This window comes from Paracoccus sp. C2R09, from assembly GCF_018860625.1.
Taxonomy (GTDB): Bacteria; Pseudomonadota; Alphaproteobacteria; order Rhodobacterales; family Rhodobacteraceae; genus Paracoccus.
Window position 1 is genome coordinate 1 of the sequence record NZ_JAHKQB010000038.1, and the last position, 57,671, is coordinate 57,671.

Annotated in this window: 47 protein-coding genes and 2 pseudogenes (1 of these 49 running past the window's edge); 27 read left to right on the forward strand and 22 right to left on the reverse strand. The window is 60.5% G+C overall.

The window, feature by feature from the left end; translation table 11 throughout:
* Positions 1 to 702 (forward strand): annotated as a pseudogene (locus tag KO490_RS15660) (integrase core domain-containing protein); the annotation flags it as partial.
* Positions 703 to 829: 127 nt separating this feature from the next.
* Here the strand turns inward: KO490_RS15660 and KO490_RS15665 are convergent.
* Entirely contained in the window at positions 830 to 1,255 is a 426-nt protein-coding gene (locus tag KO490_RS15665) for a hypothetical protein (RefSeq protein ID WP_216020365.1), read from the reverse strand.
* Positions 1,256 to 1,523: 268 nt separating this feature from the next.
* Here KO490_RS15665 and KO490_RS15670 point away from each other — a divergent pair, with 268 nt between their 5' ends.
* The 6 genes from KO490_RS15670 (at position 1,524) to KO490_RS15690 (ending at position 16,033) form a co-directional block, all read left to right on the forward strand.
* Positions 1,524 to 1,826, forward strand: coding sequence for a hypothetical protein (locus KO490_RS15670; RefSeq protein ID WP_216020366.1), 303 nt, complete (start codon positions 1,524 to 1,526; stop codon positions 1,824 to 1,826).
* Positions 1,827 to 3,676: 1,850 nt separating this feature from the next.
* Complete coding sequence (locus KO490_RS15675) at positions 3,677 to 4,528, forward strand: transglutaminase family protein (protein ID WP_368500173.1); 852 nt, start codon at positions 3,677 to 3,679, stop codon at positions 4,526 to 4,528.
* A gap of 327 nt (positions 4,529 to 4,855) precedes the next feature.
* Positions 4,856 to 5,374, forward strand: a complete 519-nt coding sequence (locus KO490_RS15680; RefSeq protein ID WP_216020367.1) for a hypothetical protein — start codon at positions 4,856 to 4,858, stop codon at positions 5,372 to 5,374.
* Between the two features lie 1,068 nt (positions 5,375 to 6,442).
* The gene (locus KO490_RS16715; protein ID WP_368500174.1) at positions 6,443 to 6,598 is read left to right on the forward strand and encodes a hypothetical protein; all 156 of its coding nucleotides are present in this window, start codon (positions 6,443 to 6,445) and stop codon (positions 6,596 to 6,598) included.
* Positions 6,599 to 6,674: 76 nt separating this feature from the next.
* Entirely contained in the window at positions 6,675 to 7,325 is a 651-nt protein-coding gene (locus KO490_RS16720) for an HAD family hydrolase (protein ID WP_368500175.1), read from the forward strand.
* Positions 7,326 to 7,729: 404 nt separating this feature from the next.
* On the forward strand, positions 7,730 to 16,033 hold the full coding sequence (locus tag KO490_RS15690) for a GH36-type glycosyl hydrolase domain-containing protein (protein ID WP_252727248.1): 8,304 nt from the start codon (positions 7,730 to 7,732) through the stop codon (positions 16,031 to 16,033).
* 154 nt (positions 16,034 to 16,187) lie between these two features.
* Here KO490_RS15690 and KO490_RS15695 read toward each other — a convergent pair whose 3' ends face one another.
* Entirely contained in the window at positions 16,188 to 16,424 is a 237-nt protein-coding gene (locus KO490_RS15695; RefSeq protein WP_216020368.1) for a hypothetical protein, read from the reverse strand.
* Positions 16,425 to 16,559: 135 nt separating this feature from the next.
* Between KO490_RS15695 and KO490_RS15700 the strand changes: the two genes are divergently transcribed.
* Positions 16,560 to 17,294: a Crp/Fnr family transcriptional regulator gene (locus KO490_RS15700; RefSeq protein WP_216020369.1), complete on the forward strand. Its 735-nt coding sequence runs from the start codon at positions 16,560 to 16,562 to the stop codon at positions 17,292 to 17,294.
* A gap of 347 nt (positions 17,295 to 17,641) precedes the next feature.
* Here the strand turns inward: KO490_RS15700 and KO490_RS15705 are convergent, their stop codons facing one another.
* On the reverse strand, positions 17,642 to 18,091 hold the full coding sequence (locus tag KO490_RS15705; protein ID WP_216020370.1) for a hypothetical protein: 450 nt from the start codon (positions 18,089 to 18,091) through the stop codon (positions 17,642 to 17,644).
* A 44-nt stretch (positions 18,092 to 18,135) separates the two neighbouring features.
* On the opposite strand from KO490_RS15705, the gene KO490_RS15710 reads away from it, so the two are divergent.
* Complete coding sequence (locus tag KO490_RS15710; protein ID WP_216020371.1) at positions 18,136 to 18,387, forward strand: hypothetical protein; 252 nt, start codon at positions 18,136 to 18,138, stop codon at positions 18,385 to 18,387.
* A 167-nt stretch (positions 18,388 to 18,554) separates the two neighbouring features.
* Here KO490_RS15710 and KO490_RS15715 read toward each other — a convergent pair whose 3' ends face one another.
* The 3 genes from KO490_RS15715 to KO490_RS15725 form a co-directional block, all read right to left on the reverse strand.
* Complete coding sequence (locus KO490_RS15715; protein ID WP_216020372.1) at positions 18,555 to 19,379, reverse strand: aldo/keto reductase; 825 nt, start codon at positions 19,377 to 19,379, stop codon at positions 18,555 to 18,557.
* On the reverse strand, positions 19,376 to 20,347 hold the full coding sequence (locus KO490_RS15720; RefSeq protein WP_216020373.1) for a TIGR03571 family LLM class oxidoreductase: 972 nt from the start codon (positions 20,345 to 20,347) through the stop codon (positions 19,376 to 19,378). Before KO490_RS15720 ends, KO490_RS15715 begins: the two co-directional genes overlap by 4 nt.
* Positions 20,348 to 20,409: 62 nt before the next feature.
* The gene (locus KO490_RS15725; RefSeq protein WP_216020374.1) at positions 20,410 to 21,591 is read right to left on the reverse strand and encodes an MFS transporter; all 1,182 of its coding nucleotides are present in this window, start codon (positions 21,589 to 21,591) and stop codon (positions 20,410 to 20,412) included.
* A gap of 93 nt (positions 21,592 to 21,684) precedes the next feature.
* Here KO490_RS15725 and KO490_RS15730 point away from each other — a divergent pair, with 93 nt between their 5' ends.
* Positions 21,685 to 22,572 carry a LysR family transcriptional regulator gene (locus tag KO490_RS15730; protein ID WP_252727254.1) on the forward strand — a complete coding sequence of 296 codons (888 nt, stop codon included), beginning with the start codon at positions 21,685 to 21,687 and terminating at the stop codon, positions 22,570 to 22,572.
* Here KO490_RS15730 and KO490_RS15735 read toward each other — a convergent pair.
* A pseudogene (locus tag KO490_RS15735) lies at positions 22,564 to 23,051 on the reverse strand (IS5 family transposase); the annotation flags it as partial. The gene KO490_RS15730 and the pseudogene KO490_RS15735 sit on opposite strands and share 9 nt — an antisense overlap.
* 45 nt (positions 23,052 to 23,096) lie before the next feature.
* Entirely contained in the window at positions 23,097 to 24,002 is a 906-nt protein-coding gene (locus KO490_RS15740) for a LysR substrate-binding domain-containing protein (protein ID WP_216020376.1), read from the reverse strand.
* 169 nt (positions 24,003 to 24,171) lie between these two features.
* Here KO490_RS15740 and KO490_RS15745 point away from each other — a divergent pair, with 169 nt between their 5' ends.
* The 8 genes from KO490_RS15745 (at position 24,172) to KO490_RS15780 (ending at position 32,481) form a co-directional block, all read left to right on the forward strand.
* Positions 24,172 to 24,939 carry an ABC transporter ATP-binding protein gene (locus KO490_RS15745; RefSeq protein WP_216020377.1) on the forward strand — a complete coding sequence of 256 codons (768 nt, stop codon included), beginning with the start codon at positions 24,172 to 24,174 and terminating at the stop codon, positions 24,937 to 24,939.
* Positions 24,939 to 25,628, forward strand: a complete 690-nt coding sequence (locus tag KO490_RS15750; protein WP_216020378.1) for an ABC transporter ATP-binding protein — start codon at positions 24,939 to 24,941, stop codon at positions 25,626 to 25,628. The genes KO490_RS15745 and KO490_RS15750 overlap by 1 nt, the downstream gene beginning before the upstream one ends.
* A 61-nt stretch (positions 25,629 to 25,689) precedes the next feature.
* Positions 25,690 to 26,865, forward strand: a complete 1,176-nt coding sequence (locus KO490_RS15755; protein ID WP_216020379.1) for an ABC transporter substrate-binding protein — start codon at positions 25,690 to 25,692, stop codon at positions 26,863 to 26,865.
* Between the two features lie 99 nt (positions 26,866 to 26,964).
* On the forward strand, positions 26,965 to 27,822 hold the full coding sequence (locus tag KO490_RS15760; protein WP_216020380.1) for a branched-chain amino acid ABC transporter permease: 858 nt from the start codon (positions 26,965 to 26,967) through the stop codon (positions 27,820 to 27,822).
* A gap of 39 nt (positions 27,823 to 27,861) precedes the next feature.
* Positions 27,862 to 28,776 carry a branched-chain amino acid ABC transporter permease gene (locus KO490_RS15765; RefSeq protein WP_252727255.1) on the forward strand — a complete coding sequence of 305 codons (915 nt, stop codon included), beginning with the start codon at positions 27,862 to 27,864 and terminating at the stop codon, positions 28,774 to 28,776.
* Complete coding sequence (locus KO490_RS15770) at positions 28,773 to 29,915, forward strand: acyl-CoA dehydrogenase family protein (protein WP_216020382.1); 1,143 nt, start codon at positions 28,773 to 28,775, stop codon at positions 29,913 to 29,915. The genes KO490_RS15765 and KO490_RS15770 overlap by 4 nt, the downstream gene beginning before the upstream one ends.
* 10 nt (positions 29,916 to 29,925) lie before the next feature.
* Entirely contained in the window at positions 29,926 to 30,942 is a 1,017-nt protein-coding gene (locus tag KO490_RS15775) for an NAD(P)-dependent alcohol dehydrogenase (protein WP_216020383.1), read from the forward strand.
* Between the two features lie 3 nt (positions 30,943 to 30,945).
* Complete coding sequence (locus KO490_RS15780; RefSeq protein ID WP_216020384.1) at positions 30,946 to 32,481, forward strand: acyl-CoA synthetase; 1,536 nt, start codon at positions 30,946 to 30,948, stop codon at positions 32,479 to 32,481.
* Positions 32,482 to 32,514: 33 nt separating this feature from the next.
* Here KO490_RS15780 and KO490_RS15785 read toward each other — a convergent pair whose 3' ends face one another.
* From KO490_RS15785 to KO490_RS15810, 6 genes are all read right to left on the reverse strand, one after another.
* Positions 32,515 to 33,456, reverse strand: coding sequence for an ABC transporter permease (locus KO490_RS15785; protein WP_216020385.1), 942 nt, complete (start codon positions 33,454 to 33,456; stop codon positions 32,515 to 32,517).
* Positions 33,453 to 34,505, reverse strand: a complete 1,053-nt coding sequence (locus tag KO490_RS15790; protein ID WP_216020386.1) for an ABC transporter permease — start codon at positions 34,503 to 34,505, stop codon at positions 33,453 to 33,455. Before KO490_RS15790 ends, KO490_RS15785 begins: the two co-directional genes overlap by 4 nt.
* Positions 34,495 to 36,030 (reverse strand): ABC transporter ATP-binding protein, encoded by a 1,536-nt coding sequence (locus tag KO490_RS15795; protein ID WP_216020387.1) that lies wholly within the window; start codon positions 36,028 to 36,030, stop codon positions 34,495 to 34,497. Before KO490_RS15795 ends, KO490_RS15790 begins: the two co-directional genes overlap by 11 nt.
* Complete coding sequence (locus KO490_RS15800) at positions 36,027 to 37,412, reverse strand: amidase (RefSeq protein ID WP_303463041.1); 1,386 nt, start codon at positions 37,410 to 37,412, stop codon at positions 36,027 to 36,029. The genes KO490_RS15795 and KO490_RS15800 overlap by 4 nt, the downstream gene beginning before the upstream one ends.
* A gap of 51 nt (positions 37,413 to 37,463) precedes the next feature.
* On the reverse strand, positions 37,464 to 38,456 hold the full coding sequence (locus KO490_RS15805) for a BMP family protein (protein ID WP_216020388.1): 993 nt from the start codon (positions 38,454 to 38,456) through the stop codon (positions 37,464 to 37,466).
* Between the two features lie 154 nt (positions 38,457 to 38,610).
* Positions 38,611 to 39,906 (reverse strand): amidohydrolase family protein, encoded by a 1,296-nt coding sequence (locus tag KO490_RS15810; protein ID WP_216020389.1) that lies wholly within the window; start codon positions 39,904 to 39,906, stop codon positions 38,611 to 38,613.
* Between the two features lie 211 nt (positions 39,907 to 40,117).
* On the opposite strand from KO490_RS15810, the gene KO490_RS15815 reads away from it, so the two are divergent.
* A complete protein-coding gene (locus tag KO490_RS15815) occupies positions 40,118 to 40,681 on the forward strand; it encodes a metallophosphoesterase (RefSeq protein WP_252727249.1) in 564 nt (187 codons plus the stop codon).
* Positions 40,682 to 40,823: 142 nt separating this feature from the next.
* On the opposite strand, the gene KO490_RS15820 is transcribed toward KO490_RS15815, so the two are convergent.
* On the reverse strand, positions 40,824 to 41,486 hold the full coding sequence (locus tag KO490_RS15820; protein WP_216020390.1) for a GntR family transcriptional regulator: 663 nt from the start codon (positions 41,484 to 41,486) through the stop codon (positions 40,824 to 40,826).
* A gap of 188 nt (positions 41,487 to 41,674) precedes the next feature.
* Here KO490_RS15820 and hydA point away from each other — a divergent pair, with 188 nt between their 5' ends.
* From hydA to KO490_RS15860, 8 genes are all read left to right on the forward strand, one after another.
* Positions 41,675 to 43,081, forward strand: coding sequence for a dihydropyrimidinase (gene hydA, locus KO490_RS15825; RefSeq protein ID WP_216020391.1), 1,407 nt, complete (start codon positions 41,675 to 41,677; stop codon positions 43,079 to 43,081).
* Positions 43,078 to 43,803 (forward strand): aspartate/glutamate racemase family protein, encoded by a 726-nt coding sequence (locus KO490_RS15830; RefSeq protein WP_216020392.1) that lies wholly within the window; start codon positions 43,078 to 43,080, stop codon positions 43,801 to 43,803. Before hydA ends, KO490_RS15830 begins: the two co-directional genes overlap by 4 nt.
* A 40-nt stretch (positions 43,804 to 43,843) precedes the next feature.
* Positions 43,844 to 44,875 (forward strand): TRAP transporter substrate-binding protein, encoded by a 1,032-nt coding sequence (locus tag KO490_RS15835; protein WP_216020393.1) that lies wholly within the window; start codon positions 43,844 to 43,846, stop codon positions 44,873 to 44,875.
* Between the two features lie 62 nt (positions 44,876 to 44,937).
* The gene (locus KO490_RS15840; protein WP_216020394.1) at positions 44,938 to 45,495 is read left to right on the forward strand and encodes a TRAP transporter small permease subunit; all 558 of its coding nucleotides are present in this window, start codon (positions 44,938 to 44,940) and stop codon (positions 45,493 to 45,495) included.
* Positions 45,496 to 45,511: 16 nt separating this feature from the next.
* Positions 45,512 to 46,813 (forward strand): TRAP transporter large permease, encoded by a 1,302-nt coding sequence (locus KO490_RS15845; protein ID WP_216020395.1) that lies wholly within the window; start codon positions 45,512 to 45,514, stop codon positions 46,811 to 46,813.
* Between the two features lie 9 nt (positions 46,814 to 46,822).
* Positions 46,823 to 47,521, forward strand: coding sequence for a cyclase family protein (locus KO490_RS15850; protein WP_216020396.1), 699 nt, complete (start codon positions 46,823 to 46,825; stop codon positions 47,519 to 47,521).
* Entirely contained in the window at positions 47,521 to 48,441 is a 921-nt protein-coding gene (locus KO490_RS15855; protein ID WP_252727250.1) for a polysaccharide deacetylase family protein, read from the forward strand. The genes KO490_RS15850 and KO490_RS15855 overlap by 1 nt, the downstream gene beginning before the upstream one ends.
* Positions 48,438 to 49,817 carry an amidase gene (locus KO490_RS15860; protein ID WP_216020397.1) on the forward strand — a complete coding sequence of 460 codons (1,380 nt, stop codon included), beginning with the start codon at positions 48,438 to 48,440 and terminating at the stop codon, positions 49,815 to 49,817. Before KO490_RS15855 ends, KO490_RS15860 begins: the two co-directional genes overlap by 4 nt.
* Before the next feature lie 960 nt (positions 49,818 to 50,777).
* On the opposite strand, the gene KO490_RS15865 is transcribed toward KO490_RS15860, so the two are convergent.
* The 7 genes from KO490_RS15865 to KO490_RS15895 form a co-directional block, all read right to left on the reverse strand.
* Entirely contained in the window at positions 50,778 to 51,485 is a 708-nt protein-coding gene (locus KO490_RS15865) for an aspartate/glutamate racemase family protein (RefSeq protein WP_216020398.1), read from the reverse strand.
* A complete protein-coding gene (locus KO490_RS15870; protein ID WP_216020399.1) occupies positions 51,485 to 52,360 on the reverse strand; it encodes an ABC transporter permease in 876 nt (291 codons plus the stop codon). The genes KO490_RS15865 and KO490_RS15870 overlap by 1 nt, the downstream gene beginning before the upstream one ends.
* Positions 52,361 to 52,363: 3 nt before the next feature.
* Complete coding sequence (locus tag KO490_RS15875; protein ID WP_216020439.1) at positions 52,364 to 53,224, reverse strand: ABC transporter permease; 861 nt, start codon at positions 53,222 to 53,224, stop codon at positions 52,364 to 52,366.
* 149 nt (positions 53,225 to 53,373) lie between these two features.
* Positions 53,374 to 54,633 carry a PotD/PotF family extracellular solute-binding protein gene (locus tag KO490_RS15880; protein WP_216020400.1) on the reverse strand — a complete coding sequence of 420 codons (1,260 nt, stop codon included), beginning with the start codon at positions 54,631 to 54,633 and terminating at the stop codon, positions 53,374 to 53,376.
* 37 nt (positions 54,634 to 54,670) lie between these two features.
* Positions 54,671 to 55,669, reverse strand: a complete 999-nt coding sequence (locus tag KO490_RS15885) for an ABC transporter ATP-binding protein (RefSeq protein ID WP_216020401.1) — start codon at positions 55,667 to 55,669, stop codon at positions 54,671 to 54,673.
* Between the two features lie 540 nt (positions 55,670 to 56,209).
* Positions 56,210 to 57,088, reverse strand: coding sequence for a formylglycine-generating enzyme family protein (locus KO490_RS15890; RefSeq protein WP_303463044.1), 879 nt, complete (start codon positions 57,086 to 57,088; stop codon positions 56,210 to 56,212).
* 134 nt (positions 57,089 to 57,222) lie between these two features.
* On the reverse strand, positions 57,223 to 57,671 hold the end of the coding sequence (locus KO490_RS15895; RefSeq protein ID WP_216020403.1) for a chloride channel protein. It continues 1,357 nt past the right edge of the window; the window shows 449 of its 1,806 coding nt (coding positions 1,358-1,806); the start codon falls outside the window, past its right edge; the stop codon is at positions 57,223 to 57,225.

Here is a 57,671-nt window from a genome sequence, read left to right on the forward strand (position 1 = left end):
GCAAACCCGGAGCGGTTCAACAAGCCGAAGCGGTCCAAGTTCAAGCGATACCCTATCGGCTTCTTTCACATCGACATTGCCGAGGTGCAGGCTGCTGAAGGAAAGCTTTTCTTGTTCGTCTGCATCGACCGCACGAACAGTTTTGCCGTGACCCAGCTTGTCGAGAGGGCAGACAGGAAGACAGCCTCGGAGTTCCTTCAACACATGCTCGAAGCTGTGCCCTATCAGGTCCACACCGTCCTCACTGATCCAAGCATGGGGGCGCCACCGGTTCGAGTGACCATGGCCAGGGGAATTCAACTCGCAGAGCACCCTCGGGACCGGAATACGATCTACTCAAGGACCATGCGCTTCGACATGATCTGCGAGGCTAATAGCATTGAGCACCGCCTGACGAAGCCCAACCACGCGTGGAGTTCCGAGGATCAGAAAACGATCCGGGGAATCGTTTTCCCAAGGGACGAGCAGGTTGAGCGGATGAACAGGACGATCAAGGACGCGACCGTCAAACGCTTTTATTACGACAGTCATGGCCAGCTACGGACGCATCTTGCGAACTTCATCGCGGCCTATAACTTCACCCGCCGGCTCAAGACCCTCAGTGGCCTCACGCCTTACGAATACATCTGCAAGATCTGGTCATCCGAGACCGACAGATTCATCCTAAACCTGATCCACCAGATGCCGGGACTGAACACCTAACCGAAATCAGTATTCGGCAAACCCGCACCGGTTTTGCCTTCCTCAAAGCATACGTTCTCCCTGGGTCGAGGGCATTCCCTCAATGTCTGCAGCGATCGATGCCAATGTCTCAACGTGGGTGGAACGGTCATTCAATAAAATCCAATGAACCGGCCAATAGAAGCTGGAGTATCACCAAGACAATCATAAGCACTGCCCAGACGGCAGCCATGATACCTGGAGAAACGTCAGTAACGGCTGTTGCGGCCTGTTTGAGGTTCCCGAGTGACGTACATGGAGGAAGCAGTAGTGTTAGGTCATCGACGATCTTGTCGTGGTTCCTCGCCAGACCCGGAACGTCCCACATTCGTGAGAGCAAGGCGTTCAACCGCGCATGCGCAGCAGCACTGTCCATCCTGACCAGCGCGGCAACTTCGTCCCATGGATCAAGACCTAACCGCGCCAGACCGGAGAGGACTGTCACGCTAAATCCGTTGCTGTCTTCGCCCAAGGAAGCATAGAGGAAGCCCTCAAACTCAAGAGGGCGGCCGTCGAGGAGACTCGTTTGGGTCATTGCCATTCCCCTTTTCCAGATCGCGGGAACGCAGGCTGGTCCCATCCCCCAGAGGTTACCCTTCAGCGGTGCCTAACGCCTTTACTTAGATCAGTGCCTGACGCTGACTAAAAAGCTCGATAGTCACACTATTCGCGAGACTAACATGGGTCAGCGCTGCGATAGCGAGAATGGTATAGAAACGAATATGTCGCTTCACTGGCCGTGGTCAAATGCTGACCGTCCACGATGCTGAACGACACACCTGACAGTATCGCGGAGAGCAGTAATGAACATGCGGTCGACTACATCGACGGTGACGTTTCTGAATACCTTCACTTTGCCAGGCTACCAGGGAAACTTACCTGCGGGCGAGTATGAAGTCCTCGTCGAGGAGGAACTTATACAGGGGCTGAGCTTCGATGCCTATCGGCGCACTGCAACTTACCTGAGCGTCCAAAGCAAGGGGCGGACCGAGTTGCGCCCAACCTGCTACAGGGATCTGAAAGAGGCCCTGAAGCGAGATGCGAACCAGAGTGAAATCGCTAAGCGTAACGGAACGGCATTTTCTCACGAGGAGGATAAAGAATGAACATTCCTGAATGGTTCAAGCCTGGTCTCTATGGCGCCGCGATAGGCGCTGTTTGCGTTGGAGTAATCGGGTTCACCTGGGGAGGGTGGATTACAGCTGGCACGTCGATGGAGCGTGCTATGGAGATGTCTCGTAAGGACGTTGTGGCGTCGATGGTACCGGTCTGCATTGAGATGGCACGGCTGGACCCGGAACGGGCGCTGAAGATGGAAGCGATACGTTCCGCCTCGACTTATGAGCGTCGTAACGCACTGATGTCGACAGGCTGGTCAACCATTCCCGGAACTGATGCACCAAACCGTGACGTAGCCCAAGCGTGCCTAGCGAATCTGCAGCTCTAATTGCTGCAGAACGGTTCGATTAAAGTTTCGACAGAGCGAGATAGGTCATGACACATGCTGAAGCCATCATTGCTTCAAAAAAAGCGTTAAGGTTTGGAGGTCCCGAGCAAGCCTATCAATCCAACCCGACCATTTTCAAGATTAATAGTCCACGCGCTTATGCAAGTTGTCTCCCCTGTCTGCCGGAACTATTTTTCAAGTCGTTGAAGTTTCGTAAGTACGTAAATGTCAGTCTCATAGCTGAACCTCGTGCGGAGGCGCGCCCGATCCGTGGTTCCCGTCGAAAAGCTACGGCGTGGCAGAAATGTGATACCGTAGATGACCATCAGCACAGTTATGCTATTGAAGGATCGGGAGATGCAATATTTTACTCCGATCTTTTTCGCTTATCGTTTTGGAAGCCTCTGGGATCACGGGAATTACGCTCAGTAAGATCGGTCGCAATGATAATCTCGCGGCATTGCTCGACTGGGGCAACGTTGAATTGCGAGACATTCTTTTATAGATTGTTTGCCCCTATGACTAGCACAAAGCGATTAAGGCTTTCCGACGACTTGCCAATGTACGCAGTTTGGACGGAGTGCCAGGGTAGAATTCAGGGCGTTAGAATTCCAATGGAGCTATTCCATGCTCAAAGAAGATCCGCAAGGGTTCAGCTTAAGGATTCTGCGGCAAGCAAGGAAAAACACGACTCCACGGGAGCATTCAAAAGGCAGGTTGAACATCGCACCACCTACTTGAAAAAAATCTTAGCGCAAAAAGGTTCACGGCCGATCCCTGCTCTTAGACTGTTATTATTCCTTGCCATAAGCGTCCTTACGCAGGATCGTACTATTCTGATGTACCTCCTTTACCAAAGCCGTAGACAGGACACTATATGGTTATTCAATCGAGGTTTCCGATTTGAAGACGGTGAATGCGCTCTCGTAGCAGTTCTTGTGCATGTTTACCCTTCCGCGTGTTCCCTCAGATCAGAATGGGAATGCGAACGAGAATACAATAAGTATGCAATTCGCATTCCGGTTCTTGGGCCTGAAAATTCTTTCCTTCGGTCCTCCGGCTACGCTCGGGAAGGTGAATGGGGCCACCAGCTTGCTACCAAACCCTTCACTGCTATCGCGCATCCTGGCTATGCCTACTCGACGAGAGATCGTTCGGGTTCGAGAAAGGGATCGAGCTTTGATCTCGGGTATCTGGCCATTACCGGTCCATGCACGTCAATCGTCATACCTCTGCACGGGTTCCCTGCAAATTCGTACCACGCCCCTGCATGCTCCTGTAAAAGAAGCTTCGTGAGTAACGACGACCAATGCAGTGTCGTCAATGTGCCACGCAGTGCATTCATCTATAAGGCCCCCCCTATAAAACGCGGGAACTTCGAGCCGGGGTACGAGCCCCGCAGCGGCGCATGCATCGTGTTTGCTATGCGAGTAGATCCCCATCTGGACACTACGGCAAACTTTTGGATTTGCTACCGAAACTCCCAGTTTCAAGACGAGGCGTTCAGTCTTGCAAAATGATCATGAGCTTGTTGGATGCGAGGGGGCAACCGGGATGCGGGTCAGCATAGGGTGTCGGATACGCTATGAATTTTCTCAGCCGACGCCCCTGATTGCAATGTTAAACGTGCATTACTCGCATTTTAGGAACCTCGAGCTAGTTGACTATCTCGTATCGCTGCCAAGCGTGCCGCTCAAGAGCTATCGTGATGGCTTCGGAAATTGGTGTACGCGCCTATTAGCTCCAGCGGGTGAATTCTGCATTTCAACGGATGGTATTTTCCGCGACGACGGCCTTCCTGATCCCGTCACCCAAGGCGCGCAGCAGCACCAAGTTGAGGATCTGCCATCTAACACCCTCGTTTTTCTTCAGGGAAGCAGGTACTGCGACACTGACCTAATGTCGGATGAAGCTTGGCGCCTTTTTAAAGATACGGCTCCCGGATGGCCACGAGTGCAAGCAATTTGCGACTTTGTACATAATCATGTCGACTTTGATTATATGCAAGCCAAATCGACACGTACCGCATCACAGACTTTGATCGAACGCCATGGCGTATGCCGAGATTTTGCCCACCTTGCAATTACGCTATGTCGCTGCATGAACATTCCAGCCCGTTACTGCACCGGATATCTAAGCGATATTGGAGAGCCACTTCCTCATCCGGTAGGAGACTTTGCGGCTTGGATTGAGGTTTTCCTCTCGGGTGAATGGCACGTGTTCGACCCGCGAAACAACAAGCCCAAATTTGCGCGAATCCTCATTGCGCGTGGACGCGATGCGGTTGATGTCCCACTGACCCAAACTTTTGGCTTGTCTAGTCTAAAAGAATTCAAAGTCTGGACGGACGAACTACATTGAAGAAATTTGTCCTTATTGCCAAGTTAGCATCTTAAATCAATATTCGGCTCTCTATCTACAACATAAACCGAAGCCAGACGCCCCAATCTGCTCCAGTCGAGGATTTTGTCCCGGCCACTCACTAGAACACTGGCATGTCCTTCTAAACTTGGCCGTATGGGCCGACGCGGCAATGGCGCCGAAGCTGGTGAAACTCATGCCGAACCCTTGAATGGCAACGAACCAAAAGATCTAGACTTGGAAATTATCGATAAACTTGTGGAATCTGACAATTATCTTCAGCGCCGCATATTGCCAACTTGAGTGTAAACGGAAAGAACCACTGCAATGAAAAAACCGACAAGTAAGTCCATCGCAATTTTTTCGAGACCGTTCACCGTTCCAGGCTTCGACGAGATCCTTCCGGCAGGAGAGTACCGAATTGAAACAGAGCTGGCGCCACCGCCACATCATCGAATTGGCGAAAGTTGGAAGCCGTCGGTCGTTATAAAGCTTCATTCACGATTTACACATCCGGGTCTAACCAGAACCCTTCTAGTTTCGCTTGCAGATTTGGATGATGCGCGTGTTAAGGACCAGCTGTCTGAGAGAGCGTTATCCAACTTCTTCGTCGAAGAAATGCTCGCTGACCCGATAGTGCGCCTCGTAATGGAGGCTGATGGCGTTTCGGAAAAACATCTACGAGCGCTCTACTCGGTAGCAGATAAAGAAAAAGTCGATTTGGGAGTGACGGAATCTCAATTGGGAGCTCGTAGGGCGCGCGAGGAAGAGGAAATACGAAATGCCGAGAATGAAGGCATGCCTTCTCTACCCGAAAGCCCCCCGCACCGCACGTCCCTAGAGTAGCGACGCAGCCTCGATGGCTGATTAGCCATCGTTAATCTTCCAACAGCGGATGTATGCGCCGCTAGGCTTCAGAGGCATCAAGCTTCAAGGTTCGAAGAAGAGAGTTGCGGCTTGCGCTATGGCAGGCAGAAAAACCGCGCGTGAGTGCCTGTTGTATCGGGCCACAACGCGAGGCGAGTCTTTGAGCTTACCGAACGTGATCTCACGATGGTTGCGTCGGGTGTCATATTTGACAAGCTTGCCTCGGGAATTCTGGCCCCGCAAGCAAGGTTTACTGCTCTTATTCTGCGAGGTTTCACGATACCAACTGGCGTCATATCCCCCATCTAAACAGCGGCCATTAGACTTTTGGCAGGCTGCTCAGCAGTGCTGCCGCAGCGCGTAATCGTATCTATAGTTGCCGCTCTTAGTCTAGAACGTTTTTTACCCTATCAGTGGGTGATCGAGTGCGAACTTCTGTGAGGCATGCATGATGCGGCGTTTTCAAAAGCCGCGGGCCGAGATGGTGATCGGCAGATTGGGTTCGAAACTGACTTACGAGCTCGATGCTTGTAGCGATTAACTACTATCTTTAATCCAGAGCTGTTCTATCATTTTGCCCATTCAGGTCGTCGTCTTCCCACGCTCCCCTCGGCAGCGGCCCTAGCAACTGTGTCATCTCCCAGACTGGGTCTGCCACGGGACGCCCGTCCTAAGGATGGCGTTTGCGATTGTGATCAGCCTGCGGGCGATAGCGACAATGATGACCTTTCGGGGTTTTCGGCGTATTTTGAAGGCCTGTGTGACTGGCTTCAGAACGGGGTTGTGACACGCTGCGGCCAGTGCGGCCCGGAACAGGACATGTCCCAGTGCGCGTCTACCTCAGGCGATTACCCTCTTGCCCCGCATTGCGCCGCTGTCATGCGGGATAGGAGCAAGGCCGGTCATGGCTTCAACTTCACCAGATGTCATCTGCCCGAGTTCCGGCATTCCCGGAATCAGCATGGCCGCAGAGATAGGGCCGATCCGCTCCGCCCGGTAGCCGTTCTGGGCGTGGCCACCCCCAGTCCGCTAATTCTGGCGGTACCGGTGGCGCTGGCCGCCGGCCTGTCAGACGCGGCACGGTTCGACATGCTGATCGAAGGCACGAAGCCCCTCGAAACCATGGCCCGTATCACCACCCTGAGCATGGACAGGAACAGCACTCTGACGGATGTTCGGCGCAAGATCGTGTCCACCCTTTAATGGATGGAATGCTCAGCGATCGGCAAGTTATTTTGCCTCGCTAGATCAAGTGTCCCAGCATCCGGTGGCAAGGGCCGTGGTCACCACCGCCCGCGCCCAAGGGCTCAACCTGCCCGTCCCGACCGATGTAGTCGAAACCCCGGGCGAGGGGGTGGCTGACACTCGCGATGGTGACGCGATCGCGGTCGGGGGTGAGGGCTTTCTGGCTGCGCGGACGGGTATCGCGGCATGGGATATGAAATCACAAGAACCCGGCGCGGTTCTGGTTGCAGGGGTTGTGGACGGGCGACCGGCGTGCTGGCTGGTCATGGCCGACTGCCTGCGCGTGGGCATCGGCGACCTGCTGGCGGGGCAGCACCATCACGGCATCCCGCGCATTGTGCTGGCGACAGGCGACCGGCACGCAGTAGAGATGTCGGTCAGCCAAGGCCTGCCGCTCGACGCGGTACATGCGGATCTGACGCCCGATCAAATGGTGCTGCGTATGCTGTCAGAACGCAAGAACGGGCCGGTGATGATGGTGGGCGACGGTCTAAATGACGCGCCCGCGCTGGCGACCGCCGGTGTGGGCGTGGTGATGGGCGCACGCAGCGCAGCCGCCAGCGCCGAGGCCGCCTATGTCGTCCTGCTGGTCGATCGACTCGACCGGCTTCTACCCGCTCTTGTCGACGCGCGCGGCGCATCGCGCTCGAAGGCGTCATCGCCGGGATCGGCTTGTCGTTCTTGATCATGACCGCGGCGGCTTTCGGATATCTGACCCCGTACGAGGCCCCTTCCTGCAAGAGGTGATCGACGTGGCCGTCATCCTGAACGCCTTGCGGGCATTCTCCATCGACGCCGGGCAGCCTGCCGAAACCACCTGATCCCCCTTATAAAACACGGCAAGGCTGCTTTGCATCAGTCTGCGCAGCGCGGAACCCTGTCAGCATGGGCGCATGCCTCCGGATCGGGGCCGCACCCTTCCCAAATGCCCCAGCCCTGACAATCACCGCAATTCGGACTCGCCCGTCGTTTTTAGGCCGGTGCCCGCAGGGGTGGATTGCCGGGCCAAGATCAAGGGATCGCTGCGAGTTGCCGTGATCGCGCTTCACGGCAGCCACAGCGACATCCCGAAAACGACAGGATGCCCTTATGTTCCAAAACGCCTTCGCCCCCCGCTCTGTCGGGCTAATGTTCTTTATCTCGAAACTGCGCGAAAACCGCCCGCCATGGTCGGACACGGCTCCGGTTCGTGCGGAACTGTTCGGGTTCGAACGGCTGGAACAACATGCGCTGACCTTGGCCGTCGATCAGACCGTGACCGATCATCCGACCCGGGTCATGTCGCTGCACAAGCGTCTGTCCAATAATGCGCGCGCCCTGAGGACCGCCTATCGCGACAACGCCCAAGACGCCGCAGCGGGTCGGCCGACCGTGCCTGCCGCCGACTGGCTGCTAGACAATTACCATCTGGTCGAGGCGCAGATTCGCGAGATCCGCATTGATCTGCCCCCGCAATATTACCAGCTGCTGCCCAAATTGGAGACCGGTCCCTTTGCGGGCTATCCGCGAGTCTTCGGGCTGGCCTGGGCCTTTGTCGCCCATACCGACAGCCATTTCGACGCGATGGCACTGCGGCGCTTTCTGGTCGCCTATCAAACCGTCCAACCCTTGACCATCGGCGAGCTGTGGGCCGTAGCCATCACCCTGCGCATCGTGCTGATCGAGAATCTGCGCCGTTTGACCGATCAGATGGCCTGTGGCCGGACCCAACGCCAACGAGCCGATCTGCTGGCCAACCAGATCCTATGCTCTGGCCAGACCTATCGCAACTTGTTACCCGATCCCCCCGACGCCAAGCCGATGAACGAATTGTTCGCCGCCCAACTGGCCGAGCGTTTGCGTAATCTGGACCCCAGAACCACCCCGGCCATCTCATGGCTGCAGGACCGGCTAACCGCGCAGGGGGCCTCGATCGATAGCGTGGTGCGTCATGCTCAGGAACGCTTGGGGGCCTCGAACGTCACGCTGCGCAATGTCATCACCGGGTTTCGCAGTCTGTCCTCGACCGACTGGAACGACCTGTTCGAGGATGTCAGTCTGGTCGAGGCCCGCCTGCGTCAGCATCAGGGCTATGCGGCGATGGATTTTGCCAGCAGGAACCTTTACCGCAGCGCGATCGAAGAATTGTCGCGCGGCAGCGGCCGCCCGGAAACGCAGCTGGCCGATATGGCCGTGGCACTTGCCGGTGAGGCTACGCCCGCGACGCCTGCCAGTGATCCCGGCTGGCATCTGATCGACCGGGGCAGGCCGGCGCTGGAACGCGCCATCGGCTTTCGGCCTCCGCCGCGGTTGTGGCTGCGCAGGCTGGAAAAGTCTGCGGGGCTGCCGGGCTATCTGGCGCTGATCGCGGTCGGGACGACGGCGCTATTGGCTGTGCTTGCGTGGCTGATGCAGGGCGGTGTCATCTGGCCGTGGCTGGTGGCGATGGCGATGCCGCTTTGCGGGCTGGCCATCGCACTGGTCGATCTGATGGTGGCGCGTTCGATCGGCGCGGCGCTTTTGCCGGGGCTGGAGCTGCGCCAGGGTGTGCCCAGCCACTTGCGCACGCTGGTGATCGTTCCCGTTATCATGACAGACCCCGAAGATCTGCGCCGCCATCTGGACGGACTTGAGATCCACTACCTGTCCGGCACGGGTGGTGATCTGACATTCGCGCTTTTGACTGATGGGGCGGATGCGCCAAGCTACCGGATACCCGCCGATGTTGATCTGCTGGCACTGGCTGCGCGCCGGATCGCGGCGCTGAACGAACGCCACGCGGCAGGCCCCGCTGGCCCGCGTTTTCTGCATCTGCACCGCGACCGCCAGTGGAACCCGCATGAAGGCGTCTGGATGGGCTGGGAACGCAAACGCGGCAAACTGGTCGAGCTGAATCGCCTGCTGCGCGGCGCAACCGATACCAGTTTCGCCCCCCATGCTGCCCTGCCCAATGACGTGCGCTATGTCATCACGCTGGACGCCGATACCCGCCTGCCACGCGATGCCGCCGCCCGCCTGATCGGCAAGATGTCGCATCCCCTGAACCAGCCCCAGCTAGATGTGACCCAGGGGGTCGTGACCGCAGGATATGGCATACTGCAGCCGCGCGTTACGCCTGCGCTTGGGGCGGGGCCGACCGCCTATCTGCGGACAACATCGGGGCCGGGTGGAATGGAACCCTATGTCTCAGCGGCGTCGGATGTGTATCAGGACCTGTTCGGCCAGGGGTCGTTCACGGGTAAGGGCATTTACGACATCGACGCGTTTCAAGCGGCGATGCAGGGCCGAATCGAACCCAACAGCGTTCTCAGCCACGACCTGCTGGAGGGGGTCTTTGCTCGCGCGGGCCTTGCCTCGGATATCGAGGTGGTCGAGGCCTTCCCCCCCCGACATGATTTGGCCGCGGCCCGCCAGCATCGCTGGACGCGGGGCGACTGGCAGCTGGCGGGCCGCATTATTGACCCCGCCACCCCGGTCCTGGGACGCGTCAAGATCGCCGACAGTTTGCGCCGGTCGCTAATGGCACCGTTCGCGCTGGCGGCGCTGCTGTTGGGATGGATGACGCCGCATCCGGGAGCGGCGACGCAGCTGCTGCTGGCGATGATGGCCTTGCCGGTGATCCTACCCGCCCTGCTGGGCATGGTGCCACGCCGCCCGGCGCCCGATATGCCCAGCCATGCGCGGCAATGTCTGGATGACGGGCGCGCAGCATTGGAGCAGTTGGCCCTGACGGTCAGTTTCCTGCCCGACACGGCATGGCGCATGGGCGATGCGATCCTGCGCACCCTTTGGCGGTTGCGCATATCGCGGCGGCATCTGCTGGAATGGACCACCGCCGCGCAGGATCAGGTTGGCCCCAAACCGGACCTTGGCATGCTGGCGCGCCGCATGTCAGGGGGGCTTGTGCTGACCTTGGGCACAGCGATCGCCGTAGCCCTCCTGGCCCCCGATGCCGTCCCGCTGGCGCTGCCATTCGTGCTTCTGTGGCTCTCCGCCCCACTGATCGCTCGCGCTACGGGGCGCGCTTTGCCGCCCGCCACCAAACCCCTGACGCCCGACGCCGCACGTCACCTGCGCCTGACCGCGCGCCGCACATGGAATTATTTCGAGACCTTCGTCACCGCCCGTCATTCCCACCTGCCGCCCGACAACCATCAGGAAACGCCGACGCCCCTGACGGCCGCGCGGACCTCGCCCACGAATGTCGGTCTTTATCTGCTGGCCTGCGTGGCGGCGCGGGATTTCGGCTGGATCAGCCTTCGCGATGCCGTCACCCGATTGCAGCAGACGCTGGAAACCGTCACGCAGTTAGAGAAGCTGAACGGCCATCTGTTCAACTGGTATGACACGACCGATGGCAGCGTTCTGGCACCACGCTATGTCTCGACCGTCGACAGCGGCAATCTGGCCGGACATCTGATCGCCCTGGCCCATACCTGCGAGGAATGGGCCACAGATCCCGCACAAGACGACCGACAGGGTCTGCTGGACACGCTGGAACTGGCGCATGGCTGGACCGATACCGCCCTGCTGGACCAGATCGAGGCGGCCATCCGCGCGCCCCGTCCGGAATGGGCCGCCATCCAGAGGCTGACCGGCAAGGCGGCGCGCGATTGCGTCTGGCTGGCCGCTCTGCATGACCGCGCAGTGGCGTATCTGGCCGATCCCGATCCGGACCTGAGCACCCCCTTGCACGACCTGGCAATGCAGGCCCGCGCGCTGGCTTGGGACATGGATTTCACCTTCCTGCTGGACCCAGAACGCAAGCTGCTTTCGATCGGCTTCAACCAGTCCGACAACACACGCGACGAAAGTTGTTACGACCTTCTGGCCTCCGAGGCGCGACTGGCCAGCATGTTCGCCATCGCCAAGGGCGACATTCCCGCGACCCATTGGTTCCGGCTTGGCAGGCCTGCGGTGCCGTTACGCGGCGGGGCGGTGCTGGGATCATGGTCGGGGTCGATGTTCGAATACCTGATGCCGATCCTTGTGATGGATGAACCGCCGGGCAGCCTGCTGGACCAGTCGAACCGCCAGTCGGTCGTGGCCCAGCAACGCTATGGCCTGCGTCGAGGCGTGCCTTGGGGCCTATCCGAATCCGGCTTCAACGCGCGCGATCTGCAGATGAATTACCAGTATTCCAGCTTTGGCGTGCCCGAACTGGGCCTGAAGCGCGGTCTTGAGGCCAGCCTGGTCGTCGCCCCCTATGCGACGGCACTGGCGGCCATGGTGGACCCGCAAGCCGCGGCCCGGAACCTTGACCGGCTGGCGGCCCTTGGCGCGATGGGGACCTATGGCTTCTACGAGGCCCTGGATTTCACACCCTTGCACCGGCCTGCGGATGAACCCGTGGCCGTGGTGCACAGCCATATGGCGCATCATCAGGGCATGACCATCGTAGCCATCGCCAATGTCCTGCAAGACGGCCGGATGCGTCACCGCTTCCACGCCGAACCCGCGATCCGCGCCGCTGAACTGCTGCTGCAGGAACGCATTCCGCGCAATATCCCGACCGTCTCGGACCGGGTCGAGGCCAGCGCCGCCCGCGCGGACATCCTGTCGCAGGATATGCAGCGCATGGCCGTGATCGAGGGGAAGACGACGGGGCCCGCGATGACCCATATCCTGACGAACGGCCGGTATTCGGTCACCCTGACCGCCACGGGCGGCGGCGTCAGCCGATGGGGGCCGATGGCGGTCACCCGCTGGCATGGCGACCCGAACCGCGACGACGGCGGCACACGCATCTGGATGCGCGATCTGAACACAGGGCGACTGACCCGCATCGGCGGCGCGGACCCCGCCGATCACCACCGCGTGGAACTCTACGAGGATCGCGCCCTGTTCCTGCGTCAGGACGGCCGGCTGTCAACCAAGCTGGAGGTTCTCGTCTCGGGCGAGGACGACGCCGAGGTGCGGATGCTGACCCTGACCTCGGCCTCGCGGGTGCCGGTGGCGCTGGACCTGACCTGTTATGCCGAACTGGTCCTGACCACGCCGCAGGCCGATGCCGCCCATCCCGCCTTTGCCAAGCTGTTCGTGCAGACCGAATACATGCCCGAATATGGCGCGCTGATCGCCACCCGCCGAACCAGATCCCCCGATGAGCCGGGCATCTGGGCCGCCCATTTCGCCGTGGTCGAGGCGACCCAGGAAACTCCGATGCAATATGAAACCGACCGCGCGGCCTTTCTGGGCCGCGACAACGACCTGCGCCACGCAGCGGCGCTTGAACCGGGCGCGACATTGCAGGGCGGCATCGGCACCGTGCTGGACCCCGCCTTTGCGCTGCGCCACCGGATCATCATCGCCCCGGGCGAGGCGGCGCGGCTGGCCTTCTGGACCGTTGTGGCCGACACGCGGGCGGGTCTGATTGACCTGATAGACCGCCATCACGACCGAAACGCAGTTGATCGCGCGCGGACGCTGGCCTGGACGCAGGCGCAGGTCCAGCTGCGCCATCTGGGCATCACAACGACGCAGGCGGCGGCATTCCAGGCGATGACCGCGCCGATCATGCATCCCGATGCAAGGTTCCGCGCGCCCGCCAACGATGCCGCCACGGGCAAGCAATCGGTTCTGTGGTCGCAAGGCATTTCGGGCGATTTGCCGATCGTGCTGCTGCGCATCGGAGATCAGGCCGATATGGCGCAGGTCCATCAGCTGCTGCTGGCGCAGGAATACTGGCGCATGAAGCGGCTGCCTGTCGATGTGGTGATCCTGAACGAACATCCCGCATCCTACGTCCAAGACCTGCAATCGGCGGTCGAATCCGCCCTGCGCGGAGCCCGCCCGCGCGCCTTGGCCGATGCACCCGGCGGGCAGGTCCATGCCCTCCGCCGCGACCTGCTGCCGCCCGAGGTGACCGACCTGCTGCTGGCCACCGCCCGCGTGGTGCTGGTCGCCCGCCACGGCCCCTTGGCCGATCAGGTGGCGGCCTTTGCGACGCGGCCCACACCCGCCATGCCCATGACACGCCCGCCGCAGCATCCGCCCCCTGCGGGTGATGCGGCTGCAGGGCTAGCGGAAACGCTTGAGTTTTTCAACGGCACCGGCGGCTTTGCCGATGACGGGCGCGAATATGTGACCATTCTGGAACAGGGCCGCGCGACCCCTGCGCCATGGATCAATGTCATCGCCAATGACGGTTTCGGGTTTCATGTCTCGGCCACCGGCGCGGGCTGCACATGGGCCGAAAACAGCCGCGAGAACCGCCTGACGCCTTGGTCCAACGACCCCGTGACCGACCCCGCGACCGAAGCCTTCCTGATCCGCGACGACGAAAGCGGCGCGTTTTATTCCCCCACCGCGCGCCCCTTGCGGGCCACGGGTCGTCATGTGGCACGTCACGGCATGGGCTATAGCCGGTTCGAACATCAGGCCGGCGGTCTGGCGATGGATCTGCTGCAATTCGTGCCGCTTGATGCCCCCGTCCGGCTGTCGCAGCTGACATTGCGCAACCTTGGCACGCAGCCGCGGCGCCTGACGGTCATCACCTATGCCCGGCCCGTCATGGGCGTCACCGAAAGCACTTCGACGCCCTTCGTGGTGACGGCCCGTGACGACGAAACGGGCGCCTTGATGGCCCGCAACCCGTGGAACGTGGCCTTTCCCGACCGCGTGGTCTTTGCTGATCTGATGGGCGTGCAGACCGCCATCAGCGGCGATGGCGCGGCCTTTCTGGGCAGTGACGGCGATCTTTCTGCCCCCGCCGCCCGCCTGATGGGCCGCTTGGGCGCGGGGCTGGAACCCTGCATGGCGCTGGAATGCCCGGTCGTTCTGGTGCCCGGCAAATCGGTGCAGGTCGGCCATATGCTAGGGCAAGCCGCGTCGACCGCTGCGGCCCGCGCCTTGATCAACCGGATGCGTGCCATCGATCCCGCAGACCTGCTGGAACAGGTTCGGGCGCATTGGCAGACCATCACCAATACGATCCAGATCAAGACCCCGGACCGCGCGCTGGACATCATGGTCAACGGCTGGCTGCCCTATCAGACGCTGGCCTGCCGCATTCAGGCCCGCGCGGCCTTCTATCAGGCCAGCGGAGCCTATGGCTTTCGCGACCAGCTGCAGGATGGCATGGCGATGACGCTGGCCCAGCCTGTGCGGGTGCGCGACCACCTGCTGCGCGCCGCCGCCCGCCAGTTCCCGCAGGGCGACGTGCAACATTGGTGGCTGCCCCATTCGGGCGCGGGCGTGCGGACCCGCATTTCGGATGATTGTGTGTGGCTGGCCTATGCGGTGGCCGATTATGTCGGGGTGACGGGCGATCTGGCGGTGCTGGATCAGGACCTTCCCTTTCTTGAGGGACCACCCCTGAAAACCGGCCAGCATGACGCGTTTTTCCAGCCCGATATCTCGGCGACGCGCGCGACCCTCTGGGGGCATGTCGCCTTGGGTCTGGACCGCGCCATCGCGTTCAGCGGCACCCTTGGCCTACCGTTGATCGGCACAGGCGATTGGAATGACGGCATGAACCGCGTGGGTCAGGACGGGCGCGGCGAGAGCGTCTGGCTGGGCTGGCTGCTGCTGAATACGCTGCACCGGATGGCGCATCTGGCCGATACCCGCGACCCCGCCGCCGCCACCCGCTGGCGCGCCCACGCCGGCATTCTGAAACAGGCGCAAGAGGCGAACAGCTGGGACGGCGCATGGTATCGCCGCGCAACCTTTGACGATGGCAGCTGGCTGGGGTCGGCCAGTTCGTCCGCTGGCCGGATCGATTCCATCGCGCAAAGCTGGGCGGTGCTGTCGGATGCCGCCGATCTCGAACGCGCCGCCCTTTCCATGCAGTCCTTGCAGGAACAGCTGGTCATTCCCGATCCGGGTCTGATCCTGCTGTTCACCCCGCCCTTTGACGGGACGGATGCGGGCAACGATCCGGGATATATCGCGGGCTATCCCCCAGGCCTGCGCGAAAACGGCGGGCAATACAGCCATGCCGCGATGTGGGCGATCATGGCCCATGCGCGGACTGGAAACGGGACCGAAGCCACACGCTTGCTGACCATGGTCAACCCGATCAACCATGCGCTGACACCCGACGACACCGCACGCTATCGGGTCGAGCCTTACGTCGTTGCCGCCGATGTCTATTCGGTCGCCCCGCATCTGGGGCGGGGTGGCTGGACATGGTACACCGGATCTTCGGCATGGATGTATCGCGCAGCGACCGAAGGGATTCTGGGCATTCGGCGTCAGGCAGGCCATATCGTGATCGCACCCTGCCTGACCGACGATTGGCCGGGGTTTTCGGCACGCCTGCGTATCGGCGGCACCGATATTGCGGTGACCCTGCGCCGCGATGCGATGCAGGGCGGCCCGGATGTCCGGGTCTGCGCCTTTGTGGCATTGGACGGGGGCCATCATGATGTCACCCTTGTCCTGCCGGTCAGCCCTCGAGCGACAATGTGACGGGGATGGAAGGGCAAAAGATCAAGGGGCCGCGGGGTGCCTCTTTTGCCAGAGCGGCCGCGTGAATGCGGCCCTTGATACGCATCTCAGGTCGCACGCAGTCATTCAGCCCGGAGGCGTCGATGACCTTGCCGCCGTGACCCGCGGCATCGCCTCAGGGCCGCCGCACCGAATTGCCGCCGGCGATGATGTTGTTGATCAATTCTGCAACGGCCCGGTGGTCTTCGGTCGCGGCCGGGGGACCGGTGACCTTTTCGTGAGCGGCCGCGGCATCCCGCAGGACTCCCATGATCTCGTGTTCGGGCAGCAACTTGTGATCGTTCATTGCAAGCAGCAGTGCCTCGCATATGGACAGGGCGGCCTGGCCTGCATGCTCGTTTGCCGTAGACATCCGGGTATTCCTTTCATGGCATCGTGAAACGGTCAGATGCTTGGGTGCATCTTGCAGGAACCGTTCTATACTGGGCTGATTGAGAGTAGCCTTCGGTCCGATTTCGTATCGATCAACCCGTTGGGGCCAAGAACGATGACATCGATCCACGACAGCCCCTTGGTTCGCAAGCTTTCCGCTTTTGTCGCCCTGTCCGAGAATGAGTTGGGCGTCCTCGAGCGCTTGCATCAGCGCCGCCGATCCTTCGTCGCGGGGCGGGATATGGTGCATCAGGGGCAATCCGAACAAACAGCCTACATCCTGTCGCAGGGTTGGGTCTGTTCCTACAAAATCCAGCCGGATGGCACGCGCCAGGTTGTCGACTTTCAGATACCCGGAGATTTTCTGGGACTGCGAAGTGTTCTTCTACGTACCTCTGATCATAGCTTCGAGCCCATTGTGGATATCGAAGCCGCCGAGGTGTCGGCAGAACATATCCTTGATGCCTTCTCACAGGCGCCCCGTCTAGCCACGGCCATTCTCTGGGCTGCCTCTCGCGATGAGGCGATGGTGGTCGAACATCTTGTAGGAATAGGCAGGCGGAACGCCGACGCCCGGATGGCGCATTTTTTGCTCGAACTCTGCGCACGGCTGTCACTGGTGAACATGGGAAGCAGGTCAGGATACGATTGTCCGCTAACGCAATATCACCTTGCCGATGTGCTCGGCCTGAGTGCCGTCCATGTGAACCGTGTGCTGCGGCATCTGCGCGAACGGAGACTGGTAACCTTCCGCAGTAGCCAGGTGGTCATCCACGATTATGGCAGGTTGGTCGAACTTGCCGAATTTGACCCTGCCTATCTGGATCAGGCGGGTCCGTTGCTAAAATGAAACGGCGCCCCAGCACCAGGCGCCGGGCAGCCCGATAATGGAATGACAGCACATACCGTCAAACGTATATTTCGCCGAACATGGGGTGCTTTTCTAAGGGGATATCGGTTATTGCGGCCAGCGCCTCCGAATGCCCAAAGTCCTCAAGGGGGTGCTTCCTGCATTGGGCGCAAGGAGTCTTGATGCGAGTATATTCAACCAAGATCATCATACGCATCTGATCTGGTATGCTTAGATCGCACCGGAGACTTTTCCTAGATGGACATTCAGGAAAAAAAGAAGCGCGCAGAAATGGTTTTCCATATGGGAGTAGCACGTCCACACGCTTCTTGCATAACTCGGAACAATCACCGCCAATTACGCGACGGATGGGTCAATCTAGTAGATAGGAAGGCCATGCCGCACTGATGCAGGTAAGCGTGGTTGGGTTGCTCTGTCGCCTGAGAACTGGACCGTTTGAAGGGCAAGTTTTCGCCTATGCTTCCCTGGTAGGGAAAGGAGCCAAAGACGATGAAGTTATCGAGATCTACGGAAGCGCCAAAGGCGTTCACCTTGAAGTAGGGTAAAACGCCGCGCGGAAGTGTTGCAGAGCCAAAAAACTCCCATGATACCAACATCAGGTTCGCGAAACAGAATGCCCTTGCCGAGCCGGCCAATACAGAGATCCGCGCCACCCCGAAGTCACGTGAAGGGGAACTCGCGCCGGTCGACACGAAACTCGCCGCAGTGAGGAAGGCCCTGATCAATCCGAGCGGCGTCCCCATCCGCAAAGGAAAATAGCACGAGGCATAGGTCAAGCTTCGCGAGAAGGCCTTACAGGCGACGGAGCTAGACCTTCAGAATGCCTCCGGAGGCCTGGGCGCCATCAAGACTGGTCCTGGAAGACGGATCGGCGACCGAGAGAATTGACACGATCAACGAACCCAGGCTGTGGAGCTATTTTTGGGATGCTATCCGCAAAGATATGCCGCAGATGGCCGGACATTCGCTGCTCAGGCGCTTCGTTGAATTCATCATCAGATCCGGGAATGGCATCGAAAACCGCGATGGACTTGAGATAGAGCAGGACTATCAAGATGGGCTGTCGATGTAGGAAGGTAGGGATCGGAAGTGGTCGGGGGCGCAGCATGCTCGCTTATAATGTGCCGGAAGGCGGGAAACCGACCTTTGCGGCAGGTGCAAAAAGATGAAATTCTGGCGAAGAAAAGCAGACATTGAGGTTTATTGGCCCTACGGTTGGTACGAAGGGCCGAGGGGACATTAGTCCCATTCCGGGGCGAGCGTTTCGGGACTGACCAAGCGTCCCTCGGCTCTACCCAGGGCATCAATTCGGGCAATTTCCTCAGCGCTCAGTATGATTTGCGCTGCACATAGATTGTCGGCAAGCCTGTTGGTATTGCCGGTTCTGGGCAACGCAATGCTCATTGGACGGGTCAGGACCCAGGCCAAAGCAATCTGCGCGGGGCTCGCATCATGTGCGAAAGCAATATCGCGCAGCGTGGTGTTTTCCATCACCTTGCCTTGCGCCAGCGGTGAATATGCCTCAACCGGAATGCCCTTGCTGGCGAGGTAAGCGATCATCCGTGTTTGGTCGATTAGCGGATGGAGTTCGATCTGATTGGCAGCAAGCGGCGTGTTTAAGGCGGCTTGCGCTTCATCGACCATATCTATGGTAAAATTTGACACGCCCCCATGGCGAACTTTGCCCGCAGCAATCAGATCATTCAGCGCGCCAATGGTGTCGGTAATTGGCACATCTTTTGAGGGCCAGTGGAGTAGCAATAGATCCACATAGTCCGTCCCCAGTCGTTTCAACGACGTTTCCGTAGCAGCGATGAAGGCTTCTGGTGAGAAGTTCTCGGGCAGGATTTTGGTGGTGAGGAACACATCATCGCGGCGGACATCGGCGCGACGCAAACCTTCCCCGACCTGCTCTTCGTTCTTATAAGCCTGTGCAGTATCAATATGGCGAAACCCTTCGGAAAGCGCCGCGGCCACCATATCGGCTACCGTATCTTGCTCAAGTTGAAAGGTGCCGAAACCCATGGACGGAATTTGGGCGGGGCCGATCAGGGTGATACTCACTGTGTTGTCTCCATAGTAATTTTTTGCAAGAACTCAGGCATGACGTGTTCGGCCAACTCGGCCAGAACGTCCTCGATTTCGCGTTGCGATTGGCGCAGGTTAAAAGCGATGTGGGCGACCCCTGCAGCGTGCAGGGAACGAACGTGAGAAGTTAGAGCATTGCGACCGATACGGCCCCCGAACTGGATCGGCCTGAAGGGCGCGTCGGGGTCAGGGTCAAGATCCAAATGCATGGCTGTCAGGACCGGGGCGGGGGGAAGGCCAACATCGCTGCGCGCCTGACGCCACATGGACAGGCGGCGCTCTGCCTGCTCAGGAGGACCAGGATATGTGAACCAACCGTCCAATGTGCGCGCGATCCATTGCAGGCTTTGCTGGCCCATCCCGGCCATCACCATCGGGATCGCCTCCGACACATAGGGACGCACGGTGACGGGGCCTTGTGGTCCCTTTAGCGCACACCCTGACCAGAGCTTGCGCATCTGGTCGACGCGGTCGCGCAAGGTGGCTCCGCGGGCCTCATAGTCGAGACCCATCAGCGGGTATTCCACCGGACGGTCCCCCGACGCGACGCCAAGAATAAATCGCCCACCAGACAGATGGTGGAGGCTGGCTGTCATCTTGGCCAGCAGGATCGGATCACGCAGCGGCAGAACGATGCCGGCGGTGCCAAGAGCGATACGACGGGTGCGGCCGGCAAGAAAGCCGAGATAGGGGAATGGGTCAAACACCTGTCCCGCATCCCCGAAGCTGGGATCATGTACCGGCACGTCCCGCAGCCAGACCGCATCAAAGCCAAGGTTCTCGGCCAACTCCACGCCCTTGGCGGGGTTTGAGATATCCGGCACACCAAAGGGGCGACCCGCGATGCGGGCACGGCTTTGACCAGCCTCAGTCCAGTCGCGGTCCAGTGGTAATTCGATGCCAAAACTTAGGCGGTCTTTATAGATCAGATTTAGGGCAGACACGATACGAACCTCCGGTTCATTGGTTTGCCCCGCCGCACTAAACTGCGGAGGGACAAGTGAGGTTATTCGGCCGCGACTGCTTGGGGCCTTGACGCGTTCAGGCGACCCGACAGGCGCACCAGAATGATCCCGACAACCACCACTCCGGCAGCGATGTAGGGCGCAGCGGCAAGGCCGATTTCTTCCACCACAAGCCCCCCGGCCCATGCGCCCCCGGCGATACCAAGGTTGAACGCACCGATGTTCAGGCCGGATGCCACATCAACGGCACCAGGGGAGACTTCACGCGCGATTTGTACGACGTAGGATTGCAGCGGCGGGACGTTGGCGAAGGCAAAGCCGCCCCAGAATGCAGCAACCGCGATGGCCGCAATCGGGCTGGTGAGGAACGCGCCGAGTGCCACGAGTGATACGGCAAGACCTGCAAAGATGAAGGTTAATGCGGGCACGGCGCCGATACGGTCGGAGAGTTTACCACCCGCGATGTTGCCCACGGCAACAGAGGCCCCGTAAAACAGCATTACAAGGCTGATGGCACCTGCGGACAGACCCGTAACTTCGTCCAGCATCGGCGCAAGGAAGGTAAAGGCGATAAAGTTGCCGCCATAGCCGACAGCTGTGATCAGATAGACCAGCAGAAGGCGCGGCGAAGTGAGCACCTGCAATTGGGCTTTGATCCCCGCTGATGCGGCCTTGGTCAGATTGGCGGGCACCAAGATAGCAGAAGCGATGAAACCGATCACGCCGAGCGCGACAACGCCGAGGAAAGTCGACTGCCATCCAAAGTTTTGGCCGATGAACGTCCCCAAAGGAACACCCGTCACAAGCGCAACGGTCAAACCAAGGAATACCAGCGCAATGGCCGAGCTTTCCTTTTCAGGTTCCACAAGGTCGGTCGCAATAGTCGAGGCGATTGCAAAGAAAACGCCGTGCGCGAGACCCGTAATAAAGCGTGCAGCGACAAGGCTGCCGTAATCTGGCGCAAAAGCGGCATAGGCATTACCGAGCGTAAACAACGCTAGCAAGAGCAGCAATAGTGTCTTACGAGGCACACGGTCCGCCATGGCGGTCAGCACTGGGGCGCCGATGGTCACGCCAAGGGCGTAGAGACTGACCAAAAGGCCAGCAGAAGGAATTGAAACGCCAAGATCGGCGGCGATGGTGGGAAGCAGGCCGACGATAACGAACTCGGTCGTTCCGACGGCAAAAGCGCTGATGGTCAGCGCCCAAAGGGCAAGTGGCATCGGGTTTCTCCAACAAATTTGGTGTCGACGCCGTATATGCCAGCCGCTATCTATTGCGAGAACAGGCAGGTTTGGAATGGGTCATTGCAAAAAATGCACGAATTGCTTCGTATGGGGGATTTGGCTGCCTTCGTTGGGATTGTCGATGATGGCGGGTTCGCGGAATCCGCGCGGCGCAGGGGGGTGTCTGCCTCTACTCTCAGCCGCTCGGTCACGCGGCTGGAAGAGCAGTTGAAGGTCAACTTGCTAAGACGCACTACCCGGTCTATCGAAATTACTGCTGAAGGTATCGCAGTTCTGGGCGAGGCGCGCGAGATTTTGGACCGCAGCGAAGCCCTGCAAGAGATCGCAACAAGTGGACAGGCCCCCGCCGGGCCACTGCGTGTAAACGCACCGGTTCCCTACGTCTTGCATGTTCTCGCCCCGCGTCTGGCTGAGTTTCACGCGCAATATCCTGATATCCGGTTGTCTATCGACATGACAGACACGCTGGTGGATCTAATAGGTAGCCACGCGGATGTTGCTATTCGGCTGGGCCAGTTGCCTGACAGCGACCTGTTGCATCGGCCCTTGGGAACTACCGCTTGGAAATTGGTGGCTACACCGGAATATCTTGATCGTAATGGCTGGCCAAAAACACCAGCTGAACTCACACAACTGCAACAAGTCCGGTTCGCGGCACCAGATCATATCAACACACTGCGCTTTACTGGTCTGTCTACCCCCGTGACAGTGCCTCCGGCCCTTACCGCGGGTAATGGGGAGGCCGTGCGCCAGTTGGTATTAGGCGGTCTGGGCATCGCTCGGTTTTCCGATTTCATGATTGCGGACGACATCCAAGCCGGACGTTTGATTGAGCTGTTTCCAGGCCAACTCGACGTAGCCCCTTTGAATATCTCAGCGCTCTATCTCACCCGCGTTTCGGGCCTTCGACGACTTGGGGTCTTTCTTGATTGGGTGGGGAAGATTAGGTCATGTTGAGAAATAGTGCAGCCAGAGATGGATAGATGCGAGGTCAATGATGCCAAGGACGCTTTTGGCGCTCTTGCCGTAGCGGGTTGCAACCTGGCGTGCATTCTTCAGCTTGTTGGAGCATCTCTCGACCATGTTCCGCAGGCGATACAGTGGGCGATCCGAGCCCACGCGCTTTTTCCGCGACTTCCGCATTGGGATCACGGGTTGGATGTATCGGTTGCGCATGTCGTTACGAATGCTGTCGGCATCGTAGCCCTTGTCAGCGAGTAAGACGAGAGGTGCGGGGAGGTTGTCGTCCATGACGAGGTCGAAGCCGTGATAGTCCGACGTCTGGCCTGGCGTGATGTCCATTCGCATCAGCAGCCCGGCGGCATCCACCCGGGGGTGTATCTTCGTCGTGAAGCCACCGTGTGAGCGACCAAAACCCTGTCGCGGAGTCCGCGTTTAGCGCCCGCAGCCTGATAGTGGGCAAAGACAACTGTTGATGTGCTACCCGTCATTCCCTTGGCAATCGACATACTCGCTACTTGTCAGCTCGATCGAAGGCAGGGCTCGGTATTCTCGCAGAGGACTAGCAGCCATGTCTTGAAGGCTTGCGCTGAGGCTCCCAATGCGCTCCGGTCTGGAAACACCAAGTGGTACGCGAAACCGGTCGGGTAACTACACCCAAATGGGTTCACAAGGGATCCGCTGCGCAGCTCGGATTGCACCATGCTTTCTGCAAAAAGCGAAACGCCCAGCCCATTCGCCGTCGAGGCTAGCTGAAAATGTCTGTCGACAAGCGTCGTCTGCCTCTGGGTTGCCCTGAATTCCATTCCGACATTCGCGAACCATTCCTCCCACATCGAATGATCGTCGACATGCAGCAGCGGGCAGGTCATGAGGTCCGTCGGATGCTCAACAGTATGACGTTTCAGGAAATCGGCGCTGCAGACGATCACCATCCGCTCGGTCCATAAGGGCACGGCTGTGAACCCGGGCCAGCCGCCCCTGCCCCATTGGATGCCCAGATCCGCGAAATCATCCGGCGCCTTCATCGAGACATAGTTGTTGTCGTGGGTCTGGAATGCCAGTTCCAAGCCGGGGTGCTCCTCCCAGAAGCTGCCAAGCCTTCCGGACAGCCAGCGGCTCGCAAACATCGGCAGCACGGCAAGGCGAACAAGACTTGGCGCTGACCCCACCTCGTCCAGACCAGCCCGAATTGCTGCCAGTCCACGCTCGACATGCTCTGCGAGGCTTCGGCCCTTTTCCGTCAGGCGCAATCCCTCGGCTGACCTGTCAAAAAGAAGCGTGCCGATCTCGTCTTCCAATTTCTTGATGTGGTAGCTGACAGAGCTCTGGCTGACATTCATCCTTTGTGCTGCATGGGTCAGGTTCTGCGTTCGCGCGACGACGCTGAACGCTTGTAACGACTTAATATGTCTGATGGGTTGCATGGGACGCCCCCTCCAAGGCGATTGCGCAGGGCCCCTCCCAAGGCCCCTCGACCGGCTGAAGCTATCATCGAAAATTTCGATGACGCTACAGAATCTTTGCGTTTCTGACCCGGACCGTTTTCGCCCTAGGCTTCGGAACGGTCGCCCATGGCGGCAAAGGGGGGAGAACATGAATACCGACGTTCTGGAGGTCGATGGCCTCTGCAAGTCGTTCGGCGGCGTGAAGGCGCTGCGCGATCTGTCATTCAATATGCGGCGGGGCGAAGTACTAGGTCTGATCGGACCCAATGGATCTGGCAAATCGACGACCGTCAACATGCTCAGCGGCGCCATGCCTGCGAGCAGCGGAGAGATCAGGCTGAACGGCACCCGGATCGAAACATTGAGCCAGTGGGACCGCGTCGGGCTGGGTCTGACACGGACCTATCAGACGGCAAGCGTCTTCCCGGAATTCACGGTTCGGCAGCACGTGACACTTGGCTGCGAAGGGCGGCGGGGCGTAGGTCCTTTGGCCCAGGCCTTCCGGCTTCGTCGCGACCCCGCCGATGATAGCCGTATCAAGGAACGCGTGGCGAAGGCGCTGGAACTGACCGGGTTGGTCGATCAGGCAGATCACATCGTGGGCACTCTTTCAACGGCGCAGCAGCGGTTCCTGATGATCGCCACGGCCCTGACCTCAGATCCTTGCGTAATCTTGCTCGATGAACCTGCGGCCGGGATGATCTCGCATGAACGCGAAACGCTGTCGGGAATGATCGGACGCATCCGCGATGCAGGGATCTCTGTCTTGGTCATCGAACACCACATGGCCCTGATCATGGAGGTCTGCGACCGGATTGTCGTGCTGAACTTCGGCGCTCCGATAGCGCAGGGAACCCCGCGCGAAATCCGCGAGAACCGCGCCGTCATCGATGCCTATCTGGGGGAGGCCGCCTGATGCTGGAAATACGTGATCTGCGCACGGGATACGGTCCCATCGAAGTCGTCCATGGAATAGACTTGGACGTCCGGGAAGGCGAATGCGTGGCATTGATCGGTGCGAACGGGGCCGGCAAGAGCTCGACCCTGAAAACGGTCTGCGGGCTGCTTCCCGCACGTTCGGGTCAGATCCGGTTCGACGGTCAGGACATCACCAATCGCAAGGGACATGCCATCGTCCAGGCGGGGATCACCATGTGCCCCGAGGGACGCCAGGTCTTTCCGGGAATGACCGTGATGCAGAACCTGCGGCTTGGCGCCTACGCCCGCAAAGGTGCAGATCTGGATTGGATGCTGGACATGTTCCCCATTCTGCGAGAGCGCGCCAACCAGGCGGCCGGAACGCTTTCCGGCGGCGAACAGGAAATGCTGGCCATTGCGCGTGCACTGATGTCGCAACCGCGGCTATGCATCTTCGACGAGCCGTCACTAGGACTGGCCCCCAAGATCGTGGCCGAGGTCGCGCAGACCATCGCCAGCATCAAGGCGATGGGGATGACCATTCTGCTGGTCGAACAGAATTCGCTCATGGCGCTTCGACTGGCCGACCGCGCCTATCTGTTTGAGGCCGGAGAGATCGTGTTGGAGGGCACGGGCGCCGAACTTCAGACGCATCCAGAGGTCGTCAAGGCCTATCTGGGTCACTGAGCCGGCCAATTACCGAGGGGAGGAGACGACTATGGGAAAGAGATTGCTGACATGCAGCGTCATGGCGCTGCTAATGGGGACCGGCGGCCTTGCTGCCCAGGAAACCCTGACGATCGGGGTCGCCGACGCCTTGACCGGCGGAGCCGCGGTCTATGGCCTGCCACAGGCAAATTCGGTCGAGATGGCAGCCGGCGAGATCAATGCGGCAGGCGGCATTTCGGTAGGTGATCAGACCTACATGCTTGACGTGATCGTCTACGACGACAAGGCCAACCCGACCGAAGCCACGAACGCGGTGCGGAAGCTGATCGATCGCGATGGCGTCAAGTACCTGCTGGGGTTCTGCTGCTCGGGGGCGACAGGTGCGGTCGCCTCGTTCATCGGCTACGAGGATGCCGTGATGCTTGTCGGCAACGCAGCCGAACGGTCGATCACAACGCAGGGGCTCACGAACCTCGTGCGGACGCGCCCACCCGCGGATTACACGGGCGCGGCTGCCGGTGCGTTCGTGGCTCGGCAGGGGCACAAACGCGTCGCGGTGCTTGGCGCACTGGAGACGTCCTTCTACGCCAGTTATGTCGAGGCCTTCGAAGAGGAGTTTGCCCAGGCCGGCGGCGAGGTGATCGCCCACGAGGTCTTCGCCTCGAAGGATCGCGACATGTCGCCCCAATTGACCAAGATCCGTGCGATGTCTCCCGATGCACTGCTTGTCGTAGGCTATGTCGAGCCGGCGGCATTCGCCTATCGTCAGGCAACGGAACTTGGAATGGACATTCCACGCTATGGCTTCACTTCGGGAAGCGAGGAGCAGTTCCTGCGGGTTGCGACGTCCGAACAGATGGAGGGAGTGTGGGACCTTCGCCCGACCGAGCTGACGCTTCAATCCGCGACCGAGGCCGGGCTTGCCTATCACGCGAACTACACCGAGCGGTTCGGAGATGCCCCTTCGCCAAGCTCTCCCTATGCCTATGACCAGGCATGGGCACTAAAGCATGCGATCGAGGCGGCGGGAACGGTGGATGACACCGAAGCCGTCGCGGAAGCGCTGCGCGATCTGCAGGTCTTTCCGGAGGCCGTGATGCAGTATCTGCCCGTCGATGGGAAGATGTTCGACGCCAACGGCCAAGCCTATACCGCCAACGGAGCGTTCCAGTGGCAAGACGGGCACTGGGTGTTCGTCGAGGAGCTGCCGTCGGACCCTGCAGCCTACTCCGAATTCCTGTCCTCGCTGGACTGATCCACCGCTGCGGCGTAGCACCCTGCGCCGACAGTTCCCCTATGACCAGAGGAGGTCTTCTGTCGACGCGCCTGAGGCGCGCGGCAAGATGCTGGAACCATGACAGAAATTCTGCAACAGATAATCAACGGAATTGCGATCGGGGGCGTCTACGTTCTCATCGCACTCGGGCTGACCATCGTCTTCGGCATCCTGGGCATCGCGCATTTTGCCCATGGGTCTGTTTCCATGTTCGGCGGCTACCTGACCTTCTTCCTCGTGGTGCAGCAAGGTCTGCCCCTTGTACTGGCTATCGCGATCGCGCTGGTGACCGGCATGGTACTGGGCGTGCTGATCGAGCTGCTGGCGTATCGTCCGTTAAGGAATGCGAACCATATCAACGCCTTCATTGTCGCACTGGGTCTGACGATGATGGTCGAGGGCGCAAATCTCCAATTCTTCGGCGCCGAGCAGATCGTCATCCCGACGAATGCTAGCCGCGTCTTCGACATCGGCGGTTTGACGCTGCCCGAGCTGCGGCTCTACGTCATCCTGGGTGCGGCAGTGCTGATCGCGGCCATGACCATCTTCGTCGAAGAGACCAAGACCGGCCAGGCGATCCGCGCGGTTGCCGAGAACCGTGATGCCGCGATCCTGATGGGCATCAACGTGCAGATGATCCCGCTGGTCGTCTTCGCCATCTCGACCGCGTTGGGCGTCGCCGCGGGCGTGATGGTCGGGTCGCTTTTCGCCATCGCTCCTGGCGTTGGCGAGGGCCTGGTCGTGAAGGGTTTCGCCGTGCTGATCCTCGGCGGCCTAGGGTCCATTCCCGGAGCTGTCGTAGGTGGCATCGTCCTTGGCGTCACCGAGGCGCTCGCCGCGGGGTTCATTTCTTCAGCCTACAAGGACGTCATCGCCTTCATCGTGATGATCGCTGTCCTGCTGCTGCGCCCTCAGGGCCTTATGGGAAGGGCATAATCAATGAAACGCGGAAATATCCTGCTTCTGATCGTGCTGATGCTGTTCGTCGCTCTGCCCCAGTTGATCACCGTCAAATATTACCTTCACCTGTCGATTTTGGCCCTGATCTGGGTGATCATGGCACAAGGCCAGAACCTCATACAGGGCTATACCGGGTACGTCTCGATCGTGCAGGCAGGCTTCATGGGCATCGGCGCCTACAGCAGCGCATTGATGAGCACCAATCTGGGCTTGCCTGTCAGTGCGACCATCATACTGGCCCCTTTAGTTACGGCGCTTTTCGCCCTTGTTGCAGGTTATCCCAGCCTTCGGGTCAAGGGGCATTACTTCGCGATCGTCACGCTTGCCTTCAATATGGTGATTTTCATCGTCCTGCTGAACCTGACCGATCTGACCAATGGCGAAGCGGGGCTGAGCGGAATTCCGAAACCTGGAAACGGTCGCGGCGCGACCATCGATTTCTACGATCGACAGGTCTACTACTACTTTGTCCTGACAATCGCCGTCGTCATGACCGCGCTGGCGGCAGTCATCGTAAGGTCGCGCGTCGGGCAGATCCTTCTGGCCATCCGCCAGAACGAGGATCTCGTTGCGTCGGTGGGCGTAGCGGCCTGGCGTTACAAGCTGTTCGCATTCGTGGTCAGCGCGATGTTCGCGGGGCTGGCGGGTGCTCTGTATGCGCACTATCAAAGCTTCATAAACCCCGAGATATTCAGCGTCGCCCAATCCCTGGACGCCATCTTGGCCGTCATCATCGGGGGATCCGGGACGTTGACCGGCCCCGTGATCGGTGCGTTCTTCGTGGTCTTCCTGCCCGAGTACCTCCGCTTCGCCGACAGCTTCAGGCTGATCCTCTATGGGCTGATCCTGGTCCTGGCGACGATCTTCATGCCGCGTGGGATCGTCGGATTGGCGCATGATCTGAAGACGCGCTTCGGGTCAGCCCGATGAGCATCGATAAGAGCGACCTTCTGTACGAAATCCGGCGCTTCGCGGCCGAGGTCGTGGGCCTCGCCGCCCCCTCTTGGGCGAAGGGCCGTGCGCCCGACCCCGTCTTGTTTCGCAAGGCCGCTGATCTGGGGTTGTTCCGGCTTCAGGTTCCGCATTCCGAAGGGGGGCTGGGCATGGGTTTCATGCACAAGGCATATGCTTGCAAAGCGCTGGCCGCAGCTGATTTCGGCTTCGCCATGTCTGTGGTGAACACGCACAACGTCGCGGCGCGGATCGCCAGCAGCGGATCGGACGAGACGCGGGCATCCTTCCTGCCGGCGCTGCTTTGGGGCGAATCCAGCGCTTGCACTGCACTGACCGAGCCCGCGGCTGGTTCCGATATTGCCGCGATGCAGACGCGTGCCACGAAGGCGGGGGGCAAATGGGTCCTGAATGGCGAGAAATGCTGGATCGTCAATGCGCGCCACGCGTCGACCGCCATTGTCTATGCCCAGACGGCGGATCAGGGCGATATCGACGGCATTGCGGCCTTCGTCGTGGACCTCACCGCCTCGGGATGCCGCCGCTATGCCACCAGCTCGGATTTTGCCCAGTCGAGCGCCGGAACCGGAGGATTTGTCCTTACGGACCTGACGCTGCCGGAGGCAAACATGATCCTGGCCCCCGGCCAGGGCTTCCGAAGCATCATGGAAGAGATCAATGGCGCGCGGACCTATGTCGCAGCGATGTGCTGCGGCATGATGGAGGCAGGGCTGCGACATGCCTCAGCGCATGGTGCAAGTCGACGAGCTTTCGGAAAACCCCTGAGCGCTCATCAAGGGTGGCGGATACCCCTCGCCCGGGCCGAAACCGCGCTCGCGGCTGCGCGGGCACTGACCGATATCGCGATCGCGGCGGTACACGCGGGTCACGATGCCCAACTGCAAGCCGCCCTTGCGAAGGTGGCCGCCACCGATGCCGCGACGACCCACCTTCCCGCCCTGTTGCACGCGATGGGGGCCGAGGGACTGGACACCCGATACCCGATGGCCCGACACCTTGCTGCCGCGCAGATCGCGACGCTGGTCGACGGTTCGACCGAAATGCTGCTGGAACGCATCGCGCGTCTGGCAAGACCCATTCCCCATACTTCGAATTGATGAGGCAATCATGCGCGTTTTCCAGATCCAAGACGACTGGGGCTTCGACAACCTGAAGATGGCCGAACGTCCCGACCCCAAGCCGGGTCGGGGCCAGGTGCTGATCCGCATGCACATGGCCTCGTTGAACGCGCGCGATCTGATCGTGCCCGAGCGGGGCTATGGCCGGGCGACCGGCAATCTGCCGTTGATCCCGGTGTCCGATGGTGTCGGCGTGGTTGTCGAAACCGGCGAAGGCGTTACCCGCGTCGCTGCAGGGGATCGCGTTTGTCCCACCTATTTTCAGAACTGGATCGGTGGCGCACCGACGAAAGAAGCCTTCGCTTCGGCCCTTGGCGGGCCTTTGGACGGCGTGGCGGCGGAACTGGTCTGCCTGTCCGAAGAAGGTGTCGTCCGAATCCCTGAAGATCTGTCTGACGCCGAGGCCGCGACCCTGCCCTGTGCTGGGCTGACCGCCTGGAGTGCAATCACCACCTTGGGACGGGTCCGCCCGGGCGATCGGGTCTTGGTCCAGGGTACGGGCGGGGTAGCGTTGTTCGCATTGGCATTCGCCAAGATGCAAGGGGCGCATGTCACGGTCATATCATCGAGTGACGAAAAGCTTGAAGCGACCCGGGCGATGGGCGCTGACACTGCGATCAACTACCGCGAAACGCCCGACTGGGCAAAAGCAAGCCGGGAAATCACCGCTGATCGTGGCGGGTTCGACCTGATCGTCGAGCTGGGTGGTGCGAAAACACTTCCGCTGTCGCTGCGGGCCATCCGCCCCGGCGGGACAATCGCCATGATCGGCGTGCTGTCCGGGCTGCAACTTGACGCCTCGCTCGGGCCGATCGTCGCGCGGCAGGTCAGATTGCAAGGTGTCACCGTCGGCCACCGCGACGGGTTCGAGGCGATGTTGTGTGCGATGTCCCTTCACGGAACGCGCCCCTTCCTTGGCCGAACCTTCGCGTTCGAAGGCTTGCGCGACGCGCTCGAACATTTGCGCGCGGGGCCTGGGATGGGCAAGACCCTGATCGAGTTCTGAAACATGACCCAGCTTATCTATCATACCCGTTACTGGGCAGAACTGGACCCCGCCCGTTTGGCCTTTCACATGTGCGACACGGAAGAGAACGTCAGCTTTGCCGCGCTCGAGGCCCGAGCGAACCAGGGGGCGCATCTTATGCGCAACTGCGGCCTCGCCAGCGGCGATCACCTCGTGATCCTGATGGAGAACCGGCGCGAGTTCCTCGAAATATGCTTCGCCGCCGACCGGTGCGGGCTCTACTATACCACGGTCAGCACGCATCTTTCCGAGGACGAACTTGAATACATCATTCGCGACTGCGGCGCCGCCGTGCTGATCGCGTCTGAACGCTTTATAGATATGGGCGCGACGATTGCATCGCGTGTCCCAAATCTCCAAGCATTCGCACTCGAGAGCTGGAACGACCTTTCCGCTACGCAGTCGGCCACGCCAATTGCAGATGAATCAAATGGGCTCGACATGCTCTACTCGTCTGGGACCACGGGGCGGCCCAAGGGCGTCAAATGGCCCATGCCGGCAGATCCACCAGGATCGCGGACGATGCTGATTGACTTGCTCGGAGGGCTATTCGGTTACGCCCGCGACACGCGCTACCTGTCGCCAGCGCCGCTCTATCACGCCGCTCCCTTGCGCCATAGCATGGTCACCATCAAGTCCGGTGGGTCGGCATTCATCATGTCGAAATTCGATGCCGAAAAGGCCTTGGACTTGATCCAGTCCCATCGCATCACTCATAGCCAATGGGTGCCGACGATGTTTGTTCGGCTATTGAAGCTGCCCGAAGCAGTACGCGCATCGTTCGACACCTCTTCGATGCTGATGGCGGTGCATGCGGCGGCGCCCTGCCCGATGGACGTAAAGCAGAAGATGATCGACTGGTGGGGCCCGATCATCCACGAATACTATGCCGGAACTGAAAACAACGGTTTCGTCGCGCTCGATACGACGGAATGGCTGACCCATCCCGGATCGGTCGGGCGGGCAAAGCTCGGGATCATTCATATCTGCGACAGCGCAGGAAACGAGCTTCCTCCCGGCGCCGAGGGAGAGATCTATTTCGAGAACGGCCACCAATTCGCTTATCACAACGATCCTGAAAAGACCGCGGCAAGCAGGAGCGCCGATGGGTGGACAACTCTCGGGGATATCGGGAGGTTGGACGAGGAGGGCTATCTTTACCTTACCGATCGCAAGTCCTTCGTCATAATCTCTGGCGGGGTGAACATTTACCCGCAAGAAACCGAGAACGCCCTGCTTGCCCATCCCCAGGTACTCGATGCCGCCGTGATTGGCATTCCGAACGAGGAGTTCGGAGAGGAGGTCAAGGCAGTCGTTCAGACCGTAAGCGGCACTGCCTCAACCGAGCTGGAGGATGAGCTGATCAAGTGGTGCCGAGCGCGGCTATCTGCAATCAAATGCCCCCGAAGCATCGATTTCCGAGCAGCTCTGCCCAGGACCGAGACCGGCAAGCTGTTCAAGCGAAAGCTATGGGAAGAATACCGGAACACCACGACGGTGAATGGCCGGATCGGATGATCGCTTCGGCAATGCCCTGAACAAGGAGCGAGCCTATCGCTCGCCGCGCCGGTAGGGGGCCATGAGGGCCTGCGGAACTCGGGCGCGGCGTGCCATGATGACCAGCGCAAGGATCGAGAGCAGGTAGGGCAGCATCAGAAAGAACTGATATGGCACAGTGTCCACCACGGTCTGCAATCGCAATTGGAACGCATCAAAGAACGCGAACAGCAATGCCCCAAGCAAGGCACGTGCCGGCCGCCAGGATGCAAACACGACAAGTGCGACGCAAATCCACCCGCGCCCCTGTACCATCGTCGGAAAGAACGAATTGAAAGCGGCAAGCGTCAGGAACGCCCCGCCCAGGGCCATCACCGCCGATCCCGCGGCGATCGCCAACAGGCGCAGTCGGATCGGATCGACCCCTTGGGCATCCAGTGCATGCGGGTTCTCACCCGCCATGCGGATCGCCAGACCAAGCGGCGTCCGGTACATCGCATATGCTAGGACCACGACCATCCCCAGTGCCAGATAGGTCGGCGCGGTCTGGCCGAACAGTACCCTTCCCACCAGCGGCAGGTCCGACATCAGCGGAATGTCGACCGCGCGGAACGGGTCGATCGTCGGCGGGGACGATGCCGTCGGGACCGCCAGTCGAAAGATGAAATAGGACAGGCTGGCGGCAAGCAACGTGATCCCCAGGCCGGTCACGTGCTGGCTGAGACCGAAGCTTACGGTGAACAATCCATGCAGCAGTCCGAAGACGGCGCCGCACAGTCCCGCGACCAGCATTCCCAACCAAAGGTCGCCGCCCATGAACACCGTGAGCCAACCGGACATGGCCCCGAAGGTCATCACGCCTTCTACGCCGAGATTCAGCACGCCGACCCTTTCGCACAAAAGCACCCCGAGCGTGCCAAAGATCAGAGGCGTTGCGATGCGCAAGACCGCTTCCCATATGCCGACGGAGCCCAGGATATCGAGAAGAGCCGTCATCTGCGGATCCTGTACTGGGCAAGAAAGACTGACAGTAGGACGCTCAGCAGTGACAGCGCGACCGCGACATCCGCGATGTAGGAAGGTACCTCGAGGATGCGGGACATGCTGTCCGCACCGACGAACATAAGCGCCGAGAACAGTGCAGCTGCGATCACGCCGATTGGGTTTAGATTGGCCAACATCGCGATCACGATGCCTGAATAGCCGAAGCCGGGCGAAAGGTCGGTAGTCACGTAACCCTTGACGCCCATCACCTCGATTGCCCCTGCAATGCCTGCAGAGCCGCCCGACAGGCAAGCTACGACGACCAATGTGCGGCCAAGGGAGACCCCTGCAAACCGCGCGGCGGCCGGGTTCAGTCCGGCAGCACGCGACCGCATGCCGAAAACCGTGCGGGACTGCACCCACCAGACGAACAATGCCAAGCCGACGGCGATCGGCAGCCCCACATGCAGCCGCGATCGCGCAATCAGGTTCGGAAGAACCGCCGAGTCGGGAACGGGTATCGACTGCGGCCAGCCGAACGCCAGCGGGTCCTTCATCAGGCCCTCGACCATCGTGGATACGAGCAGAAGCACGACGAAGTTCAGAAGCAGCGTCGTCACGACCTCGTCCACGCCGTACCGCAAACGCAGTCCCAATGGCGCCAGCAGCAGCAGAGCACCGGCTAGGGCGGCGGCGAGCATGCAGCACAGGATGGCAAGGGGACCGGGCAACGCGGCAACGAACGGCATGGCGCCCAGTGCCGGCACCACCAGCGCGCCGAGGAGGAACTGCCCTTCGGCACCGATATTCCACAGACGCGCCCGAAACGCGATCGCAGCGGCAAGCCCCGTGAGGATCAGCGGCGTAGCGCGGGTCAGTGTTTCAGACAGGCCCAGACGAGAGCCGAAGGCACCTTGTAGGGTCAGAGTGAAGGCCTTGAACGGACTGGCTCCCGCCACTGCAATCAATAGGCCTGACAGGACCAGTGCCACGGCGATGGCAGCAAGCGGAGCGCACATGGTCAGGATCGCACCGGGATTCTCGCGTCGCTCAAACCGCATCTTTGTCTTCCATTTGCTGGGCATCGGTCCAGTCGCCCGCCATCATCAATCCGAGAAGCCGAGCATTGGCCCTCTCTGCCGGTATCGCAGGGGAGAGCTTTCCGCCGACAATCGCCCTGATGTTGTCTGACAGGGCGACCACCTCGTCCAGATCTTCTGATATCAATAAAACCGCCGCGCCCCGGTCCCTCGCTTCGAGCAGGCGGCGGTGGACCCCGGCAATCGCTCCCTCGTCGAGACCTCGACTGGGCTGGGCTGCTACGATGATATCGGGAGCAGACTCCAGGACGCGGCCCAAGATCAGTTTTTGCATGTTACCGCCTGAAAGCTGGCGAATGCGCCCATCGACATGCGCTCCGCGCACGTCATAGCGCTCAATGATCCGTTCTGCTGCATCCCGTGCAGCTTCCCGCCTCACGACCCCCCGCCGCGAGAATTTCTTGGACCAGATCCGTTCGAGTGCGACGTTTTCCCATATGGTCATATCACCGATGCAGCCTTCGGCGTTGCGATCCTCAGGAATACGACCAATCCCCGCCGCGATGACGCGTGGCACGTCTGCGGAGGTCATGTCGAAGCCCTTGACCATCAGTGTGCCACTCATCGGGCGTACCAGCCCCGAGACGAGCTGTCCTAGGGTACGCTGACCGTTCCCGGACACGCCGATGATGCCCAGGGTCTGCCCGGCGCGCAGGCTGAATGAGACGTCCTTGAGCGATGCGCCCCCGGATGCAGGGACATCCAGGTGTCGCCCTTCCAGAAGGACCGGCCCCGGTCGTGCCGGTCGCCGTTCAGGCCGGCGTACCTTGGCCCCGACCATCAGCTCCGCCAGTTCGTCGCGTGAGGTTTCGCATGTCACGCGCTCCCCTACGACCCGGCCACGGCGAAGCACCACCACCCGGTCAGAAACTGACATCACCTCGTGCAGCTTGTGGCTAATGAAAATCAGCGACAGCCCTCCGCGGGACATCTGGCGCAAAGTGGCGAAAAGGCTATCGGCTTCTTGCGAGGTGAGGACAGCGGTCGGTTCGTCAAGGATCAGGATCCGTGCGTCCTGGAACAGCGCCTTGAGGATCTCGACCCGCTGACATTCGCCGACCGACAGATCCGAGACATGGGCCTCGGGTCGGACTGCCAGCCCGAATCGTTCTGACAAAACCATCAGCTTATGCCTTGCACCGGCCCTGTCGTCGCGCAGGCTCCACAAGCTGCGCGTCCCTGCCATCACGTTTTCCAGAACTGTCAGGTTGGGGGCCAAGGCAAAATGCTGATGCACCATACCAACGCCGGCACGTATCGCGGCACGCGAACGCCCGGGAGGCAGTTCCTGATCCATCACTCGGACTACGCCCGCGTCGGCAGTGTAATGACCGAAAAGGATCGACATCAGCGTGGTCTTGCCCGCTCCGTTCTCACCCAGCAGGGAAACGATCTCGCCCTGTCCGAGCCGCAGTGAGACGTCCTCGTTGGCGGTATTTGCACCGAACCGTTTCGTAATGCCCTCGAGTTCTAGCACTGGGGTCATCTGCAATCCTCGAACAATCCGATGGGATGCTGCCAACGGCCACACGCCTCCAGTTTGGCCCCGAGCGCCAAGAGCCGAAGATCGCCTCCCGGAGGAGCGATCAGCTGCACGGGGAGCGGCAGCGCCGCGTCGTCGCGGCCGAATGGCAGCGTCAGAGCCGCGGCACCGGTGACGTTTGCCAAGGTCGCAAAGGGCGCGAAGTCGTCCATCCGTTGCAGGTGAGCGGCTGGATCGTCGTGATCCATCGGAAAGCTGCCGATCGGCGGAGGTGCGTGAGCAAGCATCGGGGTTAGCAGGATGTCGACATCGTCGAACACCGACCACAAGGCGTAGGCTGCAGGCCCCGCACCCTCGAGTGCGGCCCATAGCGTGGCCGCAGACATCGCTCGTCCGCGAGCGACGAAGGCGCGGGTCAGGCGTTCGGCTGCCGCGAAATCGTGGCCGGCGCGCTCCATCGACGCCAGGTTCGCGCTGACAACAACATCGAAGGCCTCGGCCGAGGCTGCACGAATATCATCGAGCCTTTCGGCCCCAATGCGCAAAGTCTCATGACCTGCACGGCGCAGCGCGACAGCCGCATCCGCGACCGCCCGATTGCGCTGTGGCTGGATCCCTGGATGGTCTGACAGAACACCAATCCGGAGCATGCCTGCTGGGGTAGCCTGCCGGGGTTCCGACGCGAGCCCACGCGGGTGCCCGGCTAGCAGCGGCCAAAGAGCCTGCGAGTCGCCGATCGTACGAGTGATCGCGAACTCCGTGGCGATGCCGCCGAGATGGTTGCTGAAACCTGGGCCGCAAGGGATGGCCCCACGCGATGGCTTTAGCCCGACAAGTCCACAGCAAGCTGCCGGGACGCGGATCGAACCGCCAGCATCGGTTGCATGGGCCAAGGGCACGATACCTGCCGCGACGGCCGCCGCGCTCCCACCAGACGAACCGCCCGCCCCAAGTTCAGAGCGAAGAGGGTTGCGGCAGATCGGACCGATGGCGGGCTCAGAACTTAGCGACAGCCCGAATTCCGGCACGGTCGTCGCGCCGAACACCCGGAACCCCGCTGCACGAAAGCGTTTCGCAAGATCGCTGTCAGACCTATCGTCGTTACCGGCAAGAACGGTCGAGCCTGCGCGCATGGGTATGCCCTCGAACGGCCCCCCCAGATCCTTGGCCAGGATTGGCACATTAGCGAAAGGCGCCTGAGCCGGTACATCTCGGTATTGATCGCCCTCGGCAACCAAGAAGCTGACTGCTCCAAGATCGGCCATGCGCTTGGCCTGCGTTCGCGCCGCGCGCATCGCGTCCTGCGCGGATATCTGTCCCGCCGCGATTGCGCGCGCCAAGGCGCGGGCATCGTCTATCCTGCCCGTCATATCGGTTCGGTCCACCTGTTCTCATGCCCACTGGTTCGCCGGGCCATGTCATGCAGCAGCTGCGCGTCAGGTAGGTTCCTCGAAGTTCTTGGGAACGTCGAAATCGCCCGCCTTGATCTGTGCGCGGACCTCCTCCATCCGGGCGACTGCCTCGGGCGGAGCCACACCATCGACATAGGCGATGTCGTTCCCTCCGTCTTTCATCAAGCTGAGGGGTGTGTAGTTTCTAGCGACGGAACGTCCTGCCATGGCATCTGCCAGTGCACTGTCAAGAAGCGGCCGGAAGGACCAGAGCGCGTTGGCGAAGACCGTCTCGGGGTAGCGTGGGGTATAATCGATCAGCGAACCAACTGCCTTGATCCCACGTTCCTGCGCCGCATCCGCGGTCCCGATCCGTTCGCCGAATAGGATATCGGCGCCGCCATCGATCTGGGCAAGACCGGCCTCACGTGCCTTGGGCGGATCGAAGAAGGTACCGATGAAGCTTACGCGGTGGCGTACTTCGGGGTTAACGGCCTTCACCCCTGCCCCAAAGCCGTTGATCAGCATATTAACTTCGGGGATTGGAATGGCACCCACGCTTCCCACGATGCCCGTCTTGGTCATCGCACCCGCCAGCATGCCCGCCAAGTATGCCGCTTCCCAGTTCCAGGTTCCGAATACACCAAAATTCTCGCCTGCGGCCTCCCCCGAAGAGCCCATGAGGAATGCTGTTTCGGGATAGTCCCCGGCAACAGTCCGAGCCTCACGTTCGACAGCATAGGATTCACCGACGATGAGGGTGTTTCCGGCCTCGGCATATTCGCGCATCGCCCGGGCATAGTCGGTCCCCGACACCCCCTCCGAAAAGCTGTACGCGATTCTGCCTTCTTCGTGTGCTGCCAGCAGCGCTGCATGGATGACAGAGTTCCATGCATTCTCGACCGGCGATCCGTGAATACCTGCGACCTTGACGGGGGTCGATTGCGCGCGCAGTAGCGAAGGCGCCAGAAGCGCCCCCGATCCAAAGGCCATCCCAGATTGCAGCAGCCGGCGCCGGTTCAGCATCAGTGTCTTCATGGGGTGCCCCTCGTGTTTGCATGTGACAGATCTGCAGGCAGCAGATCGTCGTCAGCCGGACCAGAGCATGGCAAGGGCGATGCCTGTCAACGATCCTTCAGCGGCTTCACCGCACTCTTCTCCAATTGCTGACCGTCTGATCAGTTTTTACCCTTCAATCAAATTTTTGCCCGGGAGCGAAGCAAGCCGGGTCCACATGCCCGGCACGACCGGGGATGTTCAGTACTGATAGGGACGGCGCGGTCTGGGCGATAATCTGCCCGCGGCGGATGACGTGCAACCGTGCCGGACGCAACCGGATGGCCTCGGCGGGGTCGCGTGCCTGCAGGATCACCAGATCCGCATTGCAGCCCACTTCAAGCCCGTAACCGTCAAGCCCCAGGATCCGGGCCGAATTCACCGTTACCGCATCGAAGAGTGTCGTCTTGTCGGCAACAGAGCCCATTTGTGACGCATGGACTGCCATATTCGCCACGTCCAGTAGGTCGCCCGTGCCCATCGAGTACCACGGGTCCATCACACAATCCTGCCCAAGCCCGACCGGTATGCCCGCCTCGATCATTTGCGGAATGCGTGTTAGACCCCGCCGCTTGGGATAGGTGTCGTGACGTCCCTGCAGCATCATGTTGATCAGGGGATTCGAGATTGCAGCCATTCCCGATTCCGCCATCAACGGCAGCAGCTTGGAAACGTAGTAATTGTCCATCGAGTGCATGGAGGTCAGGTGCGATCCCGCAACTCTGCCCTGAAGGCCAAAGCGCATCGTCTGCGCCGCCAATGTCTCGACATGACGTGACATTGGATCGTCGGTTTCATCGCAATGCATGTCGACCATCAGCCCGCGATCGGCGGCGATCCGACATAACGCCTCGACCGAGGCGCGGCCCTCTTCCATCGTGCGTTCAAAATGCGGGATGCCGCCCACGATCTCGACGCCCATGTCCAGGGCACGGACCAGAGACGCTTGTGCACCGGGGGACCGGTAATAACCGTCCTGCGGAAAGGCCACCAGTTGCAGGTCAAGGTAAGGCGCCACTAAATCGCGCAGCTCAAGCATAGCCTCGACTGTCACCAGTCGAGGGTCGCTTACATCGACGTGGCTACGCACGGCGAGCAGGCCCTTCGAAACAGCAAGATCGCAGTAGCGCAGGCCACGCTGTACCAGCGCCTCGCGCGTCAGCGTGGGGCGCAGCTCTCCCCACAACGCAATTCCTTCCAGCAGCGTCCCCGAAACGTTCATCCGCGGCATGCCAAGCGAAAGGGTGGCGTCCATATGGAAATGCGGATCGACGAAAGGCGGAGCGACAAGGTTCTCAACTGCGTCCAGGATCTGCCCCGCTTCGGACGAAATGCTCTGGTCGACGGCTGTGATTACCCCCTTCGCAATGCCGATATCCATGTTCCTGCGGCCGTCCGGTAAACTCGCGTTCCTGATAATGAGATCGAACATGCTGCTGAAGTTTCCCCTGTTTGTATTTGATCGTCGCACCCTAGTCGGGGGTTCTGGGCGATGTCATGAGGCAGCACCCCGTCCCGTGGTATGATGCCCACATTCCGGGCACCGGCCGGTTGCTGGACGCAGCATCGAGACCTGCTCGGCGATATCAAGGGACGAGAAAAGATGTTCGCACTCAAGGGAAACTTTCTGTGCCCCTCGACCATTGGAAATATACCGTGGCCGCTACAAGATCGTCGAACGCTTTCTGACAACCCGCTCCATGGTGATTGATCACTGGCAGGGGCCGTCAATGCGAGTTTCGCCAACCGGGCGCATCGGCGTCGTTTCAGATACACATGGCCTTATGCGTCAGGAAACGCTGGCGGCCTTGGACGGTGTCTCTCAGATCCTGCACGCGGGCGATATCTGCGAGCCAGCCCATCTCGAGATACTGGCGGAAATCGCTCCGATCGCTGCAATTCGTGGGAATGCTGATCATGGGCCTTGGGCGGATGCGCTGCCCGAGCACATGACACTGACGATCCAGGGGCTACGGATCCACATGATCCATGACCGCAAGCTCTTGCAGGCAGATCCTCAGGCCGAGGGTTGGGACGTCGTAATATCAGGACATTCGCATAAGCCCGGGATCGAGAAAGCCAGCGGCACCCTCTGGCTAAACCCCGGTGCTGCCGGCCCCCGGCGCTTCAGGTTGCCGACCACCCTGGCATTCCTTTGGGCGAGTTCCGGGCGCCCGCAGGCAGAAATCCGAAGCTTGAGCCCATAAGCACCTTGAGGCACTCACAACCAGCGCAGTTCGGGTGCTGCAAAGCGCCGGCCTTCAAACATGGCTACTGTTGGACTGCCGCGTTGCGATAGTGACTGTCAATCTCGCCAATCTCAGAGCTGTTCAGCCATCGCCACAAACCCTAGCCGGATACCTGTTTCGACAGCGCCAGACCCGAGTTCAGGAGATGCCTGCGCCAAATGCCCGCAACACCGTCTGCATCGTGACGGCGCAGCGCATTCATCATCAGCTCATGCTCGTCCATCGCTTCAGTCCAGCGCCGATCGTCCAGCAAAGCCAGGTGGCGTCCGGCTCGTGCCCTCAACATCAAGCGGGCATGGGCATCGGTCAGGATCGGATTCCCACATTCCGTAATGATCAGCTCGTGCACCGCGTTGTTGGCAAAGAAGTAGCTGTCCAACTCGCGTCGTTCAAAATGCTTGCAGGTCAAGGCATGCCTATTCTCCAGCTCGGCCATGAGCGGAGCGGTGACGCGTTCCGCGAAGCACCGCGCAGCTAGTGCTTCCAGTTCCGCGATCACCCGGAACAGGTTCATTGCGTCCTGCCCGTCGAACCGAGCTACCTCGGCTCCCCGATTTGGTGTGAGGACGATTAGCCCATCCGAAGCAAGTTGCTTCAGAGCTTCACGCGCTGGCGTCCTTGATATTGTATACCACTCAGCAATCTCGCGCTCGCGAAGCCGCGAGCCCGCCACGATTTCACCGCGTACAATCCGATCGCGCAGATCTTGCGCGATTCCCTCGTAACTTTGCGTAAATGCTGTCGAATCAACTATGCTCTTCATACGCGTTCCACCGCTATTTGGAGCTCATCCATGCCTCAAGTCGTTTATTAACGTCCAATGATTTCAGCATTCGCCCATGCACGCAGCACGATTTGCACAAAGTTTAGGCCTGAGAGACCGCTCCGGCCCGTTTTCAGACGACGAGCTTACCCGGATTGCATACCAGAACTACGAAAGAGGAGCAGTCGATGCAGCTTGAGACGATCATTCACGGCGCCACGGTCGTTACCGGCAACGATACACGAATTGCGGATATCGGTATTCGCGACGGACGTATCGTCGCCTTGGCAGAAAATTTAGATTTTCCAGCAGCGGAACGGATCAACGCCACAGGGCTGATCGCAATGCCGGGTGGGATCGATAGCCATGTGCATATCTCTCAGCCCTCGGGCCCCGCTGTCGTAATGGCAGACGATTTTGACAGTGCAACCCGTTCGGCAGCATTCGGCGGCAACACGACGGTCATGCCCTTCTGCCTGCCGGTGGGCGATCAGAGCTTGCGCGAGGCCGTAGCCGAATACGTCGCGCTGGCAGAGGGAAATTGTCATGTCGATGCAGCCATCCACCTGATCGTGCACCGGACCGATCCTGCAACGCTAGGGCAAGATCTGCCGGCGCTTCACGCAGCCGGCTTCACCTCATTCAAGGTTTTCATGACATACGAGGACCTCGTCCTGACCGACCGCGAGATCCTGGACGTTCTTGAGGTCGCGAAATCCCTTGGAGCAGCAGTGATGGTTCACGCTGAGAATGAGGATGCGGTCAACTACCTCCGCGACAAGGCAGCGGCAGAAGGTCGAAGCGAGCCCGTCATGCATGCTCGAACGCGCCCCGTGCCCGCCGAACGCGAAGCCACACATCGCGCGTTGTCGCTAGCTCAGATCGCTGATGTTCCCATCACCATCGTGCATGTCTCCAACGGAGAAGCACTCGACGAGATCCGCCGGGCCCGACAGCGTGGGCAGGTTGTCCATGCCGAAACCTGCCCTCAATATCTGACCCTGACCGAAGATGACCTTGACCAGACTGGGTTCGAAGGCGCGAAGTTCGTCTGCTCTCCCCCGCCACGCGACACGGCGGCGCAGAAGGAATGCTGGCAGGGGATTGAGCTGGGGGATTTCGATCTCTTCTCCTCGGACCACTGTCCTTTCCGCTTCGCCGACCCGCAGGGAAAGGAAGCCCCGGGCGCGCGCGACAGCTTTCGAAACATCCCGAACGGCATCCCCGGGGTCGAGACGCGTCTGCCTATTCTTTTTTCCGAGGGTGTAATGAAGGGAAGGATAACCCTTCAGCACTTTGCCCGGATCACCGCAACCAACCATGCACGGCTCTATGGGCTTGCTCCTGCCAAGGGCAGCATCGCGATCGGGGCAGATGCCGATATTGTCCTATGGGATCCTACGGTTACCCGAACCATCAGCCAAACCGGCCTGCACCACGGTGCGGACTACACGCCGTGGGAAGGATTTTCCGTAACTGGCTGGCCCGTCGCAAGTTTCCTTCGCGGCAAACCGCTGCTGCAGGACGGCGAAATCAACTCGCATCAGGGGCGGGTCCTCGAATGTGGCCAACCCGATCAGAAAGCCTTCGTATGACCCGCATCGGCTTGATAACCCCTTCTTCGAACACCGTTCTGGAACCCGAAACCTACGGACTCCTGCGCGACGTTGACGGCGTAACCGCACATTTCGCCCGCTTCACCGTGCTCAAGATAGGCACTGATGCGGACGCGCTGGACCAGTTCAGCCTCGAACCGCAGCTTGCGGCGGCCGAGTTGTTGGCAGACTGCCGCCCTGATGTCATCGCATGGTGCGGAACCTCGGGCGGCTGGATGGGCGTCGACCGCGACCGTGCATTGTGTGCCGGCATCACCGAACGCACAGGCTGTCCCGCCACCACGTCGACCTTGGCCCAGATCGAGGCCTTCCGCCTGTTGGGCTGCCGCACCTACGGGCTAGTGACACCATATCTATCGGACATCCAGGAACGGGTGATCCAGACCTTCGCGAATGAAGGCTTCAAATGCGTCGCTGATCGGCGCCTTGAGGATCCGGGCAACTTTTCCTTCTCGACCTATAGCCCAGACCAGATTTCCGAGATGGTGCGCGACGTCGCCATCGCCGAGCCAGATGCCATCAGCATATTCTGCACAAACTTTAATGGTGTGCGTGTCGCCCCCGGTCTGGAATCCGAACTTGGCATGCCCGTCATCGATTCCACCACGCTGACCTTGTGGCACGCCTTGCGATTGGCCGGGGCCGATCCATCGATCGTGCCAGGACAGGGCGCTCTTTTCACGCGGCTGCAGTTCGCCTGATTTTTACTCTCCCTCCTCCTCCAACAAGGACAGACCACTCATGAAACGCATTCTGACGACTGTCGCGCTTATCGCGGGTTTTGGCGTACCCGCCTTAGCTGAGACCCTAGAGTTCAAGGTGCTGGGCCAACCGGTTTCGACCGGCAAGCTGTTCGACGAACTGGAAAAACCCTTCTTCGAAAATTTCGCCGAAAGCACCGGACTTGATGCGAATGCGTCGTTCAGCCCGGTTGATACGACCGGGATCAAGGACCTCGAAGGCCTTCGCATCGCCAAGGGCGGTCTGTTCGACATCGTCTCGCTGCGTTTCTCGCCCATTTCGCGCGATGCACCAATCGCGCTCGGATTGGATCTTGTCGGGCAGAACCCAGACTACGAATCCGCTCGCCGCTCGGTCGACCTGTTCCTGCCCGAGGTCGCATCGGTCTTTGCCGACCAGTTCGACACGAAGCTGCTCGGTGTCTGGCCTTTCGGACCGCAGGTTCTGTTCTGCAAGCCCGAGATTGAAGGCCTTGCCGATCTGAGCGGTCAAAAGGTCCGCGTATTCGACCAGAGCATGGCGAATTTCATCTCGTCCGTTGGAGGTACGCCGGTTCCCATGCCCTTCCCCGAGGTGCAGCAGGCATTGCAACGCGGTGTGGTCGATTGCGCATTGACCGGTCCGAGTTCAGCCAACGCCGCAGGCTGGCCCGAAGTAACCACGACCGTGATGCCGCTTGGCTTCAGCATCGCCTTCAATGGGTACGGGATGAACATGGCTCGCTGGAATTCGTTGGATGCCGATCAGCAGACTGCCATGCAGACCGCCTTCGATACCCTAGTAGGGGACATCTGGACCCGTTCGGAAGAGCTGTACGACGAGGCCCTGCGCTGCAATGCAGGCGAGGAACCCTGCGAGAACCTTCGCAGCTACGATCTGACAGTCGTCGAACCCACCGAGGCCGATTACGCGACTGTCAAAGACGCGCTTGCCAACATCTCGTTCCCTGCGTGGAAGCCGGTCTGCGATGACGCGACAGAAGGGTGTTCGGACGCCTGGATGGAGACCATCGGCACCGATCGCGGTCTCTGAACGCCCCACGTCCCGGCCTCCGGGCCGGGACAGGTTGCCACCCACGAGAGGACCGACTTTCAATGAGGATCGTTTCCGATATCGCCGCCTGGATCTTCGGCGCCACCATGCTGGGGCTTGCCCTGTTCGTGACCGCAGACGTGGTTTGTCGCAAGTTCATCGGCATGTCCTTCGAAGGGGCAGATGAACTGGGCGGATACGCGCTGGCTGTCGGTGCCGGATTGGCCTTCGTCGTGGCGATGGTGAACCGCGCCCATATGCGCGTCGATGTAATCTACGCCCGCTTGTCGGTCAGGTTCCAGGCGATGCTGGACCTTGTTGCCCTGGCGACGCTTCTTGGCATGGCGCTGCTGCTCATGCTGCTGGGCTGGCAGATGTTGTCGGACTCGCTGGCCTATCGCAGCACCGCCCCCACGATCTGGGCGACCCCGCTGGCCTGGCCGCAATCGGCGTGGCTCGGGACGCTCGTCATGTTCGCACTGATCTGTGCCATAGCCCTTGCCCAGGGCATCCGTATGGCCCTGCAGAGTGACTGGCACCGACTGAACAATGGCTTCGGAACATCACCCGAGAAGGACGAGCTTGAAGCCGAGCTGGCCGACCTGCAGCGCCGCACCTGAGGCAAAGAGAGAGAACATGGATATCCAGACCGTCGCCATCGGCTTCGCCGTCATGCTGGCCTGCCTACTGTTGAGCGTCCCCGTCGCTGCAGTCATGACGATCACCGGCGTCGTTGGCGGGGCAGCGCTCTATGGAATGCCGCTGGTCAATTCGATGGGGTCCGTTGTCTGGGGCGTTCTCAACGACAGCCTCATGACCGCCATTCCGCTGTTCATCCTGTTGGGCGAGATCCTACTGCGCAGCGGTATTGCCGACCGTATGTACGAAGCCTTGTCGCTCTGGCTGGGACGGTTGCCCGGCGGCCTTCTTCACTCCAATATCGGCGCAAGCGCTTTGTTTTCGGCGACCTCGGGCTCCTCGGTCGCGACGGCGGCAACGGTCGCCACCGTCTCCTTGCCTGCACTCGACAAGCGAGGTTACGCCGTGCGCCGCTCGCTAGGCACGCTGGCTGCCGGAGGCACCCTGGGGATTTTGATCCCGCCATCCGTCAATCTGCTTATCTATGGTTCGCTTGCCGGTGAATCAGTTGCGCGGCTGTTCGTTGCGGGCATCTTGCCAGGCATCCTGCTGACATCGCTATTCAGCCTCTATATCGCCATCGAGGCCAAGCTTTTCCCGGCAGGCGAGCAGAGTTTCGAAGCGGTGGATTGGAGCGCGCGCTTCGCGTCTCTGAAACATCTGGTCGGGCCAATGGTCATCTTTCTAGTGATCACCGGCTCCATCTATACGGGCTTTGCGACCCCGACCGAATCTGCCGCCCTGGGAGTCGTCGTGGCATTGGCGATCGTCATGTTCCGCCGCGGATTGTCGATCGACTTCATGAGACAGTGCTTCTTCAATACCGCACGGACGTCGGGGATGATCCTTCTGATTGTGACCGGCGCCTTCATGTTGAATGTTACCTTGTCTATCGGCGGCGTCGCGCAGGCTGCTACCGACTGGGTCGCCTCGCTCGGGCTGTCACCGACGGGCCTGCTGATCGCTTTCATCCTCTTCTACATCATCCTTGGAATGTTCATGGATGTACTGTCGATGATGGTCCTGACCATCCCCGTTGCCCTTCCCATCGTCACTCAGGCTGGTATCGATCCGATCTGGTTTGGAATCTTCATCATCCTGATGTGCGAACTTGGACTGATCACGCCCCCGGTCGGCATGAACCTCTATGTAGTGCATGGCGTGCGGTCAGATGATGGGCCTTTCCGCGACGTGGCATGGGGCGCCCTACCCTATGTCGCGCTCATGATCCTGTTCACGCTGATCCTGATTGCCTTTCCCGCGATCGTGACCTGGCTGCCCGCGCAGATGCAGGGCTGAGGAGACCACATGACCCGCATTATCGACCTCACCTTGCCATTGGCAGATGGCCTCCCGGCGCTCGGACGGCTGGCAAGACCCGTCGTCATTCCGCACACGACGCATGAAGCATCAAAGAAGTACGCTCAAGGCACCCCTGACGATCTACTGACATTCAACACCTGGTATTTGGGAATGCTGGATCACACCGGCACACATATCGACGCGCTGTCGCATAACGACCCGGACGGCCTAACCGTGGATCAAATGCCCCTGGACTGGTTCATGGGCAAGGCGGTCTGCCTTGACCTGCGCCATGTCGGTGACAAGGGAGAAATCACTGCCGATGATATGGAGACCGCAGCCACCAAGGCCGGCGTCAAGATCGACGGGCATATCGTGCTGATGTGCACTGGCATCAACGCACGCCATTGGCCAGATCCCGCCATCTGCTTAATGAACCCACAGGTCACCGCGGAGGCGACGCACTGGCTTCATGATCATGGCTCGCGTGTGCACGGGGTCGAAGGCCCCTCGACCGACCGCGTCGAAGAGAACCTGTTCGTCAATCATCGGATCTGCCGGGACCTCAAAATGGTGCATTACGAATGGCTCTGGAACCTCGAGGAGGTTCTTGGCATCGGTGAGTTTCAGTTCCAGGGCATACCCCTACGGATCGAGGGCGCATCAGGATCTCCGGTCCGCGCATTGGCTTTCGTGGAGAACTGATGCCCGCGTTGATTCATGGCGACATGGCCGAAAGGCTGGCGGGCCTGCAGGGGGGGCGGGATGCATCGTCCGGCCTGCGTTGGCCCGGCAACGCGCACGTCGCCCTGTCCTTCGTCCTGAATATTGAGGAGGGATCCGAGCGGAATGTGATGGACGGCGATCCCGCATCCGAGCATCTGAACTCGGATATGCGGACCGAGCCATGGACAGGAATGCGGAACCCCGTAATCGAGTCGCATTACGAGTATGGCAGTCGTGTCGGTGTCTGGCGGATACTGGACCTGTTTCGGGATCGTCGCCTTCCGCTAACCGCCTTCGCGACAGGACAGGCACTTGAACGTATTCCCGCGATCGCCGAGCGGCTTGTTGTCGACGGCCATGAAACTGCCGCCCATGGGTGGCGATGGATCGATTATCGCGATGTTCCCCCGGAGGTAGAGGCCGAACACATCGGCCGGACCGTTGAAACGATCAGGCGATTGACCGGACAGGCGCCGCGTGGGTGGTACACCGGCCGCATCAGTACGAATACGCGCAGGCTGGTACTCGAGCATGGGGGGTTTACCTATGATTCCGATGCCTATGACGACGACTCGCCCTACTTCCTGACCCATTCATCGGGACGGCACCTCGTCCTGCCATATTCGTTCGATACAAACGACATGCGCTTTGCATCCTCGCCCGGTTTCGATACCGGCAGGGACTGGCTGGACTATCTGATTGACAGCCTGGACGTGATGTCGCGCGAAGGCGCACTCAGACCGCGAATGATGTCTGTCGGGTTGCATTGCAGACTGGCAGGGCGCCCAGGCCGGATACGCGCGCTGGAGCGGTTCATGGATCACATCGCGGATCGTACGGACGTCTGGATCGCTCGGCGCGAAGACATTGCCCGGCACTGGCTGGAACATTCCGCATGACATCGCAGCGAAACGAAGATGCAACCGATCTGGCAGCCCGCCTGAGAGCCGGAGAAGTCAGCTCGGTCGATGTGACGCGAGCATCGCTTGCTCGTATCGACGAGTTGGACGCTGATCTAAATGCCTTCATCACGGTGGATACCGACGGGGCCATCGCCACCGCAATCGATCTCGACCGCCGGCGCAGGGACGGCCTGCCCTGCGGGCCTTTGCACGGGTTACCCGTGGCAATCAAGGATGTGACGGCTACGAAGGGGATCCGGACCACTCAAGGCTCGATTCTCCACGCGGACCACGTTCCAGACCGGGATGCGGAGTCTGTGGCACGCCTGCGTCGCGCAGGCGCCGTCATCGTTGGCAAGACCAACACCCCCGAATTCGCCTTCGGTGCAGTCTGCACCAACCAGTTGAAGGGACCTACACGAAACCCCTGGAACAGGGATCTGACATCGGGCGGGTCCAGTGGCGGTTCTGCCGTTGCGGTCGCAACGGGAATGGTCGCGTTGGCGCAGGGTACGGATTTCGGCGGCTCTGTCCGGATGCCCGCATCCTTTTGCGGAGTTGTCGGCCTTCGCCCCACGCCAGGGCGCATTCCCGAACCGGACCGGCCATTGGGCTGGTCTCAGTTGCAGACGCAAGGAGTTCTGGCGCGATCGGTCCGCGACACCGCACTGATGCTGGACGTCATGAGCGGTACGCATCCCGATGATCCCGTCCATCCCGGCTCACCCAGACCCGTAGCGGCCGAACTGCGCATCGCTGCGAGCCTCGATCTGGGCGGCGCATTTCCAGTCGATCCCGAGGTACGTCTCGCCTTCGTGCGCGCTCTTGCCGATATCGAGCGTCATACCGGACCGGTCACCCGCGCACATCCTGACATGACCGGCGGAGCCGAGGCCTTCAAAACACTCCGCGCGGCAGAATCCTGGTTCCGGTCCGGCGAGCTGGTGAGCACCCATAGGCATCGGCTGAGCCCGTCCTTCGTCTGGAACGTGCAACAGGGCCGCACTATCGGCGCGGCTGACTATCTTCGGGCAGAAGCTGTCCGCACGACCCTGTGGAGGCGGGCATCAGCGTTCTTTGCTGATCATGATGTCCTCATAATGCCGAGCTGCGCGGTGATGCCCTTCTCCAACGATACGCTGGAAGTTCTCGAGGTCGGCGGCAAGACTCTTCCGTCAATCATCGACTATCTGGCCTGCACTTTCCTGATCTCGCTTATTGGGTTCCCGGCCGTTTCCCTGCCAGCCCCACGCGTCAGGAACCAGCTGCCATTCGGCATTCAGCTGGTCTCCTCTCCCGGAAACGAAGCTGTTTTGCTTAGTCTGGCTTCCGCACTCGAAACGAAAGGCTTTGTCCAGCGCTGGACCCCATAGGAGAACGCGGCAGCGCGTGAATACGAGGCACCCGTAGCACGTCGAGAATATTCATCGGGAGGTTTGGCCAGGCGCGCAGCTTTCAGATCGCACAGGGTCAAAGCACGACCTGGTCTCTAAGACCAATGGTATCATTGCATGACCTCGGCCTCCGGCGTGCTCACCAACGTCTCGCCATGCGGCCGGCCACAGCGGTATTGCGGACGTTGCGGCTGGCCATGAGGGCAATGCGGAATATCCCCCCGGCGGAGACCGTATAACGTGTTTCGCGCACCGATGATAAACCTACCCTTATAGCCGGCCATCAGTTCAACCCCGAGGCCGGGGCTCTTCTTCCGCGGATGTCCCGTGCCGGCGACATTAGGGGGATCCAGAGATGATCCGGATCGTGGAAAAGAGCTATCTAGGGCATCAGCAGGCCTCAATCACGACGCGGCGATCAGGTGTGTCGCGCCCGTTGCCGATGATATGGCGGCGGCAATATCGGGCGGGCCAACTCCGCGTTGATAGGTCGCCCGCTTTCCACTCGATGGTGGTTTCGTCCATGGCATCTGCGGCCGGTGCCCGCAGTCGCACAGGCGGGGCCCCGCGATACACTAGATCTCCGGCACGATATCCTGCTCCCGCGATAGGCGGCAGCTCCTCGTCCACCCGTCAATGGGCCCGGCGGTCGGGCGCGCTACTTCGGGCCGCGAAAGGAAGATGATCGCCACCATGGCGGGGTGCACATGTGTGGCGCGAGCGGTGTCACCGACCTGCGGGGCAGAAGGGACACCTTGGAGCTGCCGGTCCAGCGGTCTCGGGCGCGATCCGCATGCGATGGCGAATTTTCCCACCTCTGCGGAGGCAGGGGGCGACCTGCTCAGACTGATCTGTGAATTGCACCGACTTTCTTTGACGTCTTCGCATGTTATCGGGCGCAGCCGCTCGATCGGGGCGTCTCGAACTGTCCGGCCTATGTCATCGCGCCACTTTCGCTCTTGGTGATGCGTATGCGCCGCGCTTCGATGTACGGAGCCCGGCCCCTGCCAAGGCGGAGACAAGCGACAAGCCAGCCGCTATGCCTTCGATCACGGGGCATCTGAACTCTTCGGACAGGCTCGCGGCAAGCGGGGCCATCCCCGCGCAACCGAGCATAATTGCGTCGGCCCCATCCTGCTTGAGCGCAGCACTGACCTCGCGACGGATCGCCGCGACCGCGGCTGGAGTACCCGCATCAATATCCAGCACTTGGATGTCTGCGGCGCGCAATCCAGCACAGCGCGTTGCAAGCCCGTAGCGTACAAGGTTGCCGCGCAATACCGGCAGCGCTTCTGGTACCGAGGTAACGACTGCAAAACGATCCGCGACCAGCGAGGCAAGATGCGCGGCGGCTTCGCCGATGCCCACCACAGGCGAGCCCGCAAGGCAGCGTGCTGCGTCCAGGCCGGTATCGTCGAAACATGCGATCACATGACCATCGACGCCTTCACGTTCGGCGTCCTCGATGCGTTCGAGCATCCACGGGACCGCGCGTGCGCCGTCGACCGGTCCCTCGATGGAGAGCGGCCCGCCGGCAGCGCCGGTAACGATCAAATCGATGCCCGGCATCACAGCACGCCTTGCCGAGGCCGCGATGCCTGCGGTCATTGCTTCGCTTGCGTTCGGATTGACAACATGCAGGCGCATCAGTTGCGCAGCCTGCGACGTTGCATCAGCCCTATCAGGGTGAAGGTCACCAGTACCAACACGATCGAGCCTCCGGTGGTCGCTGTCCCGAGCGCATAAATCTCGGGGTCAGTCACGGTCGTGGTCTTGGCGGCAAGTTGCATCGGCAAGGTGTTGTCGGCGCCCATCACCTGGCTGGATCGTGCCAACTCGTCCCAGCTCAGAGTGAAGCCGAATACCGCGACGCCGATCAAGAAAGGCGCGATCATCGGCAGGGTCACATGTCGGAAGGTCTGCCAAGGGTTCGCGCCGAGGTCGCGAGCCGCCTCTTCATAGGCCGGATCGAAGCGGTTGAATACCGCGAACATGATCAGCAACCCGAACGGGAGAGTCCAGGTAAGATGCGCGCCCAGCCCCGACGTGAACGGACCAACCGCTGAGACGAAGTCCTGTTCGATCCAGTTGATACCGGCATTTGCCCCGATTGCCTTGATGGCATCGTCGATAAGTCGAAACTCGAGTGCGATCCCGAGGGAGACAACGATAGACGGCACAATCAGGCTGGCAATGGCGACGTACAGCAGCAGCGTGGCGCCGCGGAACTGTTTTCGGAAGGCAAGTCCTGCGAGAACCGAGATCGCCACCGTCAGTATCATGACCACCAGCGCCAGCCCGAAGGAGCGCTTGAACGCCCCCGAGATATCGACCTGTCCGCCACCCGCCCAGAGCCGTTCGAACCAGTGGGTAGAAAAGCCGTTCATGGGAAACACCAGCCCTCCCTGAGGGCCCTGGAACGACAGCACCAGAACTGAGATCATCGGGCCGTAAAGGAACAGGACGAACAGTCCGAAGAAACCGGCGAGCAGGTAGAATGATCGGGTGCGCCTTTCGGTCATGGCTCAGAGTTCCCTGCGAATGTCTACGAGTTTCAGAAGTGCCCAGACCCCGGCGAGAACCGTTGCCAGCAGGATCACCGCATTGGCTGCTGCAAGCGGGAACTGCAGGAACTGCATCTGCGTCTGGATGACCTTGCCCACCGAGGCGATCTGCTGGCCGCCCATGATGCCTATGGTCATGAAATCGCCTACGACCACCGTAACCACGAAGATCGAACCGATCAGAATGCCCGGCCGGGCCAGAGGCAGGATGACATGGCGCAGGGTTTGCGCTCCTGTGGCACCGGCATCGTGCGATGCCTCGATCAGCGCGGGATCTATGCGCATCAAAGAGTTGAAGATCGGCACCACCATGAACAGCGTGTAGAGATGGGTAAGGGCCAGGATCACGGCGAAATCGGAGTATAGCAGACCCTCGAGCGGGGTGTCGGTCACCCCCATCGCCATCAGTGCCTGATTGACCAACCCGTTGCGCCCCAGGAGGGGGATCCACGAGATCATCCGGATGACAATCGAGGTCCAGAACGGGATCGTGCATAGCACGAAACAGATCACCTGTACCTTCAAGGTACGGACATGGAAGGCGAGGAAGTAGGCGACGGTGAAGCCGATTACGAGCGTCGTAGCCCATACCACGATGCCAAACTTCAACGTCGAGAGATAAGTCCGGAAAGTCGTGCAAAGACCTGGCAGCTGGTCAAAGCAGCCGTAGAAGACATCGCCGTAGTTCTGAACCGTCAGGGCCGGCTCGATGGAATACTGGGTGTACTGCCAGAAGCTCACTATCACCGTCGCGGCCAGCGGCAGCACGAAGAAGATGAGGAACACGAGGGCTATGGGTGCCGCCTGAAGGTAAGGCGCCATGGTCGCGGCAATGCGGGTTCCGCGCCGTCTTCTCGGCTTGCGTATCAAATGTCCGGGGTCGGCCGTTCGCGCATTCGTCAGCCCCGGTTCGTTGGTGGGGGCGGAGGTCCGGACTTGCCGGACCTCCGTCGGAATGTCGGTTACATTGGTCACGCGGCGATGAACTCGTTCCATTTGCGCACCATGTACTGGTTCTCGTCCATCACCGCATTCCAGCAGGCAACCGCGCCCATGCGCGCTTCGTAGGAGCCGCCGTCGCGTACCGCGCCGGCCTTCTCGAGCAGTCGCCCGTCCGGCGCGAGGATGTCTTGCTCGGCTGCGGCACCCTCGTACCAGTAGGCCCATTCGTAGGCTTCCATATACTCTTTCGCCGTGCCCAGAACCGCCGGATAGTATCCCTGCTTGGACAGATGGGCTCCTGCCCAGCCCGACAGGAACCAGTTGATGAACTCGTAGGCTGCGTCTTCCTTGCGGCCATCGATGGTGCGCGGAAGTCCGAAGCCCGAGGCCCAGGCGCGGTATCCCTCCTTCAGCGGCTGGTAGACACATGGAATCCCCTGGGTGCGCACGGCAGTGACGGCCGGCGACCACATCGACTGGATAACGACCTCGCCCGATGCCATCAGGTTCACAGATTCCTGAAAATTCGACCAGAACGCGCGGAACTGCCCGGCGCGCTTGGCCTCTATCAGTGCCGCGATGGTGGCGTCGATCTCCTCTCGGGTCATGTTGCCCTTGTCGCCATAGATGATGTCACCGCGCGCCTCGAGCGCCATTGCCGCATCCATGATGCCGATAGACGGGATGTTCAGGATCGACGCCTTGCCGGCAAAGTCCGGGTCGAGCAGCGATGCCCAGGAGGTGATCTTCTTGTCGATCAGGTCCGGACGGATACCCAAGGTATCGGCGTTGTAGGTGGTTGGGATCAGGGTGATCCATTCTGTCGGCTCGGCCGCGAAGCTCGTGGCGTCCGCACTCTCGAGATAGAGAACCTCATGGGGCGCGGTACCGTCCCAGCCGACTTTCTTGCCGTCTACGGTGCCTCGGGCGATGACGCTTGCAAGGTCGTCCACCCGATCGATGCGATTGGCATCCATCCCCTTCATGTTGCCCGAGGGCACAAGGTTCGGCAGCGAGAAATACTCCGAATCGACCAGATCGAACGAGTTGGGCTGGGTGATCACGCGGCGCGGCACTTCGTCGGTATTGACGGCGATGTACTCGATGTCGATGCCAAGCTCTTCCGAGGCCTTCTGTGCGATCGCAGGCGATTGGTTTACCGCGGTCGACAGGTAGCGCAGCGTCACCCGACCTTGCGCATGGACGAAGGGTGCGGGCAGGGCTGCGCTGCCAGCCAGGGCAGCGGCACCGCGCAGGACCGAGCGACGCGTTGGCTTGGACATGGTCATCGTGTTTCTCCTGTTGAGGCCTTTTTCATTCGTTCGTTCAGCGATCGAGTGTCAGCACATGCGCAGCGTCAGTGCGCCAGCCGACGCCTACCACGGCGCCTGGGGTCAATGGCTGGTCGAAGAAGGCGCGCTCGCCGATCACTGCGGTCAGGCTTTCGCCGGCCTCGGTTTCAAGGCCTATCCGTACATCGACACCGCGGTATTCGATCTCGCTCACTGTCGCGCGCCGGCGCGCGTCGGAGGCTCCCGCATCGGACAGGACAGCAAGGTCGTCAGCGCGCAATGTTATGGTGCGATCACCGTCCTCGAGGATGTTATGTCCACCGATGAAACGTGCCACGAATGGCGTACGCGGGGCGTTGTATATCTCGCGCGGCGGCGCGGCTTGGACGATACGACCGTCGTTCATCACAACCATCAGATCCGCAAGCGCCATCGCCTCTTCCTGACTGTGCGTGACATGAATGAAGGTGATGCCCAATTCGGATTGGATGCGTCGCAGTTCCGATCGCATGCGCACCCTCAGAAACGGATCGAGCGCTGAAAGCGGCTCGTCGAGCAGGAGTACTGACGGCTTCGTCATCAGTGCGCGCGCTAACGCAACACGCTGCTGCTGACCACCAGAGAGCTGGTTCGGCAAACGGTGTGCGTAGTCCTCCATCGACACCAGTTCGAGCATGGTCGCGGCGCGAGCTAGCCGCTCGGCTCGGGCGACGCCCTTCATATGGAGGGAGAATGCGACATTCTCAGCCACGCTCAAATGTGGGAAAAGCGCGTAGTTCTGAAACATCATCGCCGTGCCACGTTCGGCTGGCGTGTCATTGTTCACGACCCGTTGCCCTATGACGATGTCGCCGTCGGTGACCTCCTCGTGACCAGCGATCATACGAAGGGTGGAGGACTTGCCGCAGCCTGATGGACCGAGCAGGCAGCAATAGGTACCTGCCTTGATCTTCAGGCTGATAGCATCGACTGCCAGTGCATTATCGTAGCGTTTGGTAACAGCGGCGAGTTCGACTGATTGGGCTTGGGACATTTACATCTCCATTCTCGAACCCGACGGAAGCGAGGAAACTGCATGCGCTCAATTGCTTCAAAGTGATTTGATGCGCCGTTCGCCCCATCGCCGCTATTTTGCGCAGAGGTTCGATGCGGCTGCCCGAATGGCAAGCGGAACACCGACCCACATTGTTGAGAATATGTTCGGCGTTGGCCGGAACACCGAAAGTGACTGGCTGCCGCTCGGCAACGTCTGCCCCATTGAGTTAATCAGTTCCACGCTAACGTGATGGGCAAGGAGCAGGTTGGAAATCAGGCTCGGATCCATACCGCGAAACGTCGCCCGCCATTTCTGTGGCGTCGCGCGGCTCATGCAATGTTTGCTGCACAGTTAGACTGCAGGAACACCGCCTTCAATCTGGCGGAGCACGCCCACGATCTGTGCCCGGCTGAAACATGTCATCCTTATCAGAAGCTCCTCGTTCATCCTGCCGAGGAAATTCACTTCCACATCCCCTTAAGGTCGGGGGGATCACCCTCCAGGGCGCCTTTCTGTGGACGCGCCCCGTCCTTCGTATCAATTCTGGGCTGCCACCCTAAAGCCGCAATGTCCGGTCGAACTATCCGGATCGTTCGCGGTTCGTGAATGCACATGATACCGGTCGCAATAGCTTTCGTGGCACAGATACGATCCGCCCCGCTGAACGCGCGGTCCAGGTGCACTGTCCTCTTTCGCGATGCGAACCGGATCGACTAGCGGAATGCGTCTTTCCTCGGGTAACGGGCCAAAGCAATCGGCGGCCCATTCCCAGACATTTCCGGTCATGTTGTAGAGCCCGTAGCCATTCGGTACGAAAGCATCCGCCGGCGCGGTCCCAAGCCATCCGTCCTCTGCGGTGTTGCTGCGCGGGAACTCGCCTTGAAAGGTGTTCATCGCATGACGACCGCCGGGCAACATGTCATTCCCCCAAGGAAACCGCATACGGGCCATTCCGCCGCGTGCGGCCCGTTCCCATTGGGCTTCGGACGGAAGAGAAAGCCCGGACCATTTGCAATAAGCCAGCGCGTCGTACCATGCGACATGGACCACAGGATGATCCTCGCGGCCGGCGATACTGCTGCCTGGGCCTTCAGGGGCGGACCAGCATGCGCCGTCCACACGTCTCCACCACGGCAAGTTCTGCGGGCTATCCGACCAGATGGCAGGATCATCCAGCAGGAGATGGAAGACGAAGCTCCAGCCTTCCCGTTCAGCTACTGTGCGGTAACCCGTCGCCTCGACGAACCGTCTGTATTGCTGGTTCGTGACCGAAGTCGGCGCTATTAGGTAGGAAGACAGTTTAACCTTCCGGCGTGGGCTGTCGAGATCGGCCTCGAAGCGTGATCTTCGGGCGCCCATCTCGAAGATGCCGCCCGGGATCGGCACCAGACCCGCCCGGAGTTCCGAACGCTCCACCTCCGAAGCCTCCGGTACGCTCGTCGCGAACGAATGGTAGTCTGCGTCTCGCGAATGAGACCGATCTGTCACCTCGCCCCGTTTGACGCCACAGCAGGCCTTTACCCCACCTTCCATCAGGTTCCCCTCCTCGTTCACTCAGCCGCGCCGATCATGTCGCGCCGCTGCTTGTCCAGTTCCTCGCTGTAGCGACGAAGCGTATGCGTTTCGGTTAGCAGGCCCACGACCCGTCTTTCGATCCTGTCGCTGACGACTGCAAGTGCCTCGGCGCTGCCACGTTCGAACAGCGCCGCTGCTTGACGCGCATTCATGCCGGGTAGCAGGACGTCAGTCTGTTGATGAAAGAAACTTGTCAGCTCGGTGCGAGGCTCGGCCGAATCCGCGTCCGCATGAATCTCCGGGACCATGACCATCGCCTCATAGGCGTTCTCCGCGTCGGTAACGATCACCCGTTGAGTCGACCCCAAGGGGAATGCCTGGCGGAACTCGTGCGGGGTCATGGTTGCGTCCGCGGTCACCACGTCGCGACGCATCAGCCGATCCACGGTGAGATTGCGGATCCAGCCGACATCATGGGCCCCGC

Bases quoted from the DNA above. Each gene is read 5' to 3' on its own strand.
- KO490_RS15840 (WP_216020394.1), top strand. From the start codon at position 44,938: ATGAGGATCGTTTCCGATATCGCCGCCTGGATCTTCGGCGCCACCATG.
- KO490_RS15665 (WP_216020365.1), bottom strand. From the start codon at position 1,255: ATGACCCAAACGAGTCTCCTCGACGGCCGCCCTCTTGAGTTTGAGGGC.
- KO490_RS15805 (WP_216020388.1), bottom strand. From the start codon at position 38,456: ATGAAGACACTGATGCTGAACCGGCGCCGGCTGCTGCAATCTGGGATG.
- KO490_RS15710 (WP_216020371.1), top strand. From the start codon at position 18,136: ATGCCTCCGGAGGCCTGGGCGCCATCAAGACTGGTCCTGGAAGACGGA.
- KO490_RS15820 (WP_216020390.1), bottom strand. From the start codon at position 41,486: ATGAAGAGCATAGTTGATTCGACAGCATTTACGCAAAGTTACGAGGGA.
- KO490_RS15870 (WP_216020399.1), bottom strand. From the start codon at position 52,360: ATGACCGAAAGGCGCACCCGATCATTCTACCTGCTCGCCGGTTTCTTC.
- KO490_RS15730 (WP_252727254.1), top strand. From the start codon at position 21,685: ATGCACGAATTGCTTCGTATGGGGGATTTGGCTGCCTTCGTTGGGATT.
- KO490_RS15775 (WP_216020383.1), top strand. From the start codon at position 29,926: ATGCGCGTTTTCCAGATCCAAGACGACTGGGGCTTCGACAACCTGAAG.
- KO490_RS15755 (WP_216020379.1), top strand. From the start codon at position 25,690: ATGGCGCTGCTAATGGGGACCGGCGGCCTTGCTGCCCAGGAAACCCTG.
- KO490_RS15700 (WP_216020369.1), top strand. From the start codon at position 16,560: ATGACATCGATCCACGACAGCCCCTTGGTTCGCAAGCTTTCCGCTTTT.
- KO490_RS15830 (WP_216020392.1), top strand. From the start codon at position 43,078: ATGACCCGCATCGGCTTGATAACCCCTTCTTCGAACACCGTTCTGGAA.
- KO490_RS15855 (WP_252727250.1), top strand. From the start codon at position 47,521: ATGCCCGCGTTGATTCATGGCGACATGGCCGAAAGGCTGGCGGGCCTG.
- hydA (WP_216020391.1), top strand. From the start codon at position 41,675: ATGCAGCTTGAGACGATCATTCACGGCGCCACGGTCGTTACCGGCAAC.
- KO490_RS15680 (WP_216020367.1), top strand. From the start codon at position 4,856: ATGAAAAAACCGACAAGTAAGTCCATCGCAATTTTTTCGAGACCGTTC.
- KO490_RS15745 (WP_216020377.1), top strand. From the start codon at position 24,172: ATGAATACCGACGTTCTGGAGGTCGATGGCCTCTGCAAGTCGTTCGGC.
- KO490_RS15850 (WP_216020396.1), top strand. From the start codon at position 46,823: ATGACCCGCATTATCGACCTCACCTTGCCATTGGCAGATGGCCTCCCG.
- KO490_RS15865 (WP_216020398.1), bottom strand. From the start codon at position 51,485: ATGCGCCTGCATGTTGTCAATCCGAACGCAAGCGAAGCAATGACCGCA.
- KO490_RS15845 (WP_216020395.1), top strand. From the start codon at position 45,512: ATGGATATCCAGACCGTCGCCATCGGCTTCGCCGTCATGCTGGCCTGC.
- KO490_RS15780 (WP_216020384.1), top strand. From the start codon at position 30,946: ATGACCCAGCTTATCTATCATACCCGTTACTGGGCAGAACTGGACCCC.
- KO490_RS15695 (WP_216020368.1), bottom strand. From the start codon at position 16,424: ATGTCTACGGCAAACGAGCATGCAGGCCAGGCCGCCCTGTCCATATGC.
- KO490_RS15795 (WP_216020387.1), bottom strand. From the start codon at position 36,030: ATGACCCCAGTGCTAGAACTCGAGGGCATTACGAAACGGTTCGGTGCA.
- KO490_RS15875 (WP_216020439.1), bottom strand. From the start codon at position 53,224: ATGGCGCCTTACCTTCAGGCGGCACCCATAGCCCTCGTGTTCCTCATC.
- KO490_RS15835 (WP_216020393.1), top strand. From the start codon at position 43,844: ATGAAACGCATTCTGACGACTGTCGCGCTTATCGCGGGTTTTGGCGTA.
- KO490_RS15770 (WP_216020382.1), top strand. From the start codon at position 28,773: ATGAGCATCGATAAGAGCGACCTTCTGTACGAAATCCGGCGCTTCGCG.
- KO490_RS15690 (WP_252727248.1), top strand. From the start codon at position 7,730: ATGTTCCAAAACGCCTTCGCCCCCCGCTCTGTCGGGCTAATGTTCTTT.
- KO490_RS15790 (WP_216020386.1), bottom strand. From the start codon at position 34,505: ATGCGGTTTGAGCGACGCGAGAATCCCGGTGCGATCCTGACCATGTGC.
- KO490_RS15860 (WP_216020397.1), top strand. From the start codon at position 48,438: ATGACATCGCAGCGAAACGAAGATGCAACCGATCTGGCAGCCCGCCTG.
- KO490_RS15885 (WP_216020401.1), bottom strand. From the start codon at position 55,669: ATGTCCCAAGCCCAATCAGTCGAACTCGCCGCTGTTACCAAACGCTAC.
- KO490_RS15785 (WP_216020385.1), bottom strand. From the start codon at position 33,456: ATGACGGCTCTTCTCGATATCCTGGGCTCCGTCGGCATATGGGAAGCG.
- KO490_RS15750 (WP_216020378.1), top strand. From the start codon at position 24,939: ATGCTGGAAATACGTGATCTGCGCACGGGATACGGTCCCATCGAAGTC.
- KO490_RS15880 (WP_216020400.1), bottom strand. From the start codon at position 54,633: ATGACCATGTCCAAGCCAACGCGTCGCTCGGTCCTGCGCGGTGCCGCT.
- KO490_RS15810 (WP_216020389.1), bottom strand. From the start codon at position 39,906: ATGTTCGATCTCATTATCAGGAACGCGAGTTTACCGGACGGCCGCAGG.
- KO490_RS15670 (WP_216020366.1), top strand. From the start codon at position 1,524: ATGAACATGCGGTCGACTACATCGACGGTGACGTTTCTGAATACCTTC.
- KO490_RS15765 (WP_252727255.1), top strand. From the start codon at position 27,862: ATGCTGTTCGTCGCTCTGCCCCAGTTGATCACCGTCAAATATTACCTT.
- KO490_RS15760 (WP_216020380.1), top strand. From the start codon at position 26,965: ATGACAGAAATTCTGCAACAGATAATCAACGGAATTGCGATCGGGGGC.
- KO490_RS15740 (WP_216020376.1), bottom strand. From the start codon at position 24,002: ATGCAACCCATCAGACATATTAAGTCGTTACAAGCGTTCAGCGTCGTC.
- KO490_RS15725 (WP_216020374.1), bottom strand. From the start codon at position 21,591: ATGCCACTTGCCCTTTGGGCGCTGACCATCAGCGCTTTTGCCGTCGGA.